Raw genomic sequence first — 43,515 nt, 5'->3', positions numbered from 1 at the left:
GGCTGCTGGGCCAGCTAGCTCCGGGGGGCGGGGGGGCCGGGGGAGGTACTGAGCGAGCAGGGGAGGCAGGAGTCGAACCTGCGGCATCCGGTTTTGGAGACCGGCGCTCTGGCCTCTGAGCTACACCCCTTCGGTGTGATCATCCTGGCAGCGGGCACGGCCTGCCGACAAGCGCTTTTCCGTGGCGTGGCGTCCGATCCCCGATGCGCCCCGCGGCGGCCGGAGGGGGACGCGTAGACTCTGCTCCCGTTTCCGCTGATTGGCGGGCATTACCTATCGATGGGCAATTCGCCGTGAGTTTCGTAGACAGATCCGAAGCGCCGATCTACGCCGGCCTCGTGGAGGAACAGGGCGACGTTCCCGCCGAGGTGCGACGGGTGGCGGAGCAGACCCTGCGAGAGGTGGACCGGGCGCTCGACTTCAGTGCGGTACGCGCACCCGCGTCCTTCCGGTAGTTCTCGACCCGGCGCCTACGGTCCCGGTGGACGGAAGCGGGCTGCTCCGGAGGCGAAGTCCTTGCCAGGTTGCAGCTGCCGCCATCGCAAGGTGGACAGGGCGCCCCGCGCCTCGGCGTCCTTCACCCTTCGGAGCATTGCGTGACCATCAGCCTGCACGCCTCAGCCACCGTCCTGTTCCAGGGGGACAGCATCACCGACGCGGGCCGGACGATCGACCCGGGCCACCCCCTGGGCCGGGGCTACGCGCGGCTGGCCGCCGATCTCGTACGGATCGCGCGGCCGGAGAGCGACATCACCTTCATCAACCGGGGGATCAGCGGCGACCGGACCTCGGACCTCCGGGCCCGGTGGCGCGAGGACGCCGTCGACCTCGAGCCCGACGTGGTGTCCGTGCTGATCGGCGTGAACGACACCTGGCGCCGCTACGACTCGGGTGATGTCACCTCGTTGTCCTCGTACGAGGACGACTACCGGACCATGCTCACGCAGATCCGGGAAGGTTCGGACGCGCAGCTGATTCTCGTCGAACCCTTCCTGGTGCCGGTGACGGCCGAGCAGTGGGCCTGGCGCGAGGACCTCGACCCCCGGATCCATGCGGTCCGCCGTCTGTCCGAGGAGTTCGACGCCACGCTGCTGGCCGCCGACGGTCTGCTCAACCAGGCCGCGCGGACCGCGGGCGGAGCCGAGTACATCGCCGGGGACGGCGTCCACCCGACCCCGCTCGGGCACGCGGTACTGGCCGAGGCCTGGACGGCGCTCGTCGGCCTGTAGCTCCCAGGACCCGGGCTCTGCTCCGGGAGGGCAACTCCGGCCCTCCCGGCCGGCTTCCACCGCATCGGGCCCCACCCGACCGGGCCGGATCTCGTCGGTGCCCGCCGGGCCGGTCGGATCAGGCCGAGCCGGGCCGGACGGCGCCGGGCCCCAAGGAGGGCCCCCGGTCAACGGGAATCCGCGCCCAGACGGTCTTGCCGGCGCTCGTAGGAAGGGACCAACCCCACGAACTGGTCAGGGCGTTGATGATGCGCAGGCCCCGGCCGCGTTCCCACGACTCGTCGGCGTCGCGCAGTTGCTGACCAGTTCACCGGCGACGAGCGCGACCTCGTCCGAGCAGGACCGCAGACCCCACCGGTCCAGTGCGTCGCGGACGAACAACCGTGCCCGCTGCAGACTTTCGGCATCGGCGGCCAGGCTGTGAGTGGTGAATCCGGCTGTCCCGCTGCCGAGGTCCCGCGCCCGGTTCGGGCGACGGGTGCTATCGCTTTCGGCCAGATCCGACGACTCGACGCCCTCTCCGCGAGGGGGTGCCTTCTCCGCATGCATGAGCGCTGATCACCCTCCGGTGAAAGCCGATCGGTGGTGCCAAGGGGGTCGGACGCCCACTGGTATCCTCGCCGTCCGCGCCTCCGTGCAATTGCATCCGAAATTGCACACCCGGGTGTGAGCAGGGGACAACTGTTCACCCGGTGCGGGCCCTGGCCGCGCGCCAGGAGTGGTCCGAGCAACTGCCGCACAAGGAGTGCACCGCATGCAGCACATTGACAACGGCGTCCCCGCCGACTCCCTCACCGATGTGACCTGGATGAAGAGCCATCACAGCAACCCCAGTGGAAACTGCGTCGAGATGGCCCTGTTGCCCGGCGGCGACGTGGCTGTGCGCAACTCAAGGCACCCGCAAGGGCCCGCGCTCGTCTACACCGAGGCCGAGGTGCGGGCTTTCCTCGCAGGCGTCAGGGACGGTGACTTCGACAGCGTGATCGGCTGAAAGCGCGCCATGTTCTCGTGCTGACCCGGTCCTTCGGGGACTCCCTGATGGCACACTGGCGTTGAGACGTCCGCCCTCAGGAGCCCGCATGCCCGGAACGAAACCGCTGCAGCCTTCACCGAAGCCGGCGCCCACCCCGGCCGCAGGGTCAAGTCCCACGGCTCTGCGTCTGGTTCTGGGTGCCCAGCTTCGAGGGATGCGCAGCGAGGCGGGCATCACCCCCGACGCCGCCGCCGCCCGGATTCGCTGCTCCACGGCGAAGATCAGCCGGATGGAGACGGGGCACTCCCCGTGCAAGGAACGCGACGCCGTCGACCTGCTGGCGCTGTACGGCGTCAGCGATCCGGACCGGGCGACCGAGTTCGTCGAACTGGTGCGCGTGGCCGGACAGCGTGGCTGGTGGCGCAGCTACGCCGATGTTCTGCCGGACTGGTTCGAGCCACTGGTGGGTCTGGAAGAGGCGGCCGCGTCCATCCGGACCTACGAGGGGCACTACATTCCGGGGCTCCTGCAGACGGCTGACTACGCCTACGCCGTGGTGCGTTCGGGGCACGCCATGGAGCCCGAGGAGACGACGAGGCGGCGCGTCGAACTGCGGCTCAAGCGACAGGAACTGCTGCACCGTCGCGATGCACCCAAACTCTGGGTGCTCCTGGACGAAGCGGTCCTGATGCGGCCCACGGGCGGAGCGCGCGTGATGCGTGAGCAACTGGCCCATCTGCTGGAAATGACCGAACTGCCCAATGTGATCGTGCAGGTCGCCCCGTTCGATGTGACCGCCCATACGTCGCCGGGCAACGGCATCACGTACCTGCGGTTCGCGATGAGCGGACTCCCCGACGTCGCCTACATCGAGCACCTGACCAACGCCACGTCCGTGAACAAGCCGGAGAGCACCGACGAGTATCGGTGGATCCTGGACTCCCTCAGCGCCCAGTCCCCGAGCCCCGTCGAGAGCCGGCACCTGCTGGGGCAGGCGCTCAGGCGCTACACCTGAGCGGAGCCGGTGGAACGGCGGGCGGGCCCGTCACGTCACCACTTGCGGCCGACGCCGCCGAACTCGATCCACTCCTGTGTCTCCTGCTTCGGCGCCAGATCCGAGTCGGGGCGCCAGGTCGACACCTCGACCAGGCCGGGCTCCAGCACCTCCAGCCCTTCCAGGAAGACACGTACGTCCTCCTCCCGGCGCACCCGCCCCCACCGGTTGCCCGTGCTCTTCGCCATGAAGTCCGTGACGAAGTCGCGGGTCGCCTTGTCCTCGCTCACGAGCTGGCACACCACCAGGAAGCTCCCCGGAGCCAGCCGGTCCGCGACCCGGCGTACCAGCGCGGCGGGTTCGTCCGAATCGGGGATGCAGTGCATGACGGACACGAACAGAGCGGCCACGGGCTCGTCGAAGTCGATCAGGCGGGTGACCTCGGGGTGCTCGAAGATCGTTTCGGTGTCACGCATGTCCGCCTGGATGACGGCGGTCCGGCTGTTCTCCTCGAGTATCGCCTTGCCATGGGCCAGGACGATGGGGTCGTTGTCGATGTACACGACCCGGGCCTCGGGGTCGACGAGCTGGGCGACCTGGTGGACATTGTCCTGGGTCGGCAGGCCGGATCCGTGGTCGATGAACTGCCGGATCCCGTACTCGGACGCCAGGTGGTGCACCACACGCCGGAGGAACCGCCGGTTGTTCACGGCGAGGACCTTGGTGCTCGGTACAACCTCCAGCAGCTGTTCGCAGGCAACCCGGTCGGCCGGGTAGTTGTCCTTGCCGCCCAGGTAGTAGTCGTACATCCGCGCCACGCTCGGCACGTTCACGTCGATGTTCTTCGGAATGGAGGTGTCCCCGTTGCTCATCCAGCCCCTCGCCAGGTCAAAGAGAGAATTCTCGTAGCCGTGAGGGGTCATGCTAGGGATCTCGTCGTGGCGCTGACAGTCCTCGGGGGAGTGAGGGGGCGGCGCACGGAGGTGAATCGGCCAGATACTGCGGCTGTGGGGCGTCGAATCCGCCCGGCTTTCCGGCGTCGAGGCATGCGAAGGCGAGGTGCGTGTCACGCCAGGACCTCAAGTGTCCCTGGTCGGAGGGTCGGCAGAGATCGTCCGCGCGTATCACCGGGGCTTCCGGAGCGGGCATGCGCACAACGACTGTGCCTGGAGAGCCGTTTCAAAGCGGCTGGAAATCGCCTGACGGCTCGTCCGTTTCCCCGAGGATTCGGTACCCGTGGCCAGTGTTCCTGCGGCGGACCATCGCGGCTCCAGTCCGGCGCACTATCGTGAACGACATGTCCGCCCCTGAGCTGATCCGCATCGTCTCCCGCGACTCACCCATGGCCCTGGCCCAGGTCGAACGCGTCCGGACCGAACTGGCGGCGCTCCATCCCGCCACCGCCACCGAGGTGATCCCGGTCAGGACGACGGGCGACAAGTGGATGGGCGACCTCGCCCTGGTCGAAGGCAAGGGTGCCTTCACGAAGGAGGTCGACGCCGCTCTGCTCGCGGGCGAGGCGGACCTCGCCGTGCACTGCGTGAAGGACGTCCCCGCAGACCGGCCGCTGCCGGCCGGCACGACGTTCGCCGCCTTCCTCGAGCGGGACGACATCCGTGACGCCCTCGTCCACCCGGGTGGACTCACCCTCGGCCAGCTCCCGCCCGGAACGAGAATCGGTACCTCCTCCGTGCGCCGCGTCGCCCAACTCGCCGCCTCACACCCCCATCTGGACTGCGTGCCCTTCCGGGGCAACGCCAACAGGCGCCTCGCCAAGCTTGAAGCGGGCGAGGCCGATGCCCTCCTCCTGGCCGTCTCCGGGCTCCGGCGCATCGAACGTGACGACGTGATCACCGAGATCCTGACAGCGGACGCCATGTGCCCCCCGATCGGCGCCGGAGTCCTCGCCCTGCAGTGCCGGGAGGACGACACCGCCACCATCGAAGCGGTCAGCGGCCTCAACCATCCCGATACCTACCGGGAGACCACGGCGGAGCGGATGTTCCTCCACGTCCTGCAGGGCCACTGCAACTCGCCGATCGCCGGCTACGCCACGGCCCATCGCAACGGAGATCTCTCCCTCCGCGCCTGTGTGTTCACCCCCGACGGCAAGACGGTGCTCAACGCGCACGAGTGGGCAGGCCCTCTCGACGCGGCGACCCTCGGCACCTCCGTGGCCGTCGCCCTGCTGCGTCAGGGCGCACGCGAGCTGATCGACAACATCGCGCACTGACCTCCCGCAACGGCGAGGCGGCCCTGGCAACGTGCGGGCGCCTCGCCGTACAACCCTTCTGCCTCACGCGCGGTCAAACAAGGCGCCAGGAAGGAACGGGCCCTTCCGGACATCCTCCCGGCGCCTGCCCGGTCGTCCTTGAGCCAAGGAGCCGCTCGTGCGCACACACCGTTCGGCCGCCGTTGCCGCGGCCGCAGTTCTCCTCTCGGCGGGAGCGGTCATCGCCGCACCCACTGCTCACGCCGGTACCCCCGGCGGAACGCACGCAAGTGACCGCAACAGCGATTTCAACGGCGACGGCTACGAGGACGTCCTCGTCGGCGCTCCCGGCGGGACCGTCAGCGGGAAGAGGAGCGCGGGATACGTGACCGTGCAGTACGGCGCGTCGGCCGGCATCGGCACGAGCCGCGCCGCGCTCATCAGCCAGTCCACATCCGGAGTCGCCGGATCCGCCGAGACGGGTGACCGGTTCGGCGCTGCCCTTGCGACCGGTGACCTCGACGCGGACGGCTACGACGACGCGATCGTGGGTACTCCGGGAGAGGACCTCGGGACCGCCGCCGACGCCGGTCGCCTCACCGTCCTGTGGGGCTCCCCTCAAGGGCTGACCGGTGCCGCCAGCGACTGGCTGGATGCAGCTGAGCCCGCCTCCGGGAAGAAGTTCGGCAGCGCCCTCGCGGCGGCCCGCTTCAGCCCCGAGATCCCGGGTGACCACCTTGCCGTACTCGATCGCGACGAGCTCCACCTGTACGCGTACGACTCGGCGTCCAAGGCCGGCAAGGCGCCCTTGCGACGCACTGAGCGGAACCGCCCCGCCGCGCGGGCGCAGGAGCGGCAGATCCTGCCCAAGTCCCTGACCACGGGCGACTACGACAACAACGGTCTCGCCGACCTCATCGTCTCCGGGGTCACCGGGGGAGCGGAGCCCGGCTACGGCTGGTCGTCCTTCTTCTCCGGCCAGGAGGAGGGACTGGTGTACGAGCGCGACCTGCGCGGGGGCCCCGTCGCAGCGTCCGGAGACATCGACAACGACGGCTACGACGACCTCGTCACCGGCGAGCCGAACAGCCCCGACGACGGTGGCGAGACCCTGAGCGGTGGCCTGGTCGGTGTCTACCACGGCAGCGCGGACGGCCCGCTCGGCGTCGACGGAGCGGGCAGCCCGCCGCAGTGGTGGACACAGGACTCGGCCGGCGTGCCAGGAACGGCCGAGCGCGGTGACGGCTGGGGCACCGATCTGTCCGTGGCCGACACCAACGGCGACGGCTACGCCGACGTGGCCGTGGGCGCGGCCGGCGAGGACATCGGCACGGTCACGGACGCGGGAGCGGTGTGGGTGCTGCGGGGAGCCGCCGCCGGCCTGACCGCCACCGGCGCCGCCTCGTGGGACCAGAACTCCGCCCGGATTCCGGGCGCGGCGGAGAAGGGCGACCGCTGGGGCGGCCAGGTCAGGCTGACCGACCCGAACAGGGACGGCCGCTTCGGTCTGCTGGCCTCCGCCCCCGGCGAGAACACGGGCGACGGTGTGGTGTGGGTGCTCTCGGCAGGATCCGGCGGGATCACCGCCGCCGGATCGTGGACGTACGGCGCCGGCTCGCTCGGCGCACCGGCCGTGGACGCCGCGTACGCTGCCGCGATCGACGAGTAGCCCACAGCCCGCAGCAGCGGGCGGCCCGGCGGAACCCCATGTTCGCCGGGCCGCACCGCGGCTCGGCGTCGTTCTACCGTCATCCCCGAAGAGATGGGCAGGGGGAGAACCCGCGTGTACCGGCGAGCGGGCAGAGCCTCCCGCCGCGCCGGAAGTGCCATGCTGTTTCTGCCGTCGGGGCCACCCATTCGCAGTACTCTCCTCTGACCCGCCCATCCGCCGTCGCGGGACGCTGTCACCGGCCTCCTGGCCCGGCCGGACGTACGGTTCCGGCCGCCGAGCGCTGGCGGACCGCGGGTGGCGAGAGGCACCATGCACCCGGGGTACGCCCCAGCGATGCCCCCCGGGCACTGCGCCCGCCAGTGACGAGGAGTACCCATGGCTCAGTTCGAGGCGACGGTCGAGGTCGACCGGCCTGTCGAAGAGGTTTTCGCCTTTCTCGCAGACGGCGAGAACGACAAGAAGTTCAGCCCGCGTGTGCAGGAGATCTCCAGGACGCCGGCCGGTCCGACCGCCGTGGGCACCGTGTTCCGCAGCACGGTGAAGGACGCCGGCATGACGACCCGGAGGGAGTTCCGGATCAGCGAGTTCGTCGCACCGACCCGGATCCGGTGGAACGAGCTGTCCAGCAACCTCGTGACGGCCCGGGAGGGCGGCTACGACCTCGAGGCCCTCGCGGACGGCAGGACCAGGGTGCGCATCTTCAACGAACTCGAAGGTCACCGCCTGGGCAAGCTCCTGGTCGGCCTCGCCGTCGCCGGGGCACGGAAGGACGCCCCCGCGTTCGGACAGCGGATCAAGGCCGCTGTGGAGGCGTCCTGAGAGCGTCCTGACGCGCTCCCGCCCGGGCCCGTCACATCCGCGCGCCGACGGCGGCTCCGTTGCGGGGGACGAACAATTGCGGGGCGGAGGGGACGGAGCCGTCGGCCGCGCGTGGCCCGGTGACGGCGCCCGTGTCCGTGCTCAGGACCGAAGCCTCGTTCCATGTACCGCCGAGGTTCCATGAGTTGCCGTCGGCGACGGTTTTCGCACCGACGGCGGCGGCCTTGCCGTCGGCAACGGACAGGTTACGGGTGAGGACGGCGACCGCTCCGGAGGTGTCGGCGTCGAAGCCTGTGCCGCTGTTGCGGAACGTGGTGTTGCCGGTCAGGGCGAGGGCGCCCGGATTGCCGTTGTCGGTGATCCCGTGCTTCGCGTTCCTGAAGGCGAACGAGTTGCGCAGCGTGTGGCCCATCGCCGGCGCCGGCGTCCCGCCACCGAGCTTGAAGCCGTTGCCGTCGCCGGCGAAGTCGGGGAAGTCCCAGCGGTTGAGCCCGTTTCCGTACGCGATCGTGCTGTCGATCAGGATCGGGGACGCGAATTTCCAGGCGTCGAAGCCGTCGTCGACGTTGTTCCACAGGCGCGCGCCGCGCACGACGTTGCCCGTTCCGCTTCCCTCCTTGATGCCCAGGCCGTCCGCACTCTCGCCGTTCTTGCGCGGGTCGCGGTTGCCGTAGCTGTCGAGGCCGAGAATCTGGTTGCCGCTGGAGTCCCCCTGGAGCTGGAAGCCGGTCTCGTAGTTGTCGCGGGTGGTGAGCCGGGAGAAGACGTTGTTGTCGCAGCCGTCGCAGTAGTAGCCGTACGGACCGTTGACGATCTCCAGGCCCGACACCCGCCAGTGGGACGCCTCCTGGTGGATGGCACCGCGCTCGGCGCGCGGGATGCTGCCGCCGACCGGTGTGTGGGACGCGGGCAGCTGCTCCCCGTCGATGACGACCCGCTCACCCTGGTACGCGCCGAGGGAGATCGGCAGGGACGCCTCGCCCGACGTGGTGATGGTGATGTTGTCCACCAGCGCGTACGTGCCACCCCGGATGGCGACGGTGTCACCGGGGCGCGCCTTGTCCACGGCCTTCTGGATGGTCCGCAGGGGGTGGTCGAGGGTGCCGGCGGCGGAGTCGTCCCCGTCCACGGCCACGACGATGGCAGTCGAGGCGGTGGCAGCCTCGGCGGGTACCGCCACCGCCGAGAGCACGGCACTCAGCACCACTACCGTGGACATGCTGACGACACGCATACGAGTTCCTTCTTCCTGGCCGGCGGCTTACAGGAAGACAGTGGTCGCCGTTGTCCGAAAGGTTGCCGCTCAGCGCTCCGAGAGCTCCGAGGGGGCCTCCTGCACCACCCAGCCGTTGCCGTCCGGGTCCTCGAACGACATGAACGAGTTCCAGGTGTCGCCCTTGCCGTCCTCCCAGCCCGTCGCGCCGACGTGACGGATCGGCGAAACGTCCACACCACGCTTCACCAGGCCCTCGCGTGCGGCCTCGATGTCCGTGACGCAGAGCTGAATGCCCTGCAGCGCGCCCGGAGCCATCTGCTTCATACCGGGTGCGGCGGGCATCCCTTCGAGCATCGCGATCGAACACCGTGAACCGGGCGGCGTCATCTGGATGATGCGCATGCCCGGGGCGACCTCGTCGTCGAGGTCCAGCTTGAAGCCGGCCTTGACGGTGTAGAACTCCTTCGCGCGGTCCATGTCGGTGACAGGGACGGGAATGACCTCGATGGTCAGGTTCATGGGAGTCTCCTCAGAAGGACGGGTGCCGTGGCCCGCAGATACCGGGGCGGGTCCACCGTCGCCCACGAAGGAGCTGCCGCGCACGTCGAAACGCCAGACCGGTCCGCACTTTGTGCGGGTGCGCATCCGTCGGGCGGCACCGGGCGTCCTCCGGTGCCCGGACACCGGACCGGTCCGGGCAGGACCGGCACCGGGCGCCCGGCGGATCAGCCGACCAGCAGGTCCCGCTTCAGGTCGTGCAGGTCCTTGCTGCTCATACCGAGCGTGCGCTGCTCGTACGTCCGGAAGGAACCGAACGCCTGAGTGACCTCTTCGAATCCCGAGTTGAGGTACTCGGCGCGGACGTCCAGCAGCGGCTTGTAGACCTCCGCCTGCTGCGGCGGCATGGACGCGAGCGCTGCGGCATTGGCTTCGGCACGGTAGTCGTTGGAGGCGAGGTAGTCCGCCATCACCGTGTTGCGGGGTACGCCCAGCGCCGTGAGGAGGGCGGCGTTCGCCCAGCCGGTACGGTCCTTGCCCGCGGTGCAGTGGAACAGGACGCCGTGCGCGTCGTCGTCCGCGATTCCGGAGAACACCGTGCGATAGGCCGACGCGGCGGTGTCGCCGCTGACCATGAACTTCTCGCCCTCGACCATCATCGCGGTCGCTTCTGCGGCGGTCGTCGGCATGGTGGTGAAGCCCGGAGAACCGGCCAGCACATCGGCGACGACGTGCGTGGCGCCCGAGGGGACGCGGTCGGGGGCGCCACCGCGTTCCGATTCCGTGCGCAGGTCGTAGACCGTCCGGATGGACAGGCGCCGCAGCTTTGCCAGGTCCGCTGCGGTGAGCTTGTCGAGGGCGTCGGACCGGTAGATCTCGCCCATCTTCACCCAGTGCCCGTCCGCGGTGCGATAGCCGCCCGCGTCACGGAAGTTGACGGCGCCCTCGAGCTGTACGAGTCGGTCGGCGAGACGCAGGGAGCCGCCGTGTGCGGGGGTGAGATCGAACCACTGGCGGTCCTTGGCGGGCAGCCCGCGCACCGTGACCCTGCCCGTGGAGCCGCCGGTGGCGACGGTGCGGCCGTCCACGCGGACGGCGACATGACGGATACCGGGGGCCGCCCACTCGACGGTGAACGAGCCGTCCTTGTTCGCCGTCACCTCGGCGGAGCTGAACGGGATGCGCGTGTGGGAAGAACGCTCGTGGCCGGAGGAGGAGTGGCCGGCGGCGGTGGCGGCGGGGGCGGCCAGGCCGACGAGGAGGGCAGTGGCCAGGGCGGTGGAGGAGGCCCTGACACGAGTCATGTGCGTCATGAGGGCATCGTCGGGAGCGCCGAAGGGATCGGCGGGAACGATCGGTGAACGCAGGTCGAAGGCAGGTCGAACGTGTCGCTTCCCAGCGGCCGTTCGACGGGCAGGGGACAACGTGCACCCCGTGGCACGGGCCTTCGACGGGGGCGGTGAACGGTGCCCTCGGCCGCTTCATGCCTCCGTACAGCTGAAGTCCTCCGGAGAGGTCCGCAGTTTGTCCAGCAGCCGACGCAGAGTCGTGAGCTCGCGTTCGGACAGGTCGGCGAACAGTTCCCGTTCGACGGTGTCGAGCGCGATGTCCGACTTCCGGAGCCGCGAGGTCCCTTCGGGAGTGATCTCCACGATGTGCCGACGGCGGTCGGCGGGGTCGCGCCTGCGGCGTACGAGATCGTCACCCTCGAGATCGTTGAGCAGGGCGACCAGGACGCTCGGGTCGACGTCGAGCCTCTCGATGAGGGCCTTCTGTGTGACGGGCCCGTCGGCGAGCTGCAGGAGCGTCATCGTCTTCCGGGGAGAGAGCCCGGTGGCCGCGAGGGCCTTGCGGATCACGGTTTCGGTGATGCCGCCGTGATAGGCGAGCAGGAAGCCGAGGCGGTGGTCCGGGTCGCCGGGCGATGCGGGCGACCCCGCCGGTTCCTGGGTGACCCCGTCCTGAGCTGCCATACCCATACCGTATCAGGGACTCCATTGTGGACATCGATAAATCATTGATACGCTTCAATGATATTCGACCTTCCATCATTGAAGACATTGGAGTACGTCATGTTCATCGCCTACGCGGCAGTCGGCATCCTTCTCGCTCTGGCTCTCGGTGCCTCAGCCGTACTGACCTTCACGCGCAACGAGGCCGTCACGGCCTCGATGGCCAAGGTGGGCGTGCCCGATTCGTGGTTCCCGAGGCTTGCCGCGCTCAAGGCCGCGGGCGCCGCAGGGCTCCTGGTGGGTCTCGCGGTGCCCTTCATCGGTGCCGCCGCCGCGGCCGGTGTGGTCCTCTACTTCATCGGGGCGGTCATCACCCACGTACGCGCGAAGGACTTCGAGATCGCGGCGCCCGTCATCCTCACCCTGCTGGCCGCCGCCGCGCTCGTACTGAGAGTGCTGTCGGCCTGAGCCCCGGCGCGCAGCGGGGTGCCGACCCCAGCGCCTGCTCCAGGCCCGCCCGGTGACGGTCCCCGCTGAGCCTCCTGTCATCCTTCACGGATCCGTCGGACCTGCGTCAGGCAGGCCGACCGTCGAGACCGGGGCGGTGGAATCCTCCCTGGCGAAGAGTGGGGAGCCGGACGTGGAAGCAACGCCTGCCCGAGACGTACGAGGCGCCCTGCCTCCCGGTCTCGCCGATGCGATACGCAAGACTGCGACGGAGATTGCGGCACTGCTGCGCGGTCGTACCGACACCGGCGGCCCGGTTCCCGGCTCGACGTGGACGCTCGGTGAGGCCGCGGCCCATCTCGCACAGGCCAACGAGCTGATGGCGGACGTCGCGTCGGGCCGCGAGCGCAGTCACGGTGACGGGACGGCCCAGAGTCTGGCGGCGGCCAACGAACGTGCGCTCGCCCGGTTCGGCGAGCGCGCCGGCGACCCGCTGGCCGACATGATCGTGGCGCAGGCCGATGTGTTCCTCGCCGCGGCCGAGCGGCGTGCGGCCGAGGAAACGGTGGCCACGCCGCTCGGCCCCATGGACATGGCGGTCTTCGGCTCGTATCTGCTCACGCACATGCTCGGCCACGGCTACGACCTCGCCCGTGCCGTCGGGCGGCCGCACATGGTCGACCGCGCCCGGGCCGAACTGGCCCTGCCGTTCATGTTCACGGTCATGCCGCATGTCGTCGATGCGGCCGCCGCCGGCCTGACCGCCCGCTTCGGGATCCGGCTGCGCGGCGGGACACGCTTCACGGTGACCTTCACCGACGGCGCGGCGGCCGTGAGCCCGCGGGATGAGGGCCGCACGGACTGCACCATCCAGATCGAGCCGGTCACCTTCCTGCTCATCGCGCTCGGCCGCTGCAACCCTTGGGGTGCCATCGCCCGCGGTCGCATTCTCGCCTGGGGCCGCAAGCCCTGGCTCGCACCGCGGTTCCCGACCCTGTTCAAGGCACCCTGAGGGGTCCGCCAGACCGTCCGAACCTGTTCGATCCGGCTGCCGCGAACGGTCACGCCTCGCGGTTCACTGCCTCCACCGGCGTACCCGCAGCGCGCAGCTCGTTGACGATGCGGGTCAGTTCGGCGGGGGCGGCCGCGAGGCGGACAGGTTCGCCCGCGTCGTCGAGTTCCGCGATGTGCCAGCTCCTGGGGACGGTGTCGCCGTCGCTGCCCCGGGCGCGCCGCACGTCCTTCACGGTGAGCCGTTCCACCGGTATCCGACGTGCCGCGAACCTGCCCGGGCCGGGGTGCGGTGTCACCGCGGGCGGGCCGCCCCCGAGGACGATGTGGGTGCCGAAGCCGTGCGGGTTGTAGTCGGTGTGTTCCAGGAAGCGCGCCGCCAGATGTACCTCCTGTCCCTGCGCTCCGACCTTTCCCGCCACCCCGATTCCCGGCTTGCGGACACCCGTGGCGCGCCAGGCCCAGATGAAGAGGGCGAGCGTGGCCGATGTCCCCGCCACCGCCCACGCGACCGCACCGGGAGCCGTGGGCAGTGTCGTGGGGTGGAGATAGCAGAGCGGCAGCAGCCACAGGGCAGTTCCGACGAGCGTGACCCCGAACGGGAGAACCGAGGGGAGGACCTCGTCGTCGGCCAGCCGACGCCCGCGCAGGCGCAGCAGCGACTGTGCGCCGGGAAAGCCCGCGGCGAGGGCGAGCGCCGCCGCGACGACGGCCGTCTCTCCGCCGGTGGGGATGTGCTCGCGCCACACGCGAAGCTCTCCGGCGACCTTCCTCACCCTGCCGCGCCAGATGGTCAGTTCGACGCTGTCACCGGACCGGAACGTCCGCGCGTCCTTCTCCGAGACGGCGACCCGGCGCACGGGCCGGTTGTCGGCGAAGTACAGCCAGCTGCTCTGCTTGGGTCGCGCGGCCTCGGTCCGCGCGATCACGGCCGGCAGCGTGGTCAGGCACTCGCGGCGCTCCGTCGCGGGCGTGGCCGCGGTGCACGGGGTCGCCGACTTCCACGCCCGCTCGTTCGACGCGACGTTCGGTACGAACCACGCGGCCACGCCCGCACACCCGAGCAGGACTACGCACAGGCCCAGCAGCGCGGCCCAGCCGCGCCCGGCCGTGCGGGAGGAGATGACGGGGAGGTGGGCCGACTTCGGGGCTCCGTGACGGCCGTGCAGCGCGCGGAGCCCGTCCAGCTTCGCGTCGAAGTCCGGGTCATGGAGGGACCGGCTGTGCGGCAGAGGCAGCATTCGTCTGTGTCCGTCGCGCAGCGACACGCTGACTCGACGGACTTCCTCGCCCCGTGAGGTGTTCGTGTACTTCCGGTGGACACGTATGTCGGCGATGTCGTGCCAGGGAACGCTCCGGCGGCGCAGCAGCGTCCGGTGGTGCAGCCCGCGCGCGTCCGCCGTCACCTCGGCGGTGACCCCGCGGAGCGACGCGATGCCCACCGCCGCGAACAGCAGGCCGACAGCTGCCCCCGGGTCCGGGCCCCGGAAAGCCAGGCGCACACCTGCCAGGCCCACACCGACCGCACCGAGTCCGACGAAGAACCACAGGGTGCGCTTCCAGCGGGCGCGGCAGGTCACTTCGAGCGCATGGGTCATGTCCGGAATCCTTCATCATCCCGGTTGCACATGCGTGGGCATGGTTCGGCAGTCTGTCGGCCCGCAACGCTGCCGACCGCACGCATGGGACGCCCGGCCGTCGCGTGCTTCGGGGGAGAAGCGGCGTGGCCCGTGGGTGTGCGGGTCAAAGGCGTGGGGCAGGTGATGGTTCGAGGGGTCCCTGTACCCGGACAGGTGCCCTTGCGAGGCGTCGACGGCAGCGGGAAGGAACCCCGGAAGGCTGTCCGTGCTCCCCCTGCGCAACGGGACCGGTCGATACCGACGAAGCGGGGCGAATCTTGCATAATGCGGCATCCGACGCCCCGACACATGCTCATGAAGGAGTCGAACCCCGTGGCTTTGAACCGCGAAGAGCGTGAAGAGTTTCTGGCCGAGCCCCATGTCGCCGCCCTGGCCGTGGACGCTGCGGAGCCCGGACGGGCCCCGCTCACCGTGCCGATCTGGTACCAGTACGAGCCCGGCGGCGACATCTGGATCATGACGGGACGCGACTCCCGCAAGGGTGTCCTGATCGCCGGGGCGGGCCGGTTCAGCCTGATGGTCGACCGAGTCGCACCGACCATCCGCTACGTCTCGGTCGAGGGCCCCGTCATCGCGACCACCCCCGCCACGCGCGAACAACTGGTGGAGATCTCGGCGCGCTACCTCCCTGCCGGGAAGGTCGAAGGCTACGTCGACTTCGCCTGGAAGGAGCACGGCGAGCAGGTGGTCTTCCACATGCGACCGCAGCGCTGGCTCAGCTCGGACCTCGGCCAGGTCTGAGCGGCGGTCCCGCCCGGGGTGAGGCGGGCTCGCGGGGGCCGGCCCCCGACCGGAGCGTTTGCACACCGGAGCGGGAGTACCCCGGGGGGGTATATGGTTGGGAGGTGTGGACGCTTCAGGGACGGGCCACCGGACGGGAACGGGGATGAACGCCATGGACCACACCGCGCACCATGAGGGCAGCACCCACGACCACCACGCTCATCGGAACCCCGCCGGGAAGGGAATGGGTGGAGCCACCTGGAAGTCCGCGGCCAAGGCCACGCTGCACTGCCTGACCGGGTGCGTGATCGGCGAGATCCTGGGCATGGCCATCGGCACCGCCCTGCTCTGGGGCAACGTCCCGACCATGGTTCTGGCGATCACCCTGGCGTTCGTCTTCGGCTACTCCTTCACCCTGTTCGCAGTCCGCAGGGCGGGCCTGGACTTCAAGAGCGCCGTCAAGGTGGCGCTGGCCGCGGACACCGTCTCGATCGCCGTGATGGAACTCGTCGACAACGGCATCATCGCCCTGGTCCCCGGTGCGATGGACGCCCAACTGTCGGACGGCCTGTTCTGGGCGGCGCTGCTGGGCGGCTTCGCCGTGGCCTTCCTGGTCACCACGCCGGTCAACAAGTGGATGATCGGCCGCGGGAAGGGCCACGCCGTCGTCCATGCCCACCACTGAGATCCCGCACACCGCAGGCCGTGCGGAGGGGCGCGCAGCGCACTCGCTCAGTCGATGATCGCCGTGGCTTCGACCTCCACCAGATGGTCGGGCACGTCGAGCGCCGCGACGCCCAACAGCGTGGCCGGCGGCACAGGGGTGACCCCCAGTCTCGCGGCCGCCCGTGAGATGCCGTCCAGGAGCAGGGGCATCAGCTCGGGGGTCCAGTCCACGACGTGGACCGTCAGCTTCGCCACGTCGGCGAAGGATCCACCGACTGCGGCCAGGGCGGTGCCGATGTTGAGGTAGCACTGCTCGACCTGAGCGGCGAGATCACCCGGGCCGACCGTAACCCCGTCGGCATCCCAGGCGACCTGCCCGGCGATGAAGACCAGTTTCGACCCGGTCGCGATCGACACCTGCTTGTACGCATCGACTTCCGGCAGTCCGCCGGGGTTCACCAGGGTGATGGCCATGCTGCCCGCCTCCTTGTCATGAGAGCCCGAGGGCTCGTCTCCACCGGACCGGGCGTCCGTCCCTCGGTCTCTTGTGGTTACTCAGGAACCGTAGGAGAGTGGCCGCTGACATGGAAGAACGCACTTTTCGGTGACTGGGGAACCTCATGGTGACCAAGCAGTTCAGGGGCTCGCCCGAGGAACAGGCGGATCTGACACGCGCGGACTCCCTGGCGCGGGAGATCTTCTCGGACGTCGCCAACAAGTGGGCGCTCCTGATCATCGACGCCCTGGGTGAGGGCACGCTGCGCTTCGGTGAGGTGCGGAACGGCATCGAGGGCATCAGCCACAAAATGCTCACCCAGAACCTGCGCATGCTGGAACGCAACGGTCTCGTCGAGCGGTGTGTTCACCCGACCGTGCCGCCGCGGGTCGAGTACACCCTCACCGAGTCGGGGCTGGCCCTGCGGGAGACCGTCCACAGGATGTGCGACTGGACCCATCGGTACCTCGGTCACATCGAGGCCGCCCGTCGCCGCTTCGACGCGTAGAGGGCGGGGGTAGCGTTCGGGATATTCCGCCCCGGGTCGGCCGACAACCGACGCCGCCAGGCACAATTCATACGTACCACTCTGACGACCAAGAGGATCACCATGATCACGCTGAAGAAGGAAGACGGCCCGGCCGACCTCGACGGGGTGACCCATCTGTCCATCGGGGTGTCCTGGGACCCGACCGTCGGCGCCAGTGGAGGAATCCTTGGCAAGCTCAGGCAGAAGGCCGGAACCGACCTTGACCTGATCGCCATCGCGATGCAGGGGGCGGAGCCCGTGCGGCTGGCCGGGCTCGACTCCCTGGACCCGCTGGGCAACGGCTCCCTTGTGCACAGCGGGGACAACCAGACCGGGCGCGGTGACGGCGACGACGAGACCGTGACCGTGGATTTTGCCCGGGTGCCGTCCAACATCACGTCCGTCGTGTTCATCGCTGCCGCGTACAAGAAGCGGAGCGCCTTCCAGAACGCCCGGAACATCAGCTTCAAGGTCTACGACGCGACCGGTGGCACCACCCAGCAGGTTGCCGATATCTGGCCGAGCCTGCTCACCGATGACAACGGCTGTGCCGTGGCCAAGGCCATGCGGGACGGCGCGGGCTGGAAGCTCCAGGTGATCAACGAGACCGGCAAGATCAAGCAGGGCGACGAGCGCGCCCTCATGCGTTTCGCCGTGAGCAAGTAGTACGTTCCGACGCTGCCGCGAGTCCGGACAACGACTGCGAGCAGCTCGGTCTCGGCACGCACGGAAGCCGGCAAGCGTGCTCGGCCAGGGTTCGGGAGGGCATCCCCCCGGGACCCTGGCCGCAGCGCGTTCTCCGCGTCGATCAGCCCGACGCATGTCCGCCGTCGACGGAGCGGTCCGCGATCGTCGGCAGGTGCGGCCGTCGGCTCAGCTCCCCGAACCAGCGCACGACGGCCGGCGTGGCCGCGACGTTGGACCCCAGATGGCGGGATCCGAGGTGGTCGACATCGCCCAGGTCGACGACCGGGACGTCCACGCCGTTCCTGAGCAGGCCTGCCCGGCAGTGCTCGGTGTTCTCGTCGACGGCCTGCTCGTCCCCGGCCGCCATGTACAGCCGTAGGGGCGCACGGGGGACCCAGTCGGTGCATACCGCGTCGGTTGTACGGAGCGCCGCAGCCAGGGCCCCGGTCGGATGCGTGAGCAACTCCCTGCCGTGGCCGGTCAGCAGGTCGTCCAAGGTGTCCGGGGTACCCCGCATCAGCTGCTCCCCGGTGTGGGCGCCGTCGAAGAGTGTCTCGACGGTGGTGTCATATGGGGCTCGGAAGACATCGCCGGGACTGTCGTAGACGTGGTGGAGCCGGTTGAACGCCACGAGCGTGTAAGCGGCGTACAGCACACCGGACTTGGGCTCCAGTCTGCCTTCCAGCAGGGCGGGCAGCTCCGCCCCGCCGAAGTCGTAGGCACCGCTCACCGGCGCCAGCGCCCCCAGCCGGAACCAGCGGTCCCCGCCCGCCTCCAGGGCCCGGCCGAGCCCCAGTGCCGCCGAGGCGCCCTGCGAGAAGCCGGTGACCATGACCTCGCGCTCCAGGGCGTGTCCCGCCCGGGGAGCGAAGGTCCGGGCGGCCCGCAGCATGTCCAGCGAGGCCGTGGTCTCGGAGGCGATGTCCATCCAGGGGTGGAGGCCGGGTCCCTCGCCCATTCCCAGGTAGTCGGGGGCGACCGCCGCGGCACCGGCCGCCGCGTGCGCGATCACCGGCGCGGACACGAAGTCGCCGCGCCGCATGGACGGGGAGTCGTTCTTGTGGCTGCCGGTGCCGTGCGCGAAGGAGACCGTCCGCAAGCCTTCCTGGCGGACGAGCGGCAGCACGAACAGCCCGCTCGCCGTGGTGGGCCGGCCGTGCGCGTCGACGGTCCGGTAGACCAGCCGGTACGCGACCACACCGTGCCGGACGGTGTCGCCTCCGAACCCGGCCGTACCCAGTTCGGCGACCACGGCCTCAGGTGTCGCGAGCGTGTACAGCTTCTCGGCGGAGACCAGCGTGCCCCGGTCGGACCCCTCGTACGGGTGCGCATGAGTCCAGGATCTTTCCAGGGGGGTGGTGGCGGTGGCGACGGCGGGTCCGCTGAGGAGTAAGCAGCAGCAGACCACCGTGGCGTACGCCCGCAGACCGTGACGATGCCGGATTCTGCCGAGCGGCGACGAAGATGAGACGAAGGTGGGCATGAGTCCCCCAAGTGCGGTGCTGTGACTGTCGCTTCAGCCTGTCCCGACGCGCACTTCGACGCACTGGTGCGGTCCACCCGGACCTCCTGGTGCCAGCCCCCGCTGATGAGCGTTCGCCTGCGGCTACAGCTCCTGGGGCGGCAACGGACGCTCGAAGAAGGTTTCCAGCACGATGGTGGCCTGCGTCCCGCTGACGCCCTCGATCGCATAGATCCTGCGCAGCACGTCCTGGAGCTGTTCCGTGGTCGCGGTTCTGACCTTGACCAGCAACGAGGCGCTGCCCGCGATGACGTGCGCCTCCTGGATCTCGGGCAGCGCGGCAAAGTGCTCCGCCGCATCGCCCATCCAGGCAGTCGAGTCGACCATCACGTACGCGAGCACACCGCGCCCCACCGCCGCAGGGTCCACCTCGATCACCGTGCGCCTGATCACGCCGCGCTCGCGGAGCTTTCGGACGCGCTCATGGGCAGCACCGGCGGAGAGGCCGACGGACCGGCCAAGGGCGGAGTAGGGCTGGGTGGCGTCCTGCTGAAGCTGTGTCAGCAACGCACGGTCCACGTGATCCACGACACTCCATTCGACGAGTACTTGAAAGGACGATACTGCATACGGTGATACTTGCGATGAGCCGAACAGCATTCGGCTCACGCTCTGGGACGGGAGACGCACATGACCACCGAACACCCCGGGTTGTACGAGTGCCTCGACGACCGCTTCCGTACCGGTCGGTGCATGAACGGCGACCACGACCTCGAGGTCCTGTACACCGGCTGCCGCTGGGCGGAGGGCCCGATCTACCTCCCCGCCTGGCGCCAGCTCATATGGAGCGACATCCCCAACGACCGCATGCTGCGCTGGGACGAGGCCACCGACACCGTCAGCGTCTTCCGCGAACCCGCCGGGCACACGAACGGCAACACCCTGGACCTCGAAGGCAGGCTCATCACCTGTGAGCAGGGGAACCGCCGGGTCACCCGCACCGAGCACAACGGCACCCTCACCGTGCTGGCCGACCGCTGGCAGGGCAGGCGCCTCAACAGCCCCAACGACGCGGCCGTGAAGTCCGACGGTTCGATCTGGTTCTCCGACCCGGACTTCGGCATCACCAGTGACTACGAGGGCTATCTCGCCGAGAGCGAGATCGGGTCCTGCAACGTGTACCGGATCGACCCGGCCACGGGCGACGTGAGCCTGGTGGCCGACTGCTTCGGCGCCCCCAACGGGCTCGTCTTCTCCCCTGACGAGCGGCAGCTGTTCGTCTCCGACACCAGGGCGGGCTTCATCCGTGTCTTCGACGTCCGGGCGGACGGCCGCACCCTCTCGGACGGCGAGGTCTTCGCCACGGCCGACGCCGAGACCGGAAGCCGCTTCGACAACCTGCGCTTCGACGACGGCGGCCGGCTGTGGGTTGCCGCGATGAGCGACGGCGTGCACTGCTACGACCCGGACGGCACGCTCATCGGCCGTCTGAACGTACCGGAGACCGTGTCCAACATCTCCTGGGGCGGGGCCAAGCGGAACCGCCTCTTCATCACCGCCGAGACCAGTCTCTACTCGGTGGTCATGGCTGTCACGGGGACGCATCCGACCGGTCCGGGGCGGCGCCCATGGGGCGACGGGGCCCCGGCCGCTCGAAGTGCGATCGAGGCGGGGGCCCGGCCGCGGCTGAGCCGGTGACACGCCCCCCACTGTTCGTCGGCCGCCTCATACTGTCTTGACCCTCACACCGTGTCAGGTGGTCAGCTCGGAGACGTCATGTTCACCATCGGAGACTTCGCCCGGCACGGCCGCGTATCGGTCCGGATGCTGCGTCACTACGACGCGACCGGTCTGCTGCGTCCGGCCCATGTCGACCCCTCAACCGGCTACCGCTATTACACCGCTGCCCAGCTGGCCCGCCTCAACCGGGTGATCGCGCTCAAGGACCTCGGCTTCACTCTGAAGCAGGTGCGCGACATCGTGGACGAGACAGTCGCCACGGAGGAAATCCGGGGCATGCTGCGGCTGCGGCGGGCCGAACTGGAGACCGCGGTGTCCACCGCAGGGGCGCGGTTGGTGCAGGTCGAGGCGAGGCTCCGGGCGATCGAGAGCGAGGGGCACATGCCCACGAACGATGTTGTGATCAAAGCTGTTCCCGCAGTGCGGGTGGCGGAGCTGACCGCGACTGCCGCGAGTTTCGAGCCCGAGGCCATCAGCCCGGTCATCGGGCCACTCTACGACGAGCTGTTCCGGCGCCTGGGAACGGCGGGTATCACCCCGACCGGACCCGGGGTCGCCTACTACGAGGATGCCCCGGAAGGCGACGGGCGGATCAGCGTCCATGCCGCCGTCCAGGTATCAGCCCCCCTCCAGGACGGGGCCGTCCGTGTCCTCGACCTGCTGCCCCTCGATCGGGCGGCCACCATCGTCCACCGAGGCTCGATGGACACCGTGCTCCCCACGGCGCAGGCCTTGGCGCGCTGGGTCGACGCCAACGGCTACCGGTCGGCCGGATATCCGCGCGAGATCAACCTGGAGTGCCCGGAGAACCGGGACGACTGGGTGACGGAACTGCAGTCACCGGTGACCCCGGCCTGATTCGCCGCACGCTGCTCGGACGCAGGCCTGCCCCGGGGTGGCCCCGCGATGGTCAGTCGACGGTGTTCATGAAGTCCAGCATCCGGCGGTTGATCTCCTCCGCACGGTCGATCTGAGGTCCGTGACCTGTTCCGGAGATGATCTCCGCCCTGGTCCCCGGCACCAGGCGCGGTACGCGCTGCATCTGACGCTGCGGGTGCACGAGCAGGCTGCGCCTGCCGAGTGCCAGGTAGAGCGGGGTGCGGACGGTGGACAACTCGTCGTCGGTCAGGGGCAGTGGGGCCGGGCGGCGGATGCGGTAGGCCCGGACGGACGTCCTGACCATGGCGCGCAGCTCCGGCATGACGAGGACCGGTTGTTCCAGCCAGGCGGCCAGCCGTGGGCGCAGGGCTCTGGGCGCGAAGGTCGCGAAGAGGCCGGCGAAGATCCAGACGAAGAAGCGCAGCCCCACCTTCTCCAGGCCGCCGGGATCCAGCAGCGTGACCGAGGCGAGGCGGTCGGGTTTGCGGTGCGCCTGGTTCAGGGCGAGCCAGCCGCCGTACGAGGCGCCGACGAGGTGGACGCGGTCGAGCCCGAGCGCGGCGAGCGTCTCGTCCAGCCACTGCGCGGCGCGTTCGGGCCGGTGGATGGGCTCGCGCTGCACACTGCGGCCCGGGTCCCCCGGGGTGTCGATGGCGTAGACGGGGCGGTCGGCGCTGAGCGCGGGGGTGTTGGGGTACCACATGGCGGAGCAGGAGCCCGCCCCGTGCACCAGGACGACGGGGGTGCGGGACCGGGCGCCGGGGTCCTCCGGGCCGTAGCGGTAGACGTGCGTGGTCCCGAAGGTGGTCTCCACGTCCTGTTCCGCGCGTACCGGCGCCCCCAGGGCGTAGGCCGCTTCGCAGGCCGCGAAGTACTGGTCCCGCAGGACTTCGCTCACGTAGCGGCCGACATCGGTCTGAGGGCGGGCAGCGGTCTCGGACACGGGCACCTCCTGGTTCGGATCTTTTGCGGTACAAACGTATCACCATGATGATACCGCTGTACCATCAACGGGCTGCGACGGGCCACGACAGGTCCCGGCAGGAGCACCCCAGCGAGACGACGAGCGGAGAACAGGCCGATGCCCAAGCGGGTGGATCACGCGGAGCGCCGTACCGAGATCGCCGAGGCGCTCGTCCGGATTGCCGGAAGGCGTGGGCTGCATGCCGTGGGCATGCGCGATGTGGCGGCCGAGGCGGACGTGTCACTGCGGCTGGTGCAGTACTACTTCGAGACCAAGGAGAAGCTGCTGCTCTTCGGGTTGCAGCACCTGACTCAGAGATTCGGGGAGCGGGTCGCCGCCAGGATCAAGGACACGGTGGACGGACCCGGACCGCGTGCCACGATCGAGGCGCTGCTCAGTGCGGCCCTGCCCACCGACGAGGAGAGCCGCACCTTCCACTTCGTGTACACCTCGTACGCCATGCTGGCCGTCAATGACCCCGCACTTGCCGCCCAGCCCTTCATCAAGGACCCCGACGCGGCCGAGGACGCCGTGACCGAACTCCTTCTGCAGGCGCAGGAGGCGGATCTGCTCCGGCCCGGTGTTCACCCGAGGCTGGAAGCGGCAGGTCTGCTCGCCATGTCCGCAGGACTCGGCACGGGCATCCTCGTCGGTCAGCGCAGCGCCGAGTCGGCCGTCGCAGTGCTGGACCACACGCTGGACCGCATCTTCCGGGACGGTGGGCGCGGCCTCCTGCCCCGTCCGACGGGGGAGTGACGTCGGATTTCGCGCACGTCCACGAGTGAGCGTGGCGACTGCATCGGCGGCCACACGGACACGGGCGGTCCCCTGGGGCCAGAGGGAGGTGTGGGTCGGCCGATGGTCCAGCAACGGGCGGTCGCCCGTCACCGTCGTGCGGCGGAACGCGGTGGGAGAACACCGGCATGAAGTCCACCACCGCCCCCGACACCTCCACGTCGGCCGAAGCCGTCCCGCGCTCCCTGCTCTGGTCCGTCAGGTGTTCCGGTGATCACCCGGCCCGGCGATCCCCGGCCTGGCCGTAACGAAGGCCGGCGCGGACTGCAGGTCCGGACTCCGCCGTCGACCGTGACCCGCGGATGCGCCGCCACTGGCGGCTTGCTGCCGAGCCGGGCGGCGACACGGTTGCCCTCGGCATGTCCCACCTGTGGCTTACCGACGCTTATCGGCCGTCCCGCACAGCGCCCGGCGCCGACCCCATCCGCTCGCCGAGGCCGGTGAGGTACACGATCGTCGCATCGTCCGCCGCCACCCCGTGGCGAGCCTCCGCCTGCCGGACACGACGCACCACTTCGGCGGGTCCGCTCGACGCCAGGAGAGCCATGGCCCCCGGCCAGTCGGTGACCCCGAACCGGTCGACGATGCGACTGGCTCCGTTGCTGAGCAGGGCGGCAGCGGTCAGCCCTCGGATCGGACAACTCCCGGTGACCGCCTCGTCCGCCGCGCGTGGGTCGTTCTTGGCCACCCAGAAGCCGCCCGGTCGGTTCCGGTCGGCGCGCAGGTCCCGCAGGACCCGGTGGTACTCCTCGCTGCCCTCCGGGGCGGCCACCAGCGCGGGCAGGAACGACCGGCTGATGATTACCTCACGAGGGTCGGACACGACGAGCGGCACACCGTCCGCTCCGTCGAGTACGAGAAAGGAGTCACCGAGCACGAGGTACTCGAGGAGGCCGTCGGACACGCGCAGGACGGCCACGGTCGCCGACGGAGCGATGGGGGCGGCGACGTCGCAGGTGTCCCGGTGATCGTCCGTCACCTGCTCGATGGCGTCCGCGAGCAACGCCGGGAGACCGCGGTCCGGCACGAGTGACAGGAGACCGAGGAGTCCGCCTCCGAGACGGCCGGCGTACCAGGCCACGCCGTGCCGGCAGGTCGACTCGGAGCCGGGGATGCCGGCGCCGTCGATCAGCACCGCGGCCGTCGGTACCGCGCCGGCGAAGTCCTCGTTCACGCGGCCGGGCCGCGCCGCAACGCTCGTCATCGATACCCGCATGGCCCGCCGCCGTCCTCCGTCGAAGGCGTCGACACTAGCAACCGTCTCCTGAGCAGACCTTCTGCGCCCCGAGGGCTGTCAACTCCACACCAGTTTTTCCTCGTTGAGGACAAAGTATGGACGGTTCGGTGCGATGTTCGTACGCTGGGCGTCGATTTCGCGCGGCGGACCGCATGCAACGGAGCGGAACGCCACCGCACCACTCGTACGTGCACGAACTCCACTCCGCGGACGCGGGCCGCCCCGGTCGCGCCGCTACGCAGCGCCCAGCAGGAGGAAGAGTGACGCCACGCAAGTACCCGAACCTCCGTAGCCATCGCCCCAGAGCACGAAGTATCACCGGGCTGCTCCTCTCGGTGGTTCTCACCAGCGGCCTCGCCGCCGGCACCGCCGGTGCGGACGAGAGGCCCTTCGCGGACCTGCCGCCCCAGGAACCCGGTGTCACGCTCCGCGTCTTCGACGTCCAGTCCCCGTTGGACGCGCTCTGCGACCTCAAGCCCGCCCAGACACCCAACGTCGACAAGCTGATCCCCACGGCCGACTGGTCCTCCACCGACGGCTTCGGTTTCACCGACAACTTCGTCTCGCAGATCATCGGCAACATCGACGTCCCCGCCGACGGCACGTACGCCTTCCGTCTGATCAGTGACGACGGCTCCCGCCTCCTCATCGGCGACCAGCAGGTCATCGACCACGACGGACTGCACGGTGCCGAACCCAAGGACGGTGAGATCGCTCTCGCTCCCGGTTACCACACCCTGCACATCGACCACTTCGACCGCGGCGGCGGCCAGCAGGTCACCCTCCAGTGGAAGCCGCCGGGAGCAGCCGACTTCGTCGTCGTCCCGAACTCCGTGCTCAGTACCGACGCCGACGTCGTCCGGGTCACCGCCCCCGGGCGCAAGGAGTGTGAAGGCACCTACGACACCCCCGGCGACGGCCTCCCGCTGACGTCGGTCAACCCCGGCTACACCCTCACCGACCTGCGTCCCGCGGGCTTCGAACCCCAGGTCTCCGCCATGGACTGGCTGCCGGACGGCCGGCTCGCCGTGACCACCTGGGGCGGCAGCACCGAGACCAAGGGAGAGGTGTACGTCCTCGACCACGTCACGGGTGACACCGGCCCGGAGAAGGTCACGTACAAGAAGATCGCCGGCGGCCTCAGGGAGCCGATGGGCATCAAGTACGTCGACGGGAAGCTGTACGTCTCGGAGAAGCACCAGCTGACCGAGTTGTCCGACCTCGAGGGCGACAACACCGCGGGCGAGATCCGCAAGGTCGCCGAATGGCCCTACGGAGGGAACTTCCACGAGTTCGCCTTCGGCCTTCTCTACGAGGGCGGGAACTTCTACCTGAACCTGTCCGTCGCCATCAACTACGGCGGTGCGACCACGGATCCGCAGCCTGCCGCGAACCGTGGCACCACCATCAAGGTCAACAAGGCGACAGGGAAAGTCAGTTACCTGGCCGGCGGCCTGCGTACACCGAACGGGATCGGACGGGGACCCGAGGGAGAACTGTTCGTCACCGACAACCAGGGCGGCTGGCTGCCGGCCTCCAAGTTGGTCCACGTCAAGCAGGACCGGTTCTTCAACCACTACACCAACCCGGACGGCCCGTTCGACGACCGTACGGTCACCAAGCCGGTGCTGTGGCTGCCGCAGAACGAAATAGCCAACTCACCCAGCACACCGATGCTGTTGAAGGAGGGCCCCTACGCTGGACAGCTGCTCTTCGGTGACGTCACCTACGGCGGAATCCAGCGCGCCGACCTGGAGAAGGTGGACGGCGAGTACCAGGGCGCGGTGTTCCGGCACACGCAGGGCCTGGAAGCGGGCATCACCCGGATCAGCACCGGACCGGACGGCGCCATCTACGCGGGCGGCCTCGGCGCCGACGGCAACTGGGGTCAGGAAGGCAAACTCCGCTTCGGTCTGCAGAAGCTCACGCCGAACGGCAAGAGCGTCTTCGACATCAAGACCATGCGCGCAACCCGCGACGGCTTCGAACTCAGCTACACCAAGCCCCTGTCGGAGGAGACCGCCGCCAAGCTGACGAGCGGGGCCTACTCCGTCGAGCAGTGGCGCTACGTCCCCACTCCGGCGTACGGGGGCCCGAAGATCGACGAGGAGACACTCCCCGTCGCCGCCGCCCGGATCTCCGACGACCGCCGCACGGTCAGGATCACCGTGCCCGGCCTGAAGACCGACCGGGTGGTGCACGTACGCTCGCCGCGCCCCTTCGCCTCGGCGGACGGTGAGCAGCTCTGGTCCACCGAAGCCTGGTACACACTGAACGCCCGCCCGGGCCCCGAGGAGCCCGTCACCGGGTACGACGCCGAGTCCGCGCGACTCTCCGGGGGAGCGGACATCGACACCGAACACGCCGGCTACACCGGGGGCGGCTTCGTCGACGGCTTCGGCACCGTGGGTGCCACCGCCACCTTCGACGTCGACGTACCCGTGAAGGGCACCTACGACGTGGGGCTCCGCTACGCCAACGGACCCAACCCCTTCACCGGCACCAAGACGATCGGCGTGAGCGCCAACGGCGGGCAGGCGCGGCAGACCAGCCTCCCCTCCACCGGCGCCTGGAACCGCTGGTCCACCGGGACCGAGCGCCTCGACCTGCGCAAGGGCCGCAACACCATCACCTACACCTATCGGCCCGAGGACACCGGCCACGTCAACCTCGACATGATCGAGGTGCGCAGACCCGGCAGCCGTATCGCCCTGTTCTCCGGTGGAAGCGTCTCCACCGCCTGGCAGCACACCGACGGCCGTGGCGTCGAATGGCCACGTACCGCCGAGAACTCCATCGAGGTGTGCTGTGGCGACATCCGCACCAAGCAGGCCTTCGGTGACTTCAGAATGCATGCCGAATTCCGGGTGCCGAAGCTGCCGGACGACGTCACCGGGCAGGATCGCGGCAACAGTGGCATCTACCTCCAGGAGCGGTACGAGCTCCAGATCCTGGACTCCTTCGGAGTGGAGAAACTCGCCGCGAACGAGGCCGCGTCCCTCTACAACAAGAAGGCCGCGGACCTGAACGCGGCCACCGCCCCCGAGACCTGGCAGACGTACGACATCGACTTCCGCGCGGCCCGTTTCGACGCCGCGGGCACGAAGACCGAGGACGCCAGGATCACCGTGGTGTGGAACGGCAAGAAGGTCCACGACAACGTGGCCATCGACGGCCCGACCGGGGCCGGTGACGCCGAATCGGCGGCGACAGGCGCGATCCGGCTCCAGGACCACGGCAACAAGGTCCGCTTCAGGAATCTCTGGATCGAACCGCTCGGCTGACAGGAACCGAGACGGTCCAGTGGCGCGACCGGCCGCTGGACCGTCTCGCCGTCAGGCCGGCTGTCAGGCCGTCAGGCCGCCGGGACGGTGCGGCGCAGGCCGGTGACCTTGGAGGCGGGCAGGCGTCCGGCCTTGGAGGTGCCGACCAGGGTGTCGCCGTCGACTTCCAGGGCGAACACCAGGTTCACGCGCATGGGCTTGGTGACCTTCTGCTTCCAGGTGAGCCGGTCGCCGTCGAGAGCGACGTCACTGAGCGGGACCTCCTCGCCCGCCCCGTGGACGACGCCGGTCAGGACACCGTCCCTGCTGCGGAGTTCGACCACGGCCTCGATCCTTCCGATGGGCGTGGAGACGGACAGATCCCAGGTGCCTTCGACGGGCATGTCTTCTTCTCTTTCTGACGGTCGCGGTGTGTGGCGGGGCGGGTGGTGGTCAGAGGCCGGTGGGTTCCGGGCCCCGGTCGCGCCAGACGGTGCCGCGGCGCTCGTGGGCGAACAGTTCCTCGACGGCGTGAGCGATCCTGGGGCCCACCTCGCGCTCCAGGAGGTACAGGCCGAGGTCGAGCCCGGAGGTGACGCCGGCACCGGTGACGAGGTCTCCGTCGTCGACGACACGCGCCCTCACCGCGTGGACACCGGTCGCGTCGAGCATGTCCAGGCCCATGTGGTGGGTGGTGGCGTGACGTCCTTCCAGCAGGCCGGCCATCGCCAGGACGAGCGAGCCGCCGCACACCGCGGCGACGATCACCTCGGGGTCGTCCATCGCCGCCTTCAGCAGCGTGGGCAGTTCGGTGGTGAGCGTGCGGCCCAGCAGCACCGGGATGAACGCGTCCTGTTCCCACCCACCCGCACCGGCGTCGTGGTCGGGGACCTCGCCGGGCTCCCCGACCCGGCCCGAGGCGCCGGGCACCAGGATCAGGTCCGCCCGGGCGGGATCGAGGGCGGCTGTGGCGCGAAGTGCCAGGGCCCCGGTACCGCTGACCACCTCACGGGGCCCCTCGGCGGAGACGAGTTCCACGCTCACCAGGCCACCGGACAGTGTGCCGCCGGCGTACAGCACTTCGTAGGGCGCGATGACGTCGAGGGGGTCGAAACCGTCGAACAGGACGATCTGGGCGCGCATGGGTGGTGTCCTCGGGGTCGGGCCGGCCCGGTCAGCGCCGGGTTCACCCCTGACGCTAGCCAGCTGCGACCTCGCCTCCCAGAGGCATTGATGACACCCTCCAACGGGAAACCGCCAAACCCAGGAATGACCGGTTGACCTGGTCAACCAGAGATCCTTCGACGCTGGATCCCGATTCTGGCGGCCGGTGGGGAGGTGCTTTCCCGTCACACAGGAGAGGTACCTTCTGGACATGCATACTGTCGCCGTCCTCGCCCTGGACCAGGTGATCCCGTTCGACCTCTCCACTCCCATCGAGGTCTTCACGCGCACCCGCCTCCCGGACGGCCACCCCGGATACCGGATCCGCGTATGCGCGGAGCAGCCGGAGACCGACGCGGGCGCGTTCACCCTGCGCGCACCCTGGGGGCTGGAGGGTCTCAAGGGTGCGGACACGATCATCGTGCCCGGCACCGCCCGGCCCACCGTCCCGCCGACTCCTGCCGTCCGCGACGCACTACGGGCCGCCGCCCAGGACGGCACGCGCATCGCTTCCATCTGCTCGGGCACGTTCCCTCTGGCCGCCACCGGCCTCCTGGACGGCCTGCGCGCCACGACCCACTGGATCGCAGCCGAACTCCTCGCCGCTTCCTACCCGGACATCGAGGTCGACCCGGACGTCCTCTACGTCGACAACGGCCAGATCCTCACGTCGGCCGGCGCCGCCGCAGGACTGGACCTGTGCCTGCACATGATCCGCAAGGACTACGGCTCGGCCGTCGCCGCCGACGCGGCCCGGCTGTCCGTCATGCCTCTGGAACGTGAGGGCGGCCAGGCGCAGTTCATCGTCCACGACTACGCGCCCACCCCTCGGGGCAGCACCCTCGAGCCACTCCTCGCCTGGCTCCAGGACAACCTCGGCACCGAACTCACCCTTGCCGACATGGCCGCCCACGCCGGGGTCAGCACCCGAACGCTGATACGCCGCTTCCGCGAACAGACGGGAACCACCCCACTCCAGTGGCTCCACCGCGCCCGCATCCGCCAGGCCCAGCATCTGCTGGAATCCACCCAGCACACGGTTGAACGCATCGGCGCCCAGGTCGGCTTCGGCTCACCGACCGCCTTCCGCGACCGTTTCAAGAAGTCCACCGGTGTCAGCCCCCACAGCTACCGGCGCGCCTTCAGCTGACAGGGGAGGAGTTCCCAGGTCACTAGCGGGTCAGTGTCTCGAAGCCGGAATCGGCGCAGTACTGCACGACGCGTCCTTCCGCCTCGGAGTCCTTGTTGTTCACCGCTGCCACCGTCGCCTCCGCCAAGGTGCGCCCTTCGCCGACGGTCTCGTCCCGGAGCGGTCGCATCGCGCGGAAGGCGTCATGGGCGACGGCCCCGACCTCGTCGTACCCCGACGGATCCGGCGGGTCCGTGTCTGCCGCGTTCCGTGCGTTCTGCCAGGTTCCCAGCTGCGTGCAGTAGTTCTCCCGCAACTCCGTCAGCCGCCGCTCGTCCTTGCCCTCGGACGAGGAGCATCCCGCCGCTACCACCACCATGGCGATGACCGGGACCACCGCCTTCAGCACGCGCACCACGTCTACCCCCTGGCTGAAACTGCGTCAGCTCGTCGCTGTCGCCTGCAAATCCCGCAGCAGGATACCTGTATTGGGCACCTTGGTCATCGGCAGCGTTCGCCCTTGCGTGAGAGCCGGTCGGCGCCCGGGCGTCGCCGGACAACTCGACTCGCCTCCCACGGGTGCGGCTCCGGGGTCAGTGCGCTCCGGCGACTCGTCAGTGGTCCCCTTCGACGAGTTCCCGCAGCATGCGTCGCTGGTGGCGATGGCCGATCGTCTCGTAACCGATCACGGTGACGAAGGGGGCGAACATGATGACGAGCAGACACACAGCGATCGCGCCTCCGGCCGCGGACAACAGGACGGCCGCGAGAAGTACGGCGAGGGTGACGGCGATCAGGAGCAGGTGGAAGCGGTCTGCGGCGGACAGCAGCAGGGTGTGCAGCAGATAGACCATCAGCAGGTAGAGGCCGACCGGGATGGCCAGGGACAGGACGACGGCGACGTCACCGAGCTCCGAGTGGTGTTCCAGTTGCAGGCCGGCCATGTGGAGTCCGGCGCCCGCACCGGCGATCCCCATGAACAGGGGGATGTGTCCGTACCCGAAGAGGTATCCGCGGTTGCGGCGGTGCACGAGGACATCACCGAAGGGGGTGGAGAAGTACACCCACCACATGCCGAAGGTCAGTCCGACACCGGCGACGACGACGGCGATGGCGTTCCAGCTCCAGTGCAGTCCGTCCACGCCACCGAGGAGCTCGCCCGAGGAGGCGACGGTGCCGACCACGCTCTCGCCGAGAACGATGATCGCGAAGAGGCCGTAGCGCTCGGCCACGTGGTGGGGGTGCCAGGGGGTTCCGCCCGCACCGCCTTGCGTGAGCACCGGAACGGCCAGTTCCAAAGCCCCGAGCACGGCGAAGGCGACGAACGCGACACCGAGCGGCGGCTGCGTGAATCCGACCACGACCCAACCGAGCTGAGCGGTCACGATCCAGCGGATGTTCGCCGTGCAGACGGCACGGTACGAGGGGGATTCCCGGGAGGCGCGCCACCACTGCAGCACGATCGCGATGCGCATCACGACGTATCCGAGCACCATCACGCGCAGTTCGAGGTGTCCCCCCTCCTCGACGGAGTGGAACATGGCGGGCAGACCGAGTGAGAACACGACAACGCCGATCATCTGCACCATCGTCAGTGCCCGGTCGAGCCAGTCGTCGGTACCGAAGGCGGAGGCGAACCAGCTGAAGCTGATCCACGCGACGCTGATCGCGAACATCGCCAGCACGAACGCGGTGACCGCCTGCCCCGGATGCCCCTCGGCCGCCATCTCGGCGAAATGGGAGGCCGCCGTACCGACCGCGACCACAAAGGTCAGGTCGAACAGCAGCTCCAGTGGAGAGGAGGACCGGGCGAGTTCCTCCGGGTCACGGCCCGTCATGGGCACCAGGCGATGCGCCGGCTTGCCCTCGTCGGTGCCGGCCCGGTGCGCGGAGTTCATGGGCGGCATTATGTTCGCTGATCACTTGCTGTGCGATGACCTCCGGCGCGGGTCGGACCACCGGACGAGGGACGCATCGCGGGGCGGGGTGGGGGAAGCGGCTCGTGTGGCTGAGCTGGATGGATGTCGCCTCATGCGGCGCGCCGCGCCCGCCGACGGACACGGCAAGGAGGCGGCGTGACGTATGGTCAGGCGCCCTGTCGAGTAGGGACGGTCGGGCGAACGCCCCCGCGCAGTGTGCCTTCGCCGAGACGTCTGCCGCACCGCGTGTCAGGCCCCGAGAGCCCGGCGTGATCCGAATGGGAGGCGCTAGCATGCCTCCCATGCCGGACGCCTTGCCCCGCCCCGAGCCCTTCACCCCGCAGACCGCATCCGCGGCGCTCGAGGACCTCCGGGCACGGCTGCGCGCGACGCGCTGGCCCGACGCGCCCGAGGACGCCGGGTGGTCGCTCGGGACCGACGTCGCCTACCTCCGCGAACTCGTCGCCTACTGGGCGGACGAGTTCGACTGGCCTGCGCAGGAGGCGGCGCTCGCCCGGCTGCCCCACTTCCGTGTCCCCCTCGGCGGCCACGGGATCCACTTCGTGCACGTCCGGGCCGTAGGCGCGCCTGCCGGGTCCGCCCTGCCGCTGGTCCTCAGCCACGGCTGGCCGGACTCGTTCTGGCGCTACGCGAAGGTCATCCCCCTCCTCACCGATCCCGGCGCGCACGGCGCCGATCCCGCCGACGCGTTCGACGTGGTGGTGCCCGACATGCCGGGCTTCGGGTACTCCGACCGCCCCACCGGACCGCCTCTCGATTCCATCGCCGTCGCCGGTCTGTGGGCCGAGCTCATGGACGTCCTCGGCTACGAGCGGTTCGGCGCGGCGGGCGGGGACATGGGCAGCCACGTCAGCCGCTACCTCGCGCTCGACCACCCGGACCGGGTCGTGGCCGTTCACCGCACCGACGGAGGGCTGCCCGTCTTCACCGGCGACCCCGCGGACCTCGCGCCCGAGGAGAGCGCCTGGATCGAGAGCGCCGCGGCCTGGGGCGCGACCGAGGGCGCCTACGCCGCCATGCAACGAACGAAGCCCCAGACCGCGGCCTTTGGCCTCAACGACTCGCCGGCCGGGCTCGCCGCGTGGATCGTCGAGAAGCTCCGGGGCTGGAGCGACTGCGACGGCGACGTCGAGAGGAGCTTCACGAAGGACGAGATCCTCACGAACGTCACCCTGTACTGGCTCACGGGGACGATCGGCTCGTCGATGCGCATGTACCGCGCGAACGCCGCGATCCCGCCCACCCAGCACGCCCGTCGGGTCGACGTGCCCTCCGGCTTCTCGATCTTCCAGGGGGATGTCGTCCGCCCACCGCGAGCATGGCTCGAGCGCACGACGAACGTCGTACGCGTGACGGAGCCGCCGCGCGGTGGGCACTTCGCGCCGTTCGAAGAGCCCGAGCTCTACGCACAGGAGCTGCGTGCGTTCTTCCGCCCCTACCGGGCGGCGACGGACTGAGGGCCGCCGTCGCGTGGAGCTCAGAGCCCGGTGACCTTGGCGCCGGCCGACAGTTCGTAGACCAGGGTGACCGTCCGGTGACCGTTGGGCGGGAGGGTGACGTCCCAGCGGGCGATGCCCTCGGCGTCGACTGCATCGGGCGCGGGGGAACAGGCTTCCTCGCGCACGCGGACCTCCACCGCGGAGACTTCGGAGACCGGGAGCCGCTCGCGCAGGGCGACCATCTGGTCGCCCTGCTCTCCGGGGGCGGAGAACCGGGACAGGTGCAGTCGGATCGTGCGAGTGATGACGGTCCGCTGGGTGATTCCGGTGGTATCGCGTGACTCCTCGGCCTGCCGGACCACCCGGTGGTCGTCGCAGCTGCCGAAGGCGAGCTCCACGGGGGCGCCGGGGGCGGTGAAGTCCAGCGTTCCGCGGCCGCTGAATCCCCTGTCGCGGACGAGGTCCACGGGTCCGGCGAGCAGCGCATGCCCCGCCAGGTTGTCGCATCGCACCACCCGGGTGACCAAGGGGGACAGCTCGGGCGAACAGGCGTACTCACTCTGTGCGGCCGTCGTGAAGGTGGACAACGGCACGCGGTGCGCGTGGCCGTCACTGGGCACGGAGACCGGCGCCGGGGACCGCAACACCCGTGCTTCGCCGCCGTCGTCGACCCCCGGCAGGCCGAGCACCGAGGACGGACCGAGGTTCCCGATCTCCTCCTCCCGCAGCTCGATGTCGACCGTGCGGCGCTCCGCGACGGACCGGTCCGTGAGGGTCAGCCGGTCCTCTCCCAGACGCGGCGGATCCGTGGCGAGCGCCGAGCGTGCCGTCGACAGCGTCATCCGTACGTCCGACCAGTCCTCGCCGGTGCGCTGCCAGATCATGGCGTCGGTCTCCAGCGTCAGGGAGTCCCCGTCGAGCACGGCACGGTACGCGGGACGCCACAGCGCGCACGGGGTGAGGTGGCTCAGGCGCAGCCCGACGGGCCCGGCAACCGCCGTCTCCACGGTCAGCTCGACATGGCCGACGAGCTCGGCCGGTTCGTCCTCGGACACGTAGAGAGCTCGCTGCGCCTCCCCGAGTTCGTCGGCGAGGGCGGCCAGCCGGGCCTGCGCGGTACGGAGTTGCTCTCCGCACGAGTCGCGCTCCTCGTCCACCCGGTCCAGTTCACGTACCCAGCGGGGTCCGTCGGTCTCTCCGGAACCGGCACCCTCGCCGATCTCCCGCAACAGATCGGCGGCGAGGCGGCCGAGGAGGTCCCGGCGGGTCTGCAGCCGGTCGCGCCGCTGGGCCAGAGCGAACTGTTCCTCTTCGAGCGCGTGTACCCGCCGACGCAGGGCGGAGTCGTCATCCGTGTCCGGCCGCGGCCCGCGCGGCGTCCAGCTGCGGGTGATCCGCACGTCGAGTACGGCCGCCGTGTGATCGGCGGTCAGCTCGGCGTGGAGGGTCCGGTCGACGGCCATCGCGCTGACCGGTCCGAGGCGCAACCGGTTGACTCCCGCCTCCAGGTCGAGCACGACGGCACGCTCGACGTGGGCGCGGTCCTCCAGACAGGTGACGGCGGTGACGGGCAGGGCGATCGGCTTCGGGGCTGTGGTCATGGGCGTGTCAGCTCCTGCGGTTGCCGCCGACGAGGGCCTTGCCGGCCGGGATTCGGATCTCGTACCCGCCGTCGAGCACGGCGGAGCCGCCGGCGGGCAGGTCCACCCGCCAGACGCGGGTGCCGGGGGCATGGCGATCGGACCCCTGGCTGTCTTCGGGTGTCGTCCAGTCGGCGCGTTCCACGATCCGGACATCCGGTTCGGAGGTGACGGGCACCCGTTCCCGGACCTCGAGGGTGATGGGTGCCGAGAGGCGGTTGGCCAGCTCCACGTGGACGCGGTGGTCGAGCACGGTGGTGTTGTTGCGCAGGCCCGAGGTGGACTCGTCGAGGTTCGTACGGCGGGTGACCTGAACGCCCTCGGCCGGTCCGAGCCCGACCTGGCAGACGCCACCGGGGGCGACCGTGGGCAGTGCCGCGGTCAGCAGGAAGTCGTCGTCGACCGTGACCTCCACCGGGCCCGCGAGCAGAGCCTGGTCGGTGGCGTTGGAGAGTATCAACGTCGCGTACACGGTCGGTTCCACGGACGGCAGGCACAGGTACTCGGTGTGCAGACCGACCGGGATCTCGCCGACGGTGATGGTGTGCCAGGTGCCGTCCGACGGAATGTCGGCGCGGGCGGCGGGGTCGTAGCGGTGGTCGAAGGAACCCGCCGACTCGCGGGGCCGCACGGAGTGCCCGGGCAGCCGCAGCGCGGCCACCGATTCGGCGCGGCGCCGGTACTCGGCGGCCACCGGGTCGAACGGAGAGCCGGGGAACAACCGGCCCCTGCGACCGCCGGGCTCGTCGGGGCCGCACAGGACGAGGCCGGTGTAGTCGAGCTCCGCGCCGCTCGGCCGCGGCGGACCGGCCGCCGGTACAGGAGGCGGCGGCGGTGCGGCTCCGCCAGGAGCCGCGGGTGCCATGGGGGCGGGGGCAGCGAAGGTCCGGCCACCGGAACTCCGACCGGTACCCGGGGCCTGGACCGGCCGAGCGACAGCGGGCATTGCGCCGGTGAAGGCCTCGGGGAAGGCCCCGCCCGTGCCGCCCGGCACAGGAAGCGCGCCGGTGGCCGCGCCGTAGCCCTGCGGTGCGGGGGACGGCGGCGGTGGCGGCGCGACGGGCCAGGACGGGGCGGCGACGGCGACAGGCACCGCGGTGCTCGTGGCGGGGCGCGGGCCCGCCGCGTCGTAGCCGGCGAACAGGTCGGCGAGGCCGGCCGGGGGCTCGCGCCAGCCGGACGGCGCGGGGGCGGGCTGGCGGCGCCCGATCCGGATCGAGCGGAGCCTCGGCAGCTCGGTACCGCGCCGCAGGTCGGCCGTGGCCAGGGCGATGGACACGTCGGTCCAGTCCTCGCCGGTGCGCTGGGCGACCGAGGCACGCAGCACCAGACGGCCGCCGCGGTCGCCCTGGCGGTGAGTCAGGCGGTAGGCGGGCACCCAGACGGCTCCCGGCACCCCGTACTCCAGTTCCAGTTCGACCTCCGCGTCTGGGTCCACGCCCCCGGCAGGGGTGCCGGAGGCGTCCACGATGACGACGGCCGAGACCGTGGTCTCCACGTGTGCCGACGGCGCGTCCGTCGAGGCGCGGGCAAGCCTGTCCTCGGAGACGTCGAGCTCGTGCCGGATACGACGCAGCGCCTCCTCCGACTCGACGAGGCGGGTGTGCAGTCCCGTCAGCCGCTCTTGCACGAAGTCGGCGAGCTCCAGCCACGCGTCGACCGGGGTGCGACGGTGGGGTTCCTCACGTCTGCGGGCCGGCGGGACCGGGTGCAGAGCCCTGACCTCCTCGATCAGGCTCACCAGGTGCTCCCGGCGATGCTGCGCCGCCGCGTACTCGTCGCGCAACTGCTCGACCTTGCGCTGCAACTCGTCGGGTGCGGACGTGCCGAGAGGCTCGGCCTCGACCTCCACCCGAGCCTCACTGACGCGAACGCCAGGGGCACCCAGAACACGGGCCCGCAGCGACCCCGGGTCCAGCGATCGGGGGAGTCCCGTCACCCGCACCCTGCCACCCGGCGGCACACTGACCCGCGCCAGGCGGCGGCAGACCGCGCCCTGCTCGTACACCACCACAGAATCGAGGGTCGACCCCCACCTCTGCGCTGCCTCGGCCGTCATGTCTTCCGCTCCCCCCGGTCGGTGCTGGGCGAAGCCTACGCCCGGACGTCGCGCGCATCCGCGTCGAGTCCCGATGCCGGTGGACTGCCGTGCGATCGGTACGACGGCGTTGTCCGTGACCGGGGTTGCGGCGGTGGTGGAGCCGTTGGCGGTACCGCAGCGGCGCCGGCCATCTGGCTCAGGACACGAACCACCGCAAGATCAGACCGTAGAGTGACTTGCCCAGATCGCCACGTCGAAAGAAGAGCCGTGCCCCGCATGACGGCGGCTGCTCTACGTCTGGACGCTGTCTTCCAGTCCCACCTCGAGGACTACCGGCGCCGGTCCTCACTGTTCTCACCTCACACACTCCGCCAAGCGGCCCGGTTCGAGGCCGAACGCGGTCTTCCCGTCCGGGCTCTCGAACACGCCGTCCGTTGCTGGCGTGGCTTCGTGCGCCGTCCAGGACGGCCGCTCTACCTGCCCGAACCACATCTGCCCGGCTACGACATCTGGGACGACCGCCTCCTGATAGAGCCAGCCATCGGCGCTCTCGACAGACGAGCAGCCCGGGAAATCGCATCGGTCGTCAAAGAAGCCGATGCCGACTTCCTGGCACGCACTCTGCCCGACCCCCACACTCCAGACGCCTGGCCGTGGTGGCGTCGCAGATGCCACGCCCTGGGTGACATCTTGCGCGTTCCATCACAGGCGCCTGATCAGCCGGAAAAGTCCTAGTTGTCGAACCAGACGACGAGGCGGACGCTGTCCGGACCGTGGCGCTCGGCAAGGATGCGCATCACGGCCCACACGTCGCCCCAGTGCTCGTCCGGGACAGCCTGCCGCCAGGCGCGTTCAAGCTTCCCTGGCGTTCCCGCTGCCGAGGGCCCAGGCGTCGATGTCGCGGTAGTGGATCGGTCCAGGGCTGCGGCCGACATTGCTGCCGACCAGGTGCAGGCGTTCGGCAGGCCATCGCCGACCGGTGAAGGCGGCGAGCCCTGCGGCGATTTCCACCGCCGAGGACCGATCGCCCCGGCGTGCACGGGCCAGTGTCAGGTGCGGGCGCAGAGGCCGGTCCTCGAAGGCGACACCGCAGCTCTTGACCGCCGTACGCACATCGGCCGCGAGCATGTGCAGCTCATCGAGGTCTCCGTCGATCCCGCTCCACAGCACCCGGTCGTCGAAGCTGCCGCTGCCGCGCAGTGCCAGGCGGGGCGGTCGGTGGTGCGCTGCGAGTTCGGCGAGTGGCGAGCGCAGCAGCGGAACCGTCTCGGCCGGGAGTTCCCCGAGGAACGCCAGGGTGATGTGCCAGTCCTCGATGCGATTCCACCGCATCTGAGGGTGCGTGGCGTAGGAGGGGCGCAGCTCCCGGGCGAGTTCTTCCTTCGCCTGGTCGGGCGGGGCGAGAGCGATGAACACGCGAACGGTCGCGGGCTGGGTCTGTTCGTTCACACCGGACTTCGTACCGCATCCGGACGGTCGATGTGACGGGCGGGGGTGTGATGCGGTGGGACGGGGTGTGACGCGGTGAGTCTGTTTTGAGGAGTTTCATCCGCCGCCGTCGGCGGCGTCGGGTCAGGAACGCACCTGTGCCGACAGGGAAAACAGATCGACGGGCCCGGTTCCGCACGTGAGTATGCGAGGGCAAGCGATCCAGCCGCCCGGAGGTTCCGTGGGATCCAGAGACGCCGACATCGACTTCACCTTCACGAGTCCGACCACCGTGCGCGCCGTTCTGGACTCCGTGGCTGCGGCCGGCTGGTCCGCCGTGCAACGGGGTGGCCACGTCTCGTACATGGTGAACGACCCGGACGACAACTACGAGTGGTACGACAGCGCGGCCGACCGTATCGACAAGGTGCTGGGGGTCTTGGACGCGACGGCGAACGAGCCGTACACGGTGGCCCTCGACATCTATCACCCGGAGGCGAAGACAGGCGGCATGCTCATGTTCCCTTCCGGTCGCACGGGCGTGTTCTTCATTCCTACGATCGACCGGCGGCGCATTCCTGCGGCGCCGGAATTCACCGACCTTTCCTGGTACCTGAACGCGCTCGTCCCCGCCCTCGCGACCGCGGGCCTCAGAGGGTACGAAGCGCATGAGATCCGCTACTGACAGCGGCCCCGGCCAGGCGTGATGACGACGTGGGACCGGATCGCCCGCTCGGAGGCGGTCGCGTCCCACCGCTACTGTGTGGCATTTGAATGCATGGCCGTCAGCGCCTGCAACCGACTTGAGTGGAGGATGCCATGAGTGAGATGTGGACCGGCGAGAAGGTGCGTCTGCGAGGCGTCGAGGCGGACGACTGGGAGTGTTTCCGTGACCTGGCCCAGAACACCGTAGACGTCCGCAATGCCGACCTGGTCGAGCCCCCGCGCTCGGACGGGAGCTTTCGATCCTGGACTGCTGAACGTGCGGGGCGCCCGCCGGGGGGCGCAGCATTCCGGCTGGTCGTCGAGGTGCTGGACGACGGCGCGTTCGCGGGGGCTGTGACGGTCGGAGAGACCGACACCCGTGCCGGACGATTCAAGACCGGAATCGAGATCAGCCGGGATCACCGCGGGAAGGGGTACGCGGCTGAGGCCACCGAGCTGGTCCTCACCTACATGTTCGCCGAGCAGCGCCACAATAAGTGTGAGGTAGAGGTCTACTCATTCAACGACGCTTCCCTCGCCCTCTACCGCAGGTTGGGATTCGTGGAGGAGGGGCGGCTTCGGCAGCATGAGTTCTTCGCCGGCAGCTACCACGACGTCGTGCTGTTCGGTATCACCGCCGCCGAACACTGGGCCGCACACCCGTACCCGGCTTTGCGGTGACCCCGTGCTCGGTGCGGGAACCGGAACCGGAACCGGAATGTGAGGGGAGCTCGATCGGCGGCGAGGCCCTGCGCAGACGGATGCTGGCGTGAAGATCTGAACAGTGGTTCACTTGTTGCATGGCCTACCGCAAGACACCCGCTGTGCAGGACCGCCTCGCCGCCGCCAGGGAGCATCTGGTGGAGCAGGCGACCGCCGTCGTGGCCGATGTGGGCTGGGCGAACGCATCCGTCACCGTGGTCGCCGCGGCGGCCGGGATGTCGGTCGGTTCGGTCTACCAGCACTTTCCTTCCAAAGGCGCGCTGGCCGTCGAGGTCTTCCGCCGCGCATCGGGACGGGAGGTCGAGGTGCTCGGCAAGGTCCTCACGGAGGGCGGCGGTGACCCGGTCGAGCGGCTCGCGCTGGGCGTCGGCGTCTTCGCCCGCCGTGCCATGGAGTCCCCCGGTCTGGCCCACGCCCTGCTCGCCGCCCCGGCAGAACCGGCGCTCGGCCAGGAGCGGCTGGGGTTCCGGCGCCGCTACCGCAAGGTCTTCGCCGAGGTGATCCGCGAGGGAATCCACACAGGTCTGCTGCCCGACCAGGACCCCGAGGTCACCGCAGCCGCGTTGACCGGTGCGATCGGCGAAGTGCTCGTCGACCCACTGTCCGCTCCCGCCGAAGGCGCCGACGCCGACCATCTGGTCGCCGAACTGGTGGCGATGGCCCTGCGTTGCGCGGGTGCTGCCACACCCCTCGACGCCAAGCCGGACGCCACTGCCGACGCCGACGCCGACCAACTGTGACCACGCCCGGGTACGACCCCGAGTCCGGAGGACCGCGATGACCACGACAGCAGACGCCGCACTGCGCAGCGACCCCACCGCACGCACCCACGAGGTGACCAACCAGCCGCCACCGCTGGTCGGCCACGACGTCGCCGACGACGCCGTACTGCTGGAGGGAGTCCATCGTGAGGGCGCCGGGTGGTACGAGGAGGACCTGCACCGCATAGGCCGGCTGGCAGGCTCGGAGCAGGTCCAGCGCTGGGCCGAGGAGGCCAACCGCAACGAGCCGGTGCTGCGTACCCACGACCGCTACGGCAACCGGATCGACGAGGTGGACTTCCACCCCTCGTACCACGCGCTCATGGAGGTGGCGATCAGCGAGGGCCTCGGTGGCGCGCCGTGGGCCGATGCCCGGCCCGGCGCCCATGTGGCGCGCGCGGCGGGCTTCATGGTGTGGAGTTCGGCCGAGCAGGGGCACGGCTGCCCGGTCTCGATGACGTATGCGGTCGTCCCCGCCCTGCGCTCGGCGCCGGAACTGGCCGCTCTCTACGAGCCGCTGCTGACGAGCCGGACGTACGACCCCGGCCTGCGCACGCCTGCCGGCAAGAGCGGCCTCCTCGCGGGCATGGGCATGACGGAGAAACAGGGCGGCACCGATGTGCGGGCCAACACCACCGTCGCCACCGAACAGCCCGACGGCACCTGGCGGCTGCGTGGCCACAAGTGGTTCACCAGCGCCCCCATGAACGATGTGTTCCTGGTGCTCGCCCAGGCTCCGGGTGGCCTGTCCTGCTTCCTGGTTCCGCGAGTGCTCCCGGACGGCAGTCGCAACACCTTCCGCATCCAGCGGCTGAAGGACAAGCTGGGCAACCGCAGCAACGCCAGCAGCGAGCCGGAGTTCGACGACACCGTTGCCTGGCCGGTGGGCCGTCAGGGGCAGGGCGTGCGGACCATCATCGACATGGTCACGATGACCCGGCTCGACTGCATCCTGGGCTCCGCGTCAGGGACCCGTGCCGCGCTCGCGCAGGCCGCCCATCACGTCAGGTACCGCTCCGTGTTCGGCACCAAGCTGATCGACCAGCCGCTGATGCGCAACGTCATCGCCGACCTCGGTATCGAGTCGGAGGCGGCGACCACCCTGGCGCTGCGGATCGCGGGAGCGACCGACCGTGCCCAGCGCGGCGACGCGGGGGAGCGGGTGTTCCTGCGGCTGGCCACGGCGGTCGGCAAGTACTGGGTGTGCAAGCGCCAGCCGGCGGCGGTCGCCGAAGCCCTGGAGTGCCTCGGCGGCAACGGCTACGACGAGGCATCGGGAATGCCCCGGCTGTACCGGGAGGCTCCGCTCAACGGTCTGTGGGAGGGCTCGGGCAACGTCAACGCACTCGATGTACTGCGTGCCCTGACCCGCGAACCCGAGTCCCTCGACGCCTTCGGCGCCGAGATCGACATCGCCGCTGGTGCGGATGCACGACTCGACGCGGCCTGGCGGCAGTTGCGCGGCGAACTGGTGCTCACCGAGGACGTGGCCCTGCGCGCCCGCAGGCTGGTCGAGCGCATGGCGCTGGTCCTGCAGGGCTCCCTGCTCGTCCGGCACGCCCCGGCCGCCGTCGCCGACGCGTTCTGCGCCTCGCGGTTGGCCGGTGACCAGGGCCTGGCCTTCGGCACGCTCCCGGCCGGCACCGACCTGTCCGGTGTCATCGCCCGGCTCCCGGGGGCTTCCGGCTGACTCCGTTTCCGTAGAACACGGGGCGGTCATCGACGCAGGGGAAGCACGGATCGCGGCTCCGCCGGCACCTTCGGCCGCGGTGGTGCCGGCGGACACCATGCTGCGTCGAGGCCTGCGGCCTGCTCGGCTGCCCACCGATGTCACGAAAGTGGGCCGATGGTTCGTCATGCAGGAGAGCGGCATCCCATGACGGACTGCTCAGCAACGCTACGCACCACAGAATCGGAGAAATTGTGTTCGCCGCCTATGTCACGGTCACCATCCTCGGCGCGGTCTTCAACGGCGCCGCGGCCGTCACCTACCTGATCGGCCACGAATACCCCAAGACCCAGGCGGACATGAAGGGGCTGGACCGGAAGTGGGTACCGGTGCTGGGCATACTGCTGGCGGCGGGCACCGTGGGGCTGCTGGCCGGCCTGGCCGTGCCACTCCTGGGAACTCTCGCCGCCTCGGGCCTCGTGCTGTACTTCATCGGCGCGATCATCGCCCATCTGCGGGTGGGGTCCCGCAACATCGTGGGCGGGATCGTATTCCTCCTCACCGCGGTGGCCGCCCTGGCACTGGGCCTGGCCCACCACGGCGCCTGGTAAGCAGGCCCGCAGTCCGGCACAGAGCCGGACGCCGAGCCCGACCCCGAAAACAACCCCGGGGGGGGGGGGGGGGGGGCCCGGGGTGGCGCCCCCCACCCCCCCCCCCGCCCGCGCGGCGGGCGGGCGGGCCGGCGGCCCCAGGCCCCGCGGGGCAGGGGGGC

43 protein-coding genes and 1 tRNA gene are annotated in these 43,515 nt (G+C 70.0%); 24 read left to right on the top strand and 20 right to left on the bottom strand.

The features are described from left to right. Window positions 1–57 precede the first annotated feature (57 nt). Window positions 58–130 (bottom strand) — tRNA-Trp (locus ACFW9O_RS26465). Between the two features lie 163 nt (window positions 131–293). Here ACFW9O_RS26465 and ACFW9O_RS26460 point away from each other — a divergent pair. Beyond that, window positions 294–455, top strand: a complete 162-nt coding sequence (locus tag ACFW9O_RS26460; protein WP_351174722.1) for a hypothetical protein — start codon at window positions 294–296, stop codon at window positions 453–455. 141 nt (window positions 456–596) lie between these two features. After that, entirely contained in the window at window positions 597–1,229 is a 633-nt protein-coding gene (locus tag ACFW9O_RS26455) for an SGNH/GDSL hydrolase family protein (protein ID WP_384612688.1), read from the top strand. A gap of 234 nt (window positions 1,230–1,463) precedes the next feature. Here ACFW9O_RS26455 and ACFW9O_RS26450 read toward each other — a convergent pair whose 3' ends face one another. Beyond that, window positions 1,464–1,778 carry a hypothetical protein gene (locus tag ACFW9O_RS26450; RefSeq protein WP_384612686.1) on the bottom strand — a complete coding sequence of 105 codons (315 nt, stop codon included), beginning with the start codon at window positions 1,776–1,778 and terminating at the stop codon, window positions 1,464–1,466. A 205-nt stretch (window positions 1,779–1,983) separates the two neighbouring features. On the opposite strand from ACFW9O_RS26450, the gene ACFW9O_RS26445 reads away from it, so the two are divergent. Then, entirely contained in the window at window positions 1,984–2,220 is a 237-nt protein-coding gene (locus ACFW9O_RS26445) for a DUF397 domain-containing protein (protein WP_329204306.1), read from the top strand. Window positions 2,221–2,308: 88 nt separating this feature from the next. After that, window positions 2,309–3,217, top strand: coding sequence for a helix-turn-helix domain-containing protein (locus ACFW9O_RS26440; protein WP_384612684.1), 909 nt, complete (start codon window positions 2,309–2,311; stop codon window positions 3,215–3,217). Window positions 3,218–3,252: 35 nt separating this feature from the next. On the opposite strand, the gene ACFW9O_RS26435 is transcribed toward ACFW9O_RS26440, so the two are convergent. Then, window positions 3,253–4,068 carry an SAM-dependent methyltransferase gene (locus tag ACFW9O_RS26435; protein ID WP_351174732.1) on the bottom strand — a complete coding sequence of 272 codons (816 nt, stop codon included), beginning with the start codon at window positions 4,066–4,068 and terminating at the stop codon, window positions 3,253–3,255. A gap of 425 nt (window positions 4,069–4,493) precedes the next feature. Here ACFW9O_RS26435 and hemC point away from each other — a divergent pair, with 425 nt between their 5' ends. The 3 genes from hemC to ACFW9O_RS26420 all read left to right on the top strand — a co-directional run bounded on the left by hemC (window position 4,494) and on the right by ACFW9O_RS26420 (window position 7,899). Continuing rightward, window positions 4,494–5,429 (top strand): hydroxymethylbilane synthase, encoded by a 936-nt coding sequence (hemC, locus tag ACFW9O_RS26430; protein ID WP_384612682.1) that lies wholly within the window; start codon window positions 4,494–4,496, stop codon window positions 5,427–5,429. 157 nt (window positions 5,430–5,586) lie between these two features. Then, complete coding sequence (locus tag ACFW9O_RS26425; protein WP_384612680.1) at window positions 5,587–7,077, top strand: FG-GAP repeat protein; 1,491 nt, start codon at window positions 5,587–5,589, stop codon at window positions 7,075–7,077. A 378-nt stretch (window positions 7,078–7,455) separates the two neighbouring features. After that, window positions 7,456–7,899, top strand: coding sequence for an SRPBCC family protein (locus ACFW9O_RS26420; protein ID WP_351174738.1), 444 nt, complete (start codon window positions 7,456–7,458; stop codon window positions 7,897–7,899). Between the two features lie 31 nt (window positions 7,900–7,930). On the opposite strand, the gene ACFW9O_RS26415 is transcribed toward ACFW9O_RS26420, so the two are convergent. The 4 genes from ACFW9O_RS26415 to ACFW9O_RS26400 all read right to left on the bottom strand — a co-directional run bounded on the left by ACFW9O_RS26415 (window position 7,931) and on the right by ACFW9O_RS26400 (window position 11,586). Then, window positions 7,931–9,133, bottom strand: coding sequence for a right-handed parallel beta-helix repeat-containing protein (locus tag ACFW9O_RS26415; RefSeq protein ID WP_384612678.1), 1,203 nt, complete (start codon window positions 9,131–9,133; stop codon window positions 7,931–7,933). Between the two features lie 69 nt (window positions 9,134–9,202). Beyond that, window positions 9,203–9,634, bottom strand: coding sequence for a VOC family protein (locus tag ACFW9O_RS26410; protein ID WP_351174741.1), 432 nt, complete (start codon window positions 9,632–9,634; stop codon window positions 9,203–9,205). A gap of 206 nt (window positions 9,635–9,840) precedes the next feature. Continuing rightward, window positions 9,841–10,926, bottom strand: a complete 1,086-nt coding sequence (locus ACFW9O_RS26405; protein ID WP_384612676.1) for a tyrosine-protein phosphatase — start codon at window positions 10,924–10,926, stop codon at window positions 9,841–9,843. A 168-nt stretch (window positions 10,927–11,094) separates the two neighbouring features. After that, a complete protein-coding gene (locus tag ACFW9O_RS26400; RefSeq protein ID WP_351174745.1) occupies window positions 11,095–11,586 on the bottom strand; it encodes a MarR family winged helix-turn-helix transcriptional regulator in 492 nt (163 codons plus the stop codon). Between the two features lie 78 nt (window positions 11,587–11,664). Here ACFW9O_RS26400 and ACFW9O_RS26395 point away from each other — a divergent pair, with 78 nt between their 5' ends. Next, the gene (locus ACFW9O_RS26395; RefSeq protein WP_384612674.1) at window positions 11,665–12,033 is read left to right on the top strand and encodes a DoxX family protein; all 369 of its coding nucleotides are present in this window, start codon (window positions 11,665–11,667) and stop codon (window positions 12,031–12,033) included. A gap of 172 nt (window positions 12,034–12,205) precedes the next feature. Continuing rightward, window positions 12,206–13,024: a maleylpyruvate isomerase family mycothiol-dependent enzyme gene (locus tag ACFW9O_RS26390; RefSeq protein ID WP_384612672.1), complete on the top strand. Its 819-nt coding sequence runs from the start codon at window positions 12,206–12,208 to the stop codon at window positions 13,022–13,024. Window positions 13,025–13,073: 49 nt separating this feature from the next. Here ACFW9O_RS26390 and ACFW9O_RS26385 read toward each other — a convergent pair whose 3' ends face one another. After that, on the bottom strand, window positions 13,074–14,621 hold the full coding sequence (locus ACFW9O_RS26385; protein WP_384612670.1) for a PH domain-containing protein: 1,548 nt from the start codon (window positions 14,619–14,621) through the stop codon (window positions 13,074–13,076). A gap of 354 nt (window positions 14,622–14,975) precedes the next feature. Here ACFW9O_RS26385 and ACFW9O_RS26380 point away from each other — a divergent pair, with 354 nt between their 5' ends. Further along, window positions 14,976–15,404, top strand: a complete 429-nt coding sequence (locus tag ACFW9O_RS26380; RefSeq protein WP_351174751.1) for a pyridoxamine 5'-phosphate oxidase family protein — start codon at window positions 14,976–14,978, stop codon at window positions 15,402–15,404. A 154-nt stretch (window positions 15,405–15,558) separates the two neighbouring features. Continuing rightward, a complete protein-coding gene (locus tag ACFW9O_RS26375; protein WP_384612699.1) occupies window positions 15,559–16,071 on the top strand; it encodes a DUF4396 domain-containing protein in 513 nt (170 codons plus the stop codon). Between the two features lie 47 nt (window positions 16,072–16,118). On the opposite strand, the gene ACFW9O_RS26370 is transcribed toward ACFW9O_RS26375, so the two are convergent. Then, complete coding sequence (locus ACFW9O_RS26370) at window positions 16,119–16,526, bottom strand: RidA family protein (RefSeq protein WP_384612667.1); 408 nt, start codon at window positions 16,524–16,526, stop codon at window positions 16,119–16,121. A gap of 146 nt (window positions 16,527–16,672) precedes the next feature. On the opposite strand from ACFW9O_RS26370, the gene ACFW9O_RS26365 reads away from it, so the two are divergent. After that, complete coding sequence (locus ACFW9O_RS26365) at window positions 16,673–17,056, top strand: helix-turn-helix domain-containing protein (protein ID WP_351174757.1); 384 nt, start codon at window positions 16,673–16,675, stop codon at window positions 17,054–17,056. Window positions 17,057–17,158: 102 nt separating this feature from the next. Then, window positions 17,159–17,743: a TerD family protein gene (locus tag ACFW9O_RS26360; protein ID WP_351174759.1), complete on the top strand. Its 585-nt coding sequence runs from the start codon at window positions 17,159–17,161 to the stop codon at window positions 17,741–17,743. 142 nt (window positions 17,744–17,885) lie between these two features. On the opposite strand, the gene ACFW9O_RS26355 is transcribed toward ACFW9O_RS26360, so the two are convergent. Both ACFW9O_RS26355 and ACFW9O_RS26350 read right to left on the bottom strand, forming a co-directional pair. After that, on the bottom strand, window positions 17,886–19,247 hold the full coding sequence (locus tag ACFW9O_RS26355) for a lipase (RefSeq protein WP_384612665.1): 1,362 nt from the start codon (window positions 19,245–19,247) through the stop codon (window positions 17,886–17,888). A 123-nt stretch (window positions 19,248–19,370) separates the two neighbouring features. Then, window positions 19,371–19,814: an Lrp/AsnC family transcriptional regulator gene (locus ACFW9O_RS26350; protein ID WP_351174763.1), complete on the bottom strand. Its 444-nt coding sequence runs from the start codon at window positions 19,812–19,814 to the stop codon at window positions 19,371–19,373. Window positions 19,815–19,916: 102 nt separating this feature from the next. On the opposite strand from ACFW9O_RS26350, the gene ACFW9O_RS26345 reads away from it, so the two are divergent. Next, window positions 19,917–20,924: an SMP-30/gluconolactonase/LRE family protein gene (locus ACFW9O_RS26345; protein WP_384612663.1), complete on the top strand. Its 1,008-nt coding sequence runs from the start codon at window positions 19,917–19,919 to the stop codon at window positions 20,922–20,924. Between the two features lie 78 nt (window positions 20,925–21,002). After that, a complete protein-coding gene (locus tag ACFW9O_RS26340) occupies window positions 21,003–21,824 on the top strand; it encodes a MerR family transcriptional regulator (RefSeq protein WP_384612661.1) in 822 nt (273 codons plus the stop codon). Window positions 21,825–21,876: 52 nt separating this feature from the next. Here the strand turns inward: ACFW9O_RS26340 and ACFW9O_RS26335 are convergent, their stop codons facing one another. Beyond that, a complete protein-coding gene (locus tag ACFW9O_RS26335; protein WP_384612659.1) occupies window positions 21,877–22,788 on the bottom strand; it encodes an alpha/beta fold hydrolase in 912 nt (303 codons plus the stop codon). A gap of 138 nt (window positions 22,789–22,926) precedes the next feature. Here ACFW9O_RS26335 and ACFW9O_RS26330 point away from each other — a divergent pair, with 138 nt between their 5' ends. Continuing rightward, entirely contained in the window at window positions 22,927–23,565 is a 639-nt protein-coding gene (locus tag ACFW9O_RS26330; RefSeq protein ID WP_351174771.1) for a TetR/AcrR family transcriptional regulator, read from the top strand. A 424-nt stretch (window positions 23,566–23,989) separates the two neighbouring features. Here the strand turns inward: ACFW9O_RS26330 and ACFW9O_RS26325 are convergent, their stop codons facing one another. Continuing rightward, on the bottom strand, window positions 23,990–24,808 hold the full coding sequence (locus tag ACFW9O_RS26325) for an integrase (RefSeq protein ID WP_384612657.1): 819 nt from the start codon (window positions 24,806–24,808) through the stop codon (window positions 23,990–23,992). Window positions 24,809–25,101: 293 nt separating this feature from the next. Between ACFW9O_RS26325 and ACFW9O_RS26320 the strand changes: the two genes are divergently transcribed. After that, window positions 25,102–28,125, top strand: a complete 3,024-nt coding sequence (locus tag ACFW9O_RS26320; protein WP_384612655.1) for a family 16 glycoside hydrolase — start codon at window positions 25,102–25,104, stop codon at window positions 28,123–28,125. Between the two features lie 71 nt (window positions 28,126–28,196). On the opposite strand, the gene ACFW9O_RS26315 is transcribed toward ACFW9O_RS26320, so the two are convergent. After that, a complete protein-coding gene (locus ACFW9O_RS26315) occupies window positions 28,197–28,508 on the bottom strand; it encodes a hypothetical protein (RefSeq protein ID WP_384612654.1) in 312 nt (103 codons plus the stop codon). 49 nt (window positions 28,509–28,557) lie between these two features. Beyond that, on the bottom strand, window positions 28,558–29,247 hold the full coding sequence (locus ACFW9O_RS26310; RefSeq protein ID WP_384612652.1) for a DJ-1/PfpI family protein: 690 nt from the start codon (window positions 29,245–29,247) through the stop codon (window positions 28,558–28,560). 232 nt (window positions 29,248–29,479) lie between these two features. On the opposite strand from ACFW9O_RS26310, the gene ACFW9O_RS26305 reads away from it, so the two are divergent. After that, window positions 29,480–30,418, top strand: coding sequence for a GlxA family transcriptional regulator (locus tag ACFW9O_RS26305; RefSeq protein ID WP_384612651.1), 939 nt, complete (start codon window positions 29,480–29,482; stop codon window positions 30,416–30,418). Window positions 30,419–30,440: 22 nt separating this feature from the next. On the opposite strand, the gene ACFW9O_RS26300 is transcribed toward ACFW9O_RS26305, so the two are convergent. Together ACFW9O_RS26300 and ACFW9O_RS26295 are read right to left on the bottom strand one after the other, a co-directional pair. Beyond that, window positions 30,441–30,815, bottom strand: coding sequence for a hypothetical protein (locus ACFW9O_RS26300; protein WP_384612649.1), 375 nt, complete (start codon window positions 30,813–30,815; stop codon window positions 30,441–30,443). A gap of 196 nt (window positions 30,816–31,011) precedes the next feature. Continuing rightward, complete coding sequence (locus tag ACFW9O_RS26295; protein WP_384612647.1) at window positions 31,012–32,295, bottom strand: low temperature requirement protein A; 1,284 nt, start codon at window positions 32,293–32,295, stop codon at window positions 31,012–31,014. A gap of 323 nt (window positions 32,296–32,618) precedes the next feature. On the opposite strand from ACFW9O_RS26295, the gene ACFW9O_RS26290 reads away from it, so the two are divergent. Then, complete coding sequence (locus tag ACFW9O_RS26290) at window positions 32,619–33,794, top strand: epoxide hydrolase family protein (protein WP_384612645.1); 1,176 nt, start codon at window positions 32,619–32,621, stop codon at window positions 33,792–33,794. Window positions 33,795–33,814: 20 nt separating this feature from the next. On the opposite strand, the gene ACFW9O_RS26285 is transcribed toward ACFW9O_RS26290, so the two are convergent. The 3 genes from ACFW9O_RS26285 to thpR all read right to left on the bottom strand — a co-directional run bounded on the left by ACFW9O_RS26285 (window position 33,815) and on the right by thpR (window position 38,906). Then, on the bottom strand, window positions 33,815–35,377 hold the full coding sequence (locus ACFW9O_RS26285; RefSeq protein ID WP_384612643.1) for a mucoidy inhibitor MuiA family protein: 1,563 nt from the start codon (window positions 35,375–35,377) through the stop codon (window positions 33,815–33,817). 7 nt (window positions 35,378–35,384) lie between these two features. Further along, window positions 35,385–37,475 carry a DUF4139 domain-containing protein gene (locus ACFW9O_RS26280; RefSeq protein ID WP_384612641.1) on the bottom strand — a complete coding sequence of 697 codons (2,091 nt, stop codon included), beginning with the start codon at window positions 37,473–37,475 and terminating at the stop codon, window positions 35,385–35,387. A gap of 834 nt (window positions 37,476–38,309) precedes the next feature. Beyond that, a complete protein-coding gene (gene thpR, locus ACFW9O_RS26275; protein ID WP_384612639.1) occupies window positions 38,310–38,906 on the bottom strand; it encodes an RNA 2',3'-cyclic phosphodiesterase in 597 nt (198 codons plus the stop codon). A gap of 220 nt (window positions 38,907–39,126) precedes the next feature. On the opposite strand from thpR, the gene ACFW9O_RS26270 reads away from it, so the two are divergent. From ACFW9O_RS26270 to ACFW9O_RS26250, 5 genes are all read left to right on the top strand, one after another. After that, window positions 39,127–39,570 carry a hypothetical protein gene (locus ACFW9O_RS26270; RefSeq protein ID WP_384612637.1) on the top strand — a complete coding sequence of 148 codons (444 nt, stop codon included), beginning with the start codon at window positions 39,127–39,129 and terminating at the stop codon, window positions 39,568–39,570. Window positions 39,571–39,704: 134 nt separating this feature from the next. Continuing rightward, a complete protein-coding gene (locus ACFW9O_RS26265) occupies window positions 39,705–40,271 on the top strand; it encodes a GNAT family N-acetyltransferase (RefSeq protein ID WP_384612635.1) in 567 nt (188 codons plus the stop codon). 119 nt (window positions 40,272–40,390) lie between these two features. Then, on the top strand, window positions 40,391–41,053 hold the full coding sequence (locus tag ACFW9O_RS26260; RefSeq protein WP_384612633.1) for a TetR/AcrR family transcriptional regulator: 663 nt from the start codon (window positions 40,391–40,393) through the stop codon (window positions 41,051–41,053). A 37-nt stretch (window positions 41,054–41,090) separates the two neighbouring features. Beyond that, window positions 41,091–42,764, top strand: a complete 1,674-nt coding sequence (locus tag ACFW9O_RS26255; protein WP_384612631.1) for an acyl-CoA dehydrogenase family protein — start codon at window positions 41,091–41,093, stop codon at window positions 42,762–42,764. 233 nt (window positions 42,765–42,997) lie between these two features. Continuing rightward, window positions 42,998–43,354, top strand: coding sequence for a DoxX family protein (locus ACFW9O_RS26250; protein ID WP_351181566.1), 357 nt, complete (start codon window positions 42,998–43,000; stop codon window positions 43,352–43,354). Window positions 43,355–43,515 lie beyond the last annotated feature (161 nt).

Origin of the sequence: Streptomyces sp. NPDC059499, assembly GCF_042749285.1 — a bacterium.
Taxonomy (GTDB): Bacteria; Actinomycetota; Actinomycetes; order Streptomycetales; family Streptomycetaceae; genus Streptomyces.
The sequence above is the reverse complement of the archived record's forward strand: the minus strand, read 5'-3'. Positions and strand labels throughout refer to the sequence as shown.

Excerpts from the sequence above, each read along its gene's own strand:
- ACFW9O_RS26450 (WP_384612686.1), bottom strand. The coding sequence starts at position 1,778 with ATGCATGCGGAGAAGGCACCCCCTCGCGGAGAGGGCGTCGAGTCGTCG.
- ACFW9O_RS26445 (WP_329204306.1), top strand. The coding sequence starts at position 1,984 with ATGCAGCACATTGACAACGGCGTCCCCGCCGACTCCCTCACCGATGTG.
- ACFW9O_RS26440 (WP_384612684.1), top strand. The coding sequence starts at position 2,309 with ATGCCCGGAACGAAACCGCTGCAGCCTTCACCGAAGCCGGCGCCCACC.
- ACFW9O_RS26435 (WP_351174732.1), bottom strand. The coding sequence starts at position 4,068 with ATGAGCAACGGGGACACCTCCATTCCGAAGAACATCGACGTGAACGTG.
- hemC (WP_384612682.1), top strand. The coding sequence starts at position 4,494 with ATGTCCGCCCCTGAGCTGATCCGCATCGTCTCCCGCGACTCACCCATG.
- ACFW9O_RS26420 (WP_351174738.1), top strand. The coding sequence starts at position 7,456 with ATGGCTCAGTTCGAGGCGACGGTCGAGGTCGACCGGCCTGTCGAAGAG.
- ACFW9O_RS26415 (WP_384612678.1), bottom strand. The coding sequence starts at position 9,133 with ATGCGTGTCGTCAGCATGTCCACGGTAGTGGTGCTGAGTGCCGTGCTC.
- ACFW9O_RS26410 (WP_351174741.1), bottom strand. The coding sequence starts at position 9,634 with ATGAACCTGACCATCGAGGTCATTCCCGTCCCTGTCACCGACATGGAC.
- ACFW9O_RS26405 (WP_384612676.1), bottom strand. The coding sequence starts at position 10,926 with ATGACGCACATGACTCGTGTCAGGGCCTCCTCCACCGCCCTGGCCACT.
- ACFW9O_RS26400 (WP_351174745.1), bottom strand. The coding sequence starts at position 11,586 with ATGGCAGCTCAGGACGGGGTCACCCAGGAACCGGCGGGGTCGCCCGCA.
- ACFW9O_RS26385 (WP_384612670.1), bottom strand. The coding sequence starts at position 14,621 with ATGACCCATGCGCTCGAAGTGACCTGCCGCGCCCGCTGGAAGCGCACC.
- ACFW9O_RS26375 (WP_384612699.1), top strand. The coding sequence starts at position 15,559 with ATGGACCACACCGCGCACCATGAGGGCAGCACCCACGACCACCACGCT.
- ACFW9O_RS26370 (WP_384612667.1), bottom strand. The coding sequence starts at position 16,526 with ATGGCCATCACCCTGGTGAACCCCGGCGGACTGCCGGAAGTCGATGCG.
- ACFW9O_RS26365 (WP_351174757.1), top strand. The coding sequence starts at position 16,673 with ATGGTGACCAAGCAGTTCAGGGGCTCGCCCGAGGAACAGGCGGATCTG.
- ACFW9O_RS26360 (WP_351174759.1), top strand. The coding sequence starts at position 17,159 with ATGATCACGCTGAAGAAGGAAGACGGCCCGGCCGACCTCGACGGGGTG.
- ACFW9O_RS26355 (WP_384612665.1), bottom strand. The coding sequence starts at position 19,247 with ATGCCCACCTTCGTCTCATCTTCGTCGCCGCTCGGCAGAATCCGGCAT.
- ACFW9O_RS26345 (WP_384612663.1), top strand. The coding sequence starts at position 19,917 with ATGACCACCGAACACCCCGGGTTGTACGAGTGCCTCGACGACCGCTTC.
- ACFW9O_RS26340 (WP_384612661.1), top strand. The coding sequence starts at position 21,003 with ATGTTCACCATCGGAGACTTCGCCCGGCACGGCCGCGTATCGGTCCGG.
- ACFW9O_RS26330 (WP_351174771.1), top strand. The coding sequence starts at position 22,927 with ATGCCCAAGCGGGTGGATCACGCGGAGCGCCGTACCGAGATCGCCGAG.
- ACFW9O_RS26325 (WP_384612657.1), bottom strand. The coding sequence starts at position 24,808 with ATGACGAGCGTTGCGGCGCGGCCCGGCCGCGTGAACGAGGACTTCGCC.
- ACFW9O_RS26315 (WP_384612654.1), bottom strand. The coding sequence starts at position 28,508 with ATGCCCGTCGAAGGCACCTGGGATCTGTCCGTCTCCACGCCCATCGGA.
- ACFW9O_RS26310 (WP_384612652.1), bottom strand. The coding sequence starts at position 29,247 with ATGCGCGCCCAGATCGTCCTGTTCGACGGTTTCGACCCCCTCGACGTC.
- ACFW9O_RS26305 (WP_384612651.1), top strand. The coding sequence starts at position 29,480 with ATGCATACTGTCGCCGTCCTCGCCCTGGACCAGGTGATCCCGTTCGAC.
- ACFW9O_RS26295 (WP_384612647.1), bottom strand. The coding sequence starts at position 32,295 with ATGAACTCCGCGCACCGGGCCGGCACCGACGAGGGCAAGCCGGCGCAT.
- ACFW9O_RS26290 (WP_384612645.1), top strand. The coding sequence starts at position 32,619 with ATGCCGGACGCCTTGCCCCGCCCCGAGCCCTTCACCCCGCAGACCGCA.
- ACFW9O_RS26285 (WP_384612643.1), bottom strand. The coding sequence starts at position 35,377 with ATGACCACAGCCCCGAAGCCGATCGCCCTGCCCGTCACCGCCGTCACC.
- ACFW9O_RS26280 (WP_384612641.1), bottom strand. The coding sequence starts at position 37,475 with ATGACGGCCGAGGCAGCGCAGAGGTGGGGGTCGACCCTCGATTCTGTG.
- ACFW9O_RS26265 (WP_384612635.1), top strand. The coding sequence starts at position 39,705 with ATGAGTGAGATGTGGACCGGCGAGAAGGTGCGTCTGCGAGGCGTCGAG.
- ACFW9O_RS26260 (WP_384612633.1), top strand. The coding sequence starts at position 40,391 with ATGGCCTACCGCAAGACACCCGCTGTGCAGGACCGCCTCGCCGCCGCC.
- ACFW9O_RS26255 (WP_384612631.1), top strand. The coding sequence starts at position 41,091 with ATGACCACGACAGCAGACGCCGCACTGCGCAGCGACCCCACCGCACGC.